The sequence below is a fragment of the Enterobacter cloacae complex sp. IR5441 genome, assembly GCF_049238215.1.
Classification (GTDB): domain Bacteria; phylum Pseudomonadota; class Gammaproteobacteria; order Enterobacterales; family Enterobacteriaceae; genus Enterobacter; species Enterobacter hormaechei_C.
The window spans coordinates 1-55,972 of sequence record NZ_JBMKIA010000017.1; the positions used below are offsets into that span (position 1 = coordinate 1).

At 55.7% G+C, this 55,972-nt stretch carries 56 protein-coding genes and 1 pseudogene (1 of these 57 cut by a window edge); 29 read left to right on the forward strand and 28 right to left on the reverse strand.

Going from position 1 to position 55,972, the window contains the following annotated elements; genetic code table 11:
• The first annotated feature begins 157 nt into the window (after positions 1-157).
• Positions 158-478: a hypothetical protein gene (locus tag ACOTX5_RS17220; protein WP_063945191.1), complete on the forward strand. Its 321-nt coding sequence runs from the start codon at positions 158-160 to the stop codon at positions 476-478.
• 257 nt (positions 479-735) lie between these two features.
• Here ACOTX5_RS17220 and ACOTX5_RS17225 read toward each other — a convergent pair whose 3' ends face one another.
• Positions 736-2,019 carry a YeaH/YhbH family protein gene (locus ACOTX5_RS17225; protein ID WP_023299884.1) on the reverse strand — a complete coding sequence of 428 codons (1,284 nt, stop codon included), beginning with the start codon at positions 2,017-2,019 and terminating at the stop codon, positions 736-738.
• Positions 2,020-2,108: 89 nt separating this feature from the next.
• Positions 2,109-4,043, reverse strand: a complete 1,935-nt coding sequence (gene yeaG, locus ACOTX5_RS17230) for a protein kinase YeaG (protein WP_006809140.1) — start codon at positions 4,041-4,043, stop codon at positions 2,109-2,111.
• Positions 4,044-4,475: 432 nt separating this feature from the next.
• Between yeaG and ACOTX5_RS17235 the strand changes: the two genes are divergently transcribed.
• The gene (locus ACOTX5_RS17235) at positions 4,476-5,222 is read left to right on the forward strand and encodes a MipA/OmpV family protein (RefSeq protein WP_017384691.1); all 747 of its coding nucleotides are present in this window, start codon (positions 4,476-4,478) and stop codon (positions 5,220-5,222) included.
• Positions 5,223-5,289: 67 nt separating this feature from the next.
• Here the strand turns inward: ACOTX5_RS17235 and ACOTX5_RS17240 are convergent, their stop codons facing one another.
• Positions 5,290-6,174: a D-hexose-6-phosphate mutarotase gene (locus ACOTX5_RS17240; RefSeq protein ID WP_032104146.1), complete on the reverse strand. Its 885-nt coding sequence runs from the start codon at positions 6,172-6,174 to the stop codon at positions 5,290-5,292.
• A 74-nt stretch (positions 6,175-6,248) separates the two neighbouring features.
• Positions 6,249-7,244, reverse strand: coding sequence for a glyceraldehyde-3-phosphate dehydrogenase (gene gapA / locus ACOTX5_RS17245; RefSeq protein WP_006809136.1), 996 nt, complete (start codon positions 7,242-7,244; stop codon positions 6,249-6,251).
• A 341-nt stretch (positions 7,245-7,585) separates the two neighbouring features.
• Between gapA and msrB the strand changes: the two genes are divergently transcribed.
• The gene (gene msrB, locus ACOTX5_RS17250; protein WP_047727413.1) at positions 7,586-7,999 is read left to right on the forward strand and encodes a peptide-methionine (R)-S-oxide reductase MsrB; all 414 of its coding nucleotides are present in this window, start codon (positions 7,586-7,588) and stop codon (positions 7,997-7,999) included.
• Positions 8,000-8,040: 41 nt separating this feature from the next.
• The gene (locus ACOTX5_RS17255) at positions 8,041-8,313 is read left to right on the forward strand and encodes a YeaC family protein (RefSeq protein WP_045344204.1); all 273 of its coding nucleotides are present in this window, start codon (positions 8,041-8,043) and stop codon (positions 8,311-8,313) included.
• A gap of 50 nt (positions 8,314-8,363) precedes the next feature.
• Here the strand turns inward: ACOTX5_RS17255 and ACOTX5_RS17260 are convergent, their stop codons facing one another.
• The 4 genes from ACOTX5_RS17260 to sppA form a co-directional block, all read right to left on the reverse strand.
• Positions 8,364-9,617, reverse strand: a complete 1,254-nt coding sequence (locus ACOTX5_RS17260) for a glycoside hydrolase family 18 protein (protein WP_045911631.1) — start codon at positions 9,615-9,617, stop codon at positions 8,364-8,366.
• Positions 9,618-9,837: 220 nt separating this feature from the next.
• Positions 9,838-10,479 (reverse strand): bifunctional nicotinamidase/pyrazinamidase, encoded by a 642-nt coding sequence (pncA, locus tag ACOTX5_RS17265; protein WP_045338914.1) that lies wholly within the window; start codon positions 10,477-10,479, stop codon positions 9,838-9,840.
• Positions 10,480-10,488: 9 nt separating this feature from the next.
• A complete protein-coding gene (ansA, locus tag ACOTX5_RS17270; RefSeq protein ID WP_023303507.1) occupies positions 10,489-11,505 on the reverse strand; it encodes an asparaginase in 1,017 nt (338 codons plus the stop codon).
• Positions 11,506-11,567: 62 nt separating this feature from the next.
• A complete protein-coding gene (gene sppA, locus ACOTX5_RS17275) occupies positions 11,568-13,424 on the reverse strand; it encodes a signal peptide peptidase SppA (protein ID WP_045911632.1) in 1,857 nt (618 codons plus the stop codon).
• 167 nt (positions 13,425-13,591) lie between these two features.
• Here sppA and ACOTX5_RS17280 point away from each other — a divergent pair, with 167 nt between their 5' ends.
• The 3 genes from ACOTX5_RS17280 (at position 13,592) to ACOTX5_RS17290 (ending at position 17,230) form a co-directional block, all read left to right on the forward strand.
• Positions 13,592-14,143: an NAD(P)H nitroreductase gene (locus ACOTX5_RS17280; protein ID WP_023296329.1), complete on the forward strand. Its 552-nt coding sequence runs from the start codon at positions 13,592-13,594 to the stop codon at positions 14,141-14,143.
• A 116-nt stretch (positions 14,144-14,259) separates the two neighbouring features.
• On the forward strand, positions 14,260-15,303 hold the full coding sequence (selD, locus tag ACOTX5_RS17285; RefSeq protein ID WP_015570773.1) for a selenide, water dikinase SelD: 1,044 nt from the start codon (positions 14,260-14,262) through the stop codon (positions 15,301-15,303).
• A 4-nt stretch (positions 15,304-15,307) separates the two neighbouring features.
• Positions 15,308-17,230, forward strand: coding sequence for a DNA topoisomerase III (locus tag ACOTX5_RS17290; RefSeq protein ID WP_017384681.1), 1,923 nt, complete (start codon positions 15,308-15,310; stop codon positions 17,228-17,230).
• Positions 17,231-17,322: 92 nt separating this feature from the next.
• Here the strand turns inward: ACOTX5_RS17290 and gdhA are convergent, their stop codons facing one another.
• The gene (gdhA, locus tag ACOTX5_RS17295) at positions 17,323-18,666 is read right to left on the reverse strand and encodes an NADP-specific glutamate dehydrogenase (RefSeq protein ID WP_015570765.1); all 1,344 of its coding nucleotides are present in this window, start codon (positions 18,664-18,666) and stop codon (positions 17,323-17,325) included.
• A gap of 225 nt (positions 18,667-18,891) precedes the next feature.
• Here gdhA and ACOTX5_RS17300 point away from each other — a divergent pair, with 225 nt between their 5' ends.
• Positions 18,892-19,164 carry a YnjH family protein gene (locus ACOTX5_RS17300; protein ID WP_003857857.1) on the forward strand — a complete coding sequence of 91 codons (273 nt, stop codon included), beginning with the start codon at positions 18,892-18,894 and terminating at the stop codon, positions 19,162-19,164.
• Here ACOTX5_RS17300 and ACOTX5_RS17305 read toward each other — a convergent pair.
• On the reverse strand, positions 19,124-19,540 hold the full coding sequence (locus ACOTX5_RS17305) for a pyrimidine (deoxy)nucleoside triphosphate diphosphatase (RefSeq protein ID WP_017693607.1): 417 nt from the start codon (positions 19,538-19,540) through the stop codon (positions 19,124-19,126). The genes ACOTX5_RS17300 and ACOTX5_RS17305 overlap by 41 nt on opposite strands.
• 75 nt (positions 19,541-19,615) lie before the next feature.
• Here ACOTX5_RS17305 and ACOTX5_RS17310 point away from each other — a divergent pair, with 75 nt between their 5' ends.
• Positions 19,616-20,188: a carboxymuconolactone decarboxylase family protein gene (locus ACOTX5_RS17310; RefSeq protein ID WP_032670967.1), complete on the forward strand. Its 573-nt coding sequence runs from the start codon at positions 19,616-19,618 to the stop codon at positions 20,186-20,188.
• Complete coding sequence (locus tag ACOTX5_RS17315) at positions 20,178-20,795, forward strand: CDP-alcohol phosphatidyltransferase family protein (protein ID WP_045141483.1); 618 nt, start codon at positions 20,178-20,180, stop codon at positions 20,793-20,795. Before ACOTX5_RS17310 ends, ACOTX5_RS17315 begins: the two co-directional genes overlap by 11 nt.
• On the opposite strand, the pseudogene ACOTX5_RS17320 reads toward ACOTX5_RS17315, so the two are convergent.
• The 6 genes and pseudogenes from ACOTX5_RS17320 to xthA all read right to left on the reverse strand — a co-directional run bounded on the left by ACOTX5_RS17320 (position 20,792) and on the right by xthA (position 26,967).
• Positions 20,792-22,099, reverse strand: a pseudogene (locus tag ACOTX5_RS17320) (sulfurtransferase). The gene ACOTX5_RS17315 and the pseudogene ACOTX5_RS17320 overlap by 4 nt on opposite strands.
• Before the next feature lie 73 nt (positions 22,100-22,172).
• The gene (locus ACOTX5_RS17325) at positions 22,173-22,793 is read right to left on the reverse strand and encodes an ATP-binding cassette domain-containing protein (RefSeq protein WP_015570760.1); all 621 of its coding nucleotides are present in this window, start codon (positions 22,791-22,793) and stop codon (positions 22,173-22,175) included.
• Positions 22,793-24,322, reverse strand: a complete 1,530-nt coding sequence (locus ACOTX5_RS17330) for an ABC transporter permease subunit (protein ID WP_045911633.1) — start codon at positions 24,320-24,322, stop codon at positions 22,793-22,795. Before ACOTX5_RS17330 ends, ACOTX5_RS17325 begins: the two co-directional genes overlap by 1 nt.
• Positions 24,295-25,464, reverse strand: a complete 1,170-nt coding sequence (locus tag ACOTX5_RS17335) for an ABC transporter substrate-binding protein (RefSeq protein WP_072204103.1) — start codon at positions 25,462-25,464, stop codon at positions 24,295-24,297. The genes ACOTX5_RS17330 and ACOTX5_RS17335 overlap by 28 nt, the downstream gene beginning before the upstream one ends.
• A 6-nt stretch (positions 25,465-25,470) precedes the next feature.
• Positions 25,471-26,154 (reverse strand): TVP38/TMEM64 family protein, encoded by a 684-nt coding sequence (locus ACOTX5_RS17340; RefSeq protein WP_045911634.1) that lies wholly within the window; start codon positions 26,152-26,154, stop codon positions 25,471-25,473.
• A gap of 6 nt (positions 26,155-26,160) precedes the next feature.
• A complete protein-coding gene (gene xthA / locus ACOTX5_RS17345) occupies positions 26,161-26,967 on the reverse strand; it encodes an exodeoxyribonuclease III (RefSeq protein ID WP_015570756.1) in 807 nt (268 codons plus the stop codon).
• Positions 26,968-27,400: 433 nt separating this feature from the next.
• Between xthA and astC the strand changes: the two genes are divergently transcribed.
• The 7 genes from astC to ves all read left to right on the forward strand — a co-directional run bounded on the left by astC (position 27,401) and on the right by ves (position 34,980).
• Positions 27,401-28,621 carry a succinylornithine/acetylornithine transaminase gene (astC, locus tag ACOTX5_RS17350; protein WP_045911635.1) on the forward strand — a complete coding sequence of 407 codons (1,221 nt, stop codon included), beginning with the start codon at positions 27,401-27,403 and terminating at the stop codon, positions 28,619-28,621.
• Positions 28,618-29,652, forward strand: coding sequence for an arginine N-succinyltransferase (astA, locus tag ACOTX5_RS17355; RefSeq protein WP_022650887.1), 1,035 nt, complete (start codon positions 28,618-28,620; stop codon positions 29,650-29,652). Before astC ends, astA begins: the two co-directional genes overlap by 4 nt.
• Entirely contained in the window at positions 29,649-31,136 is a 1,488-nt protein-coding gene (gene astD, locus ACOTX5_RS17360; protein ID WP_017693599.1) for a succinylglutamate-semialdehyde dehydrogenase, read from the forward strand. Before astA ends, astD begins: the two co-directional genes overlap by 4 nt.
• Positions 31,123-32,448 carry an N-succinylarginine dihydrolase gene (gene astB, locus ACOTX5_RS17365; RefSeq protein ID WP_023303517.1) on the forward strand — a complete coding sequence of 442 codons (1,326 nt, stop codon included), beginning with the start codon at positions 31,123-31,125 and terminating at the stop codon, positions 32,446-32,448. Before astD ends, astB begins: the two co-directional genes overlap by 14 nt.
• Positions 32,449-32,457: 9 nt before the next feature.
• Positions 32,458-33,423 (forward strand): succinylglutamate desuccinylase, encoded by a 966-nt coding sequence (gene astE, locus ACOTX5_RS17370; protein ID WP_045911636.1) that lies wholly within the window; start codon positions 32,458-32,460, stop codon positions 33,421-33,423.
• 337 nt (positions 33,424-33,760) lie between these two features.
• A complete protein-coding gene (spy, locus tag ACOTX5_RS17375) occupies positions 33,761-34,255 on the forward strand; it encodes an ATP-independent periplasmic protein-refolding chaperone Spy (RefSeq protein ID WP_015570753.1) in 495 nt (164 codons plus the stop codon).
• Between the two features lie 167 nt (positions 34,256-34,422).
• Positions 34,423-34,980 (forward strand): environmental stress-induced protein Ves, encoded by a 558-nt coding sequence (gene ves / locus ACOTX5_RS17380; protein ID WP_017384666.1) that lies wholly within the window; start codon positions 34,423-34,425, stop codon positions 34,978-34,980.
• Here ves and cho read toward each other — a convergent pair.
• Together cho and nadE are read right to left on the reverse strand one after the other, a co-directional pair.
• Entirely contained in the window at positions 34,958-35,836 is an 879-nt protein-coding gene (gene cho / locus ACOTX5_RS17385) for an excinuclease Cho (RefSeq protein WP_063136382.1), read from the reverse strand. The genes ves and cho overlap by 23 nt on opposite strands.
• 115 nt (positions 35,837-35,951) lie before the next feature.
• Positions 35,952-36,779, reverse strand: a complete 828-nt coding sequence (gene nadE, locus ACOTX5_RS17390; protein ID WP_003857837.1) for an ammonia-dependent NAD(+) synthetase — start codon at positions 36,777-36,779, stop codon at positions 35,952-35,954.
• Between the two features lie 231 nt (positions 36,780-37,010).
• Between nadE and osmE the strand changes: the two genes are divergently transcribed.
• From osmE to chbG, 7 genes are all read left to right on the forward strand, one after another.
• Positions 37,011-37,355 carry an osmotically-inducible lipoprotein OsmE gene (gene osmE, locus ACOTX5_RS17395; RefSeq protein WP_003857836.1) on the forward strand — a complete coding sequence of 115 codons (345 nt, stop codon included), beginning with the start codon at positions 37,011-37,013 and terminating at the stop codon, positions 37,353-37,355.
• 281 nt (positions 37,356-37,636) lie between these two features.
• Positions 37,637-37,954, forward strand: coding sequence for a PTS N,N'-diacetylchitobiose transporter subunit IIB (gene chbB / locus ACOTX5_RS17400; protein WP_015570750.1), 318 nt, complete (start codon positions 37,637-37,639; stop codon positions 37,952-37,954).
• Positions 37,955-38,034: 80 nt separating this feature from the next.
• Positions 38,035-39,393, forward strand: a complete 1,359-nt coding sequence (gene chbC, locus ACOTX5_RS17405) for a PTS N,N'-diacetylchitobiose transporter subunit IIC (protein ID WP_017384664.1) — start codon at positions 38,035-38,037, stop codon at positions 39,391-39,393.
• A gap of 47 nt (positions 39,394-39,440) precedes the next feature.
• A complete protein-coding gene (gene chbA / locus ACOTX5_RS17410) occupies positions 39,441-39,788 on the forward strand; it encodes a PTS N,N'-diacetylchitobiose transporter subunit IIA (RefSeq protein ID WP_003857835.1) in 348 nt (115 codons plus the stop codon).
• Positions 39,789-39,817: 29 nt separating this feature from the next.
• The gene (chbR, locus tag ACOTX5_RS17415) at positions 39,818-40,636 is read left to right on the forward strand and encodes a transcriptional regulator ChbR (RefSeq protein ID WP_017384663.1); all 819 of its coding nucleotides are present in this window, start codon (positions 39,818-39,820) and stop codon (positions 40,634-40,636) included.
• 109 nt (positions 40,637-40,745) lie between these two features.
• Complete coding sequence (locus ACOTX5_RS17420) at positions 40,746-42,101, forward strand: 6-phospho-beta-glucosidase (protein WP_234101240.1); 1,356 nt, start codon at positions 40,746-40,748, stop codon at positions 42,099-42,101.
• A gap of 11 nt (positions 42,102-42,112) precedes the next feature.
• A complete protein-coding gene (gene chbG / locus ACOTX5_RS17425; RefSeq protein WP_045911637.1) occupies positions 42,113-42,862 on the forward strand; it encodes a chitin disaccharide deacetylase in 750 nt (249 codons plus the stop codon).
• A gap of 89 nt (positions 42,863-42,951) precedes the next feature.
• Here the strand turns inward: chbG and katE are convergent, their stop codons facing one another.
• A complete protein-coding gene (gene katE / locus ACOTX5_RS17430; RefSeq protein WP_032653274.1) occupies positions 42,952-45,201 on the reverse strand; it encodes a catalase HPII in 2,250 nt (749 codons plus the stop codon).
• A gap of 187 nt (positions 45,202-45,388) precedes the next feature.
• Between katE and cedA the strand changes: the two genes are divergently transcribed.
• Positions 45,389-45,643 carry a cell division activator CedA gene (cedA, locus tag ACOTX5_RS17435; protein ID WP_071524159.1) on the forward strand — a complete coding sequence of 85 codons (255 nt, stop codon included), beginning with the start codon at positions 45,389-45,391 and terminating at the stop codon, positions 45,641-45,643.
• A 48-nt stretch (positions 45,644-45,691) separates the two neighbouring features.
• On the opposite strand, the gene tcyP is transcribed toward cedA, so the two are convergent.
• The 4 genes from tcyP to hxpB all read right to left on the reverse strand — a co-directional run bounded on the left by tcyP (position 45,692) and on the right by hxpB (position 49,458).
• Positions 45,692-47,083 (reverse strand): cystine/sulfocysteine:cation symporter, encoded by a 1,392-nt coding sequence (gene tcyP, locus ACOTX5_RS17440; protein WP_015570743.1) that lies wholly within the window; start codon positions 47,081-47,083, stop codon positions 45,692-45,694.
• Between the two features lie 127 nt (positions 47,084-47,210).
• Positions 47,211-47,801 (reverse strand): metal-dependent hydrolase, encoded by a 591-nt coding sequence (locus ACOTX5_RS17445; protein WP_015570742.1) that lies wholly within the window; start codon positions 47,799-47,801, stop codon positions 47,211-47,213.
• 95 nt (positions 47,802-47,896) lie between these two features.
• Complete coding sequence (gene kduD / locus ACOTX5_RS17450) at positions 47,897-48,658, reverse strand: 2-dehydro-3-deoxy-D-gluconate 5-dehydrogenase KduD (RefSeq protein ID WP_017384658.1); 762 nt, start codon at positions 48,656-48,658, stop codon at positions 47,897-47,899.
• 128 nt (positions 48,659-48,786) lie between these two features.
• Positions 48,787-49,458: a hexitol phosphatase HxpB gene (gene hxpB, locus ACOTX5_RS17455; RefSeq protein WP_003857825.1), complete on the reverse strand. Its 672-nt coding sequence runs from the start codon at positions 49,456-49,458 to the stop codon at positions 48,787-48,789.
• A gap of 141 nt (positions 49,459-49,599) precedes the next feature.
• On the opposite strand from hxpB, the gene ACOTX5_RS17460 reads away from it, so the two are divergent.
• Positions 49,600-50,136 (forward strand): YniB family protein, encoded by a 537-nt coding sequence (locus tag ACOTX5_RS17460; protein ID WP_015570741.1) that lies wholly within the window; start codon positions 49,600-49,602, stop codon positions 50,134-50,136.
• Between the two features lie 36 nt (positions 50,137-50,172).
• Here ACOTX5_RS17460 and ACOTX5_RS17465 read toward each other — a convergent pair whose 3' ends face one another.
• From ACOTX5_RS17465 to pfkB, 3 genes are all read right to left on the reverse strand, one after another.
• Positions 50,173-51,033 (reverse strand): fructosamine kinase family protein, encoded by an 861-nt coding sequence (locus tag ACOTX5_RS17465; protein WP_015570740.1) that lies wholly within the window; start codon positions 51,031-51,033, stop codon positions 50,173-50,175.
• Positions 51,034-51,138: 105 nt separating this feature from the next.
• Positions 51,139-51,429 carry a type V toxin-antitoxin system endoribonuclease antitoxin GhoS gene (gene ghoS, locus ACOTX5_RS17470; protein ID WP_045911638.1) on the reverse strand — a complete coding sequence of 97 codons (291 nt, stop codon included), beginning with the start codon at positions 51,427-51,429 and terminating at the stop codon, positions 51,139-51,141.
• Between the two features lie 91 nt (positions 51,430-51,520).
• Positions 51,521-52,453: a 6-phosphofructokinase II gene (gene pfkB / locus ACOTX5_RS17475; RefSeq protein ID WP_017693589.1), complete on the reverse strand. Its 933-nt coding sequence runs from the start codon at positions 52,451-52,453 to the stop codon at positions 51,521-51,523.
• A gap of 296 nt (positions 52,454-52,749) precedes the next feature.
• On the opposite strand from pfkB, the gene ACOTX5_RS17480 reads away from it, so the two are divergent.
• Together ACOTX5_RS17480 and ACOTX5_RS17485 are read left to right on the forward strand one after the other, a co-directional pair.
• Positions 52,750-53,508 carry a DUF481 domain-containing protein gene (locus tag ACOTX5_RS17480; RefSeq protein ID WP_026080717.1) on the forward strand — a complete coding sequence of 253 codons (759 nt, stop codon included), beginning with the start codon at positions 52,750-52,752 and terminating at the stop codon, positions 53,506-53,508.
• A 263-nt stretch (positions 53,509-53,771) separates the two neighbouring features.
• A complete protein-coding gene (locus ACOTX5_RS17485) occupies positions 53,772-54,005 on the forward strand; it encodes a hypothetical protein (protein ID WP_015570736.1) in 234 nt (77 codons plus the stop codon).
• A 149-nt stretch (positions 54,006-54,154) separates the two neighbouring features.
• On the opposite strand, the gene yniD is transcribed toward ACOTX5_RS17485, so the two are convergent.
• Positions 54,155-54,262 carry a small membrane protein YniD gene (yniD, locus tag ACOTX5_RS17490; protein ID WP_003857815.1) on the reverse strand — a complete coding sequence of 36 codons (108 nt, stop codon included), beginning with the start codon at positions 54,260-54,262 and terminating at the stop codon, positions 54,155-54,157.
• A 98-nt stretch (positions 54,263-54,360) separates the two neighbouring features.
• On the reverse strand, positions 54,361-54,453 hold the full coding sequence (gene yncL, locus ACOTX5_RS17495) for a stress response membrane protein YncL (protein WP_071842885.1): 93 nt from the start codon (positions 54,451-54,453) through the stop codon (positions 54,361-54,363).
• 321 nt (positions 54,454-54,774) lie between these two features.
• Here yncL and thrS point away from each other — a divergent pair, with 321 nt between their 5' ends.
• Positions 54,775-55,972, forward strand: partial view of a threonine--tRNA ligase gene (gene thrS / locus ACOTX5_RS17500; RefSeq protein WP_003857814.1) — the 5' portion only. 731 nt of this gene lie beyond the right edge of the window; only the first 1,198 of its 1,929 coding nucleotides appear in the window; its start codon is at positions 54,775-54,777; its stop codon lies beyond the right edge, outside the window.

Genomic DNA, 55,972 nt, shown 5'->3' on the forward strand with positions numbered 1-55,972 from the left:
ACAGCTTTATAGAAAAGTTGCGTAGTTTTAACTGGCACTTCACCCGAGCCGACGCCAATGCATGGATAGAGCGCAATCAGCCAGGCTTCGCTGACAAGACGACAGACGGTAGCGATAACCGGTACTGGATCCTGAGAAACATGGGGAGGGTCCTCTGATGGGATTTGCATCACCTGCAACCGATTACGTCGAACGCCAACTTTCTCCATCCGTTCTGTGCAACATAGGGGCCGAAAGCAGGGTGCTTGAAACAGATGTTGGGTTTGCAGTCATTGAGCCAGCCACGAAAAAAAGGCCAGGAGATGTATTGTTAATTTTGTGCGACGGCCACACGCAGTTTGCAAAACTCATTGGCAAGGCGCTAATTACGGATGATGGTGAAGCGATTGAGGGATCAGCGCTTGAAGAAGTGGAAGTGCTGGGTAGGGTGACGTTCTTCATCAATCGTGCATTAGATGATGATTGCCCTGCAATATAGAAAGTTCCCCATGCTTCACTGACGAATAACCAGCCATAAGCGGCTGGTTTTTTGTGTGGTTTGGTCGGAACTAGAGAATTTTAACCTCCATACCATGATGGCATCCTAAAGCTCAAAGGAAGTTTTGCATAATCACTTCTTCAAAATCGCATTCCCCAAAATAAAATTTAAGTGAATGAAAAACATGGAGAAAAATGAGGGTGAAAATGCAATAAAATCAGCCAGAAAAACAGAGTTAACTGGCTGATTAATAACATTTAATTGGAGGTTGTCGAACTCTGCTTCTGGAACAGTTCCCGGAAGACCGGATAGATGTCATCCTGGTCACGGATGTGCTGCATCGCAAAGTTATCGAACATCGCTTGCAGATGCTCATACTCACGCCACAACGTCTGGTGGGCGCGACGGGTAATTTCAATATAGCTGTAGTAACGCACCACCGGCAGGATCTTCTTCGCCAGAATTTCATGACACAGCGGCGAGTCATCCGCCCAGTTATCGCCATCCGATGCCTGCGCGGCGTAGATATTCCACTGCGCCGGATCGTAGCGCTCCTTCACCACCTCGTCCATCAGCTTCAGGGCGCTCGACACGATGGTGCCGCCGGTCTCCTGCGAGTAAAAGAACTCATGTTCATCCACCTCTTTCGCCTGAGTGTGATGGCGGATGTAGACCACCTCCACGTTCTTATACGTTCTGCTCAGGAACAGATAGAGCAGAATATAAAAACGCTTAGCCATATCCTTGGTGGCCTGATCCATTGAACCTGACACGTCCATCAGGCAGAACATTACTGCCTGGCTGGAAGGCTCCGGCCGTTTTTCGTAGTTCTTGTAGCGCAGGTCGAACGTGTCGATAAACGGCACCCGATCGATCTTCGCCCGCAGTTCGGCGATCTCTTTTCGCAGGCGCTCCTCTTCCAGCAGTTGCGCCGGTTCGGTGTTTTCCACCACTTTCAGGCTGGTTTCCAGCTCGCGCAGTTCGCGCCGTTTGCCTGCCGTCATCGCCGTGCGTCGCGCCAGCGAGTTTTGCAGTGAACGCACCACGCTGATGTTGGCGGGCACCCCGTTTGCGGTATAACCCGCTCGATGGGTTTTGTATTCGTTGAGCTGACGGTGCTGATTCTTTCTCAGATTCGGCAGGGCCAGATCCTCAAACAGCAGGTCGAGATATTCGTCTTTTGAAATCTGAAAGACGAACTCGTCCTGGCCTTCACCGTCCTGGCTGGCCTGTCCCTGACCGCTGCCAGAACCGCCGCCTCCGCCTTGGGGCCGCTCGATTCTGTCATTCTGGACGAAGTGGTCATTACCTGGGTGCACACGATGGCGAAGGCCGCCACGCCCCTGATGAAACATCGGTTCGCTGATGTCATCGTTAGGGATGGAGACGGATTCGCCGCTGTCGACGTCGGTCACCGAGCGTTTGTTGATGGCCTCGGAGATCGACTGTTTAATTTGCGCTTTATAACGGCGCAAGAAGCGCTGGCGATTCACCGTGCTCTTGTTTTTGCCGTTAAGACGCCGGTCAATAAACCAGGTCATATATCCCCCGTACTGCATTTGCCAACTTGCAGCGTCCGTAAGTACCGGACATTTTGTTGGCCCGGTAAGCGCGTTACCGGGCACTTGTTTTAAGACGATTTACGCACGCGCAGATACCATTCACAGAGCAGGCGGACCTGTTTGCGGGTATAGCCTTTTTCCATCATACGGTCGACAAAATCGTCGTGCTTTTTCTGCTCGTCGGTTGAGGTTTTGGCGTTGAACGAGATGACCGGCAACAGCTCTTCCGTGTTAGAGAACATTTTCTTCTCTATAACCGTGCGCAGTTTTTCGTAGCTGGTCCAGTTCGGATTGCGGCCGTTGTTATGCGCTCTGGCGCGCAGCACGAAGTTCACAATCTCGTTTCGGAAGTCTTTCGGATTGCTGATCCCGGCTGGTTTCTCGATTTTTTCAAGTTCCGCGTTCAGGGATTCACGGTCAAACAGCTGGCCGGTATCCGGGTCGCGATACTCCTGATCCTGGATCCAGAAGTCAGCGTAGGTGACGTACCGGTCGAAGATGTTCTGGCCGTATTCGGAATAGGATTCCAGGTAGGCGGTCTGGATCTCTTTGCCGATAAACTCGGCGTATTTCGGGATCAGGTAGCCTTTCAGGAACTCCAGGTAGCGTTCAGCCTGCTCCTGTGGGAACTGTTCACGTTCAATTTGCTGTTCCAGCACGTAGAACAGATGTACCGGGTTGGCGGCCACCTCCGCGTGGTCGAAGTTAAAGACGCGGGAGAGGATCTTAAACGCGAAACGCGTCGACAAACCGTTCATCCCTTCGTCGACCCCGGCGTAATCGCGGTATTCCTGGTACGATTTCGCTTTCGGGTCGGTATCCTTCAGGCTTTCGCCGTCATACACGCGCATTTTTGAGTAGATGCTGGAGTTTTCCGGCTCTTTCAGGCGCGACAGGATCGAGAAGCGCGACAGTGTTTCCAGCGTTCCCGGTGCGCAAGGGGCATGAACCAGCTCACTGTGGTTGAGCAGTTTTTCGTAAATCTTGATCTCCTCGGAGATCCGCAGGCAATAAGGCACTTTGACGATATACACACGGTCAAGGAACGCCTCATTGTTTTTGTTGTTACGGAAGGTCACCCATTCAGATTCGTTAGAGTGGGCAAGGATAATCCCGTTAAACGGCAGGGCGGAAATACCTTCTGTCCCGTTGTAGTTCCCTTCCTGGGTGGCGGTCAGTAGCGGATGCAGCACTTTGATTGGTGCTTTAAACATCTCGACAAATTCCATAATCCCCTGGTTGGCGCGGCACAGCGCACCGGAATAACCGTAGGCATCCGGGTCGTTTTGCGCGTGATGCTCCAGCTTACGGATATCGACTTTACCCACCAGCGCCGAGATATCCTGGTTGTTCTCGTCACCGGGTTCAGTTTTAGCGATGGCGATCTGCTCGAGGATAGACGGCCACACTTTCACGACGCGGAACTTGGTGATGTCCCCGCCAAACTCGTGCAGACGTTTTGCCGCCCACGGCGACATGATCGTACCGAGATAGCGATGCGGAATGCCAAACTCTTTTTCCAGAATTTGCGCATCCTCTTGCGGATTAAACAGGCACAGCGGATGGTCATTGACCGGGCTGCGTTCGCCGTTGGCGCTCAGCACATAGATCGGCACGCGCTGCATCAGCGCTTTCAGCCGTTCAGCCAGGGAGGATTTACCCCCACCGACAGGACCCAGCAGGTAAAGGATCTGTTTCTTCTCTTCCAGCCCCTGAGCGGCATGCTTCAGGTAGGAGACGATCTGCTCAATGGCGTCTTCCATGCCATAGAACTCTTCAAACGCCGGGTATCGGGCGACCACCCGATTCGAAAATAGACGGGAAAGCCGTGGCTCCAGGGCAGTATCAACCATGTTTGGCTCACCAATAGCCATCAATAGCCGTTCTGCCGCATTGGCATAGGCACTGCGATCTTGCCGACAAATGGTAAGAAACTCCTGCAGTGTGAACTCTTCGTCCTTGGCAGCTTCGTAGCGCTGGCGATAGTGATCGAATATATTCATGGCATGCCGTCCTTTCGTTTTTTAGCACAGGATAAGAGCCGTTCGTATGAGTAGTGGAGGCTCCCGGAAGAGAATTTTTCGCACCTCACTGCCAGAGCAGCAACCTGTGTGCCAGGTCGAAGGCTATGAACCGCAGGGTGTTCAGCAAAACCTCTTCTTAAATTAAAGCGTAGATGGCAATTGCAAAACTTGCATACGGATAAAATCTACTTTCAATGACATATCAATAACTCATCCAAAAATTTCCACTGCGGTTATAAGCGAAAAGTGGGTTTTTCATTTATCGGTCACATAAATGAAAGCGGGATGTCATCTGAAAAATGAAAAATAACGGGTTAATCAAACGGATTAGCGTGCAAAAAATTTTGGGATGTACGGGAATGGCGGTTACACTTCACCCGCTGATTATTTGACTACAGGAAAGAATGGATTGTGACCAAACTCAAACTTCTGGCATTGGGCATCCTTGCCGCTACCGCAGCGAGCACCGTACAGGCTGAGAGCCAGTGGACTGTTGGCGCGGGTGCTGGCGTGATTAACAGCCCGTACAAGCAGTATGACCGCGACGTTTATCCTGTCCCCGTTGTCACCTATGAAGGCGATAACTTCTGGTTCCGTGGGTTGGGCGGTGGCTACTATCTGTGGAACGATACGGCCGATAAGCTCTCCATCATGGCCTATTACGATCCAACGCACTTTAAACCAGGCGACAGCGACAGCAATGCGCTTCGTCAGCTGGACAAACGCAGAAGCTCACTGATGGCGGGGCTTTCTTACGTCCATAATACCGAGTATGGCTTCCTGCGCACTGCGCTGGCGGGCGATACCCTGGACAACAGCAACGGCTTCATCTGGGATCTGGCGTGGCTTTATCGTTATACCAACGGCGCAGTGACGCTGACGCCGGGTATCGGTGTGCAGTACAGCAGCGAGAATTACAACGACTACTACTATGGCGTATCTAAAGCGGAGTCTCGCCGCAGTGGTCTGAAGAGCTACAGCGCGGATGATGGCTGGGATCCGTACCTGGAACTCACCGCCTCGTATAACTTCCTCGGTGACTGGAATGTGTACGGTACTGGCCGTTACATTCGTCTGAGCGATGAAGTGAAAGACAGCCCGATGGTCGACAAGTCCTGGTCTGGCATCTTCTCCGTGGGTGTGACCTACAAGTTCTGACCAGAACGTGATGCATTAAAACGGGGCGCTAGCGCCCCGTTTGTTTTTTTATGATGCCTGAACAATATTAGCGCTTCACAATCTTGATCGTCTGGCCTAAGCGGGACGGTTTTTCTTCGCTGGTTTTCTGCGGCGCGGTCACGCACGCGGTTTCCACACACACGAAGGTCTTGTAACCGTCATCCGGGATATCCGCCATGCTGACGGAAAGGGCAGGGCCCGGGTTCCAGCCCACCACGTTGCTGTGGTGGTGATGAACCACATCAATACCGCGGTTCAGCGCGCTGTCGTGGATGACGCTACAGGCTTCCGGGTGCAGATACACGCGGTCGGTACGATCCGGGAAAGTCTGCACGCCGTCGTCCAGCTTGCCTTCTTTCGCGTTATCCACTTTGTCGATAAAGGTATCGCCAAGTCCGCTCACCTTAACGGCCTGAATGTCGCCTACGTTGAAATAGGTGTGCAGGGCGGACGTTGTTTCGAATTCGCCGTGCGCTTCCAGTTCAATTTCGCAGGTTTTACCCAGCTTGAAGCGGGCATACAGGGTGAACTCGTGTGGCCACAGGGCACGCGTTTCATCATTCGCCTGGAGTTCAAAGGTCAACACCGCACCGTTTTCATCTTCGTTGTGGGCTTTCAGCGTCCACTGCTGGTTACGGGCGAAACCGTGTGAGGGTAAACCCTGCTGCGCTGACGGGCCAAACCATGGCCAGCAGATCGGTACGCCGCCGCGGATCGCCGCCCCTTTTTTGAACGAGGTGGCCTCGCTCAGCCACAGGCCTTCTTCTTCACCTTCTGGTTTCCAGGAGAGCAGGTGGGCACCATTGAGCGCTACGGAGGCTTTAACGCGCGGATGATCAACGACGATGATATCAGCACCGTCGATCTGACGGCGGGAGAGCACAGGGGTAAGTTGTTCGACTACCGGAAGTGCAAAAATTTTATTAATCATTAAGCAATCCTCTGTCTAAAAACAATAAAAAAGGCGACCGAAGTCGCCTTTTAGGATCAAGCACTCATCTCAACTTATTTGGAGATGTGAGCGATCAGGTCCAGTACTTTGTTAGAGTAGCCAGTTTCGTTGTCGTACCAGGAAACCAGTTTCACAAAGTTGTCGTTCAGTGCGATACCTGCTTTAGCATCGAACACGGAAGTGCACACTTCGCCGTTGAAATCGGTAGATACAACGTCGTCTTCGGTGTAACCCAGAACGCCTTTCATTGGGCCTTCGGAAGCAGCTTTGATTGCTTTCTTAATTTCTTCATAAGAAGCAGCTTTTTCCAGACGAACGGTCAGGTCAACAACGGATACGTTAGGAGTTGGAACGCGGAACGCCATACCAGTCAGTTTGCCATTCAGTTCTGGCAGTACTTTACCTACTGCTTTAGCAGCACCGGTAGAAGATGGGATGATGTTCTGAGCCGCGCCACGGCCGCCGCGCCAGTCTTTGTGAGACGGGCCATCAACGGTTTTCTGAGTAGCGGTGGTTGCGTGAACGGTAGTCATCAGACCTTCGATGATGCCGAAGTTGTCGTTGATAACTTTAGCCAGCGGTGCCAGGCAGTTGGTGGTGCAGGATGCGTTGGAAACGATGTCCTGGCCAGCGTAAGTTTCGAAGTTTGCACCGCGAACGAACATTGGGGTGTTGTCCTTGGAAGGACCAGTCAGAACAACTTTCTTCGCACCCGCAGTGATGTGTTTACGTGCAGTTTCGTCGGTCAGGAAGATACCGGTAGCTTCAGCTACAACGTCAACACCGATTTCGTTCCATTTCAGGTTAGCTGGGTCTTTCTCAGCAGTAACGCGGATGGTTTTGCCATTAACAACCAGGTGGCCGTCTTTCACTTCAACGGTGCCGTCGAAACGACCGTGAGTTGAGTCGTACTTCAGCATGTACGCCATGTATTCAGCGTCCAGGAGATCGTTGATACCAACGATTTCGATGTCAGAACGTTTCTGAGCAGCACGGAAAACAATACGGCCGATACGGCCAAAACCGTTGATACCTACTTTGATAGTCATATATTCCACCAGCTATTTGTTAGTGAATAAAAGGTTGCCTGTAAAATTACAAAAACCTTACGCAGCGTCAAGCGGAATCGTGTCAATCATTGCGACAAATCAATCCTGTGACTAACGTTTGTGCGACTGACTCGCCTCACTTTCCCTTTGAGCTAGCAACCACATGGGGGCTGCGCCCGGAATTTTAAAGGCCTCGCAGGATTAAAATGTGAAATTGATCACAATTGCCTGACCGCCTTTTCGCGACACATAAGTTTAGAACAAAAGTGCACGCGCGGGTGTTAATGTTTTGTTAGAATCTGGGTTAAAAGATGTCTGTTTCAACAGCGAGATGTAAGCATATGTCGAACCAACGTAACCCCGACGATTTGAAAAAAAACCTTACAGAGATGCAGTATTACGTGACGCAAAATCACGGCACAGAACCGCCGTTTTCCGGGCGTTTGCTGCACAATAAACGGGAAGGCGTCTACCACTGCCTGGTGTGTGATGCACCGCTGTTTAACTCCCAGACGAAGTACGATTCTGGCTGCGGCTGGCCGAGCTTTTACGAGCCTGTCAGCGATGATGCGATCCGCTACCTGACGGACACCTCGCACGGCATGGTGCGCACCGAAATTCGCTGCGGGAACTGTGACGCCCATCTCGGGCATGTCTTCCCGGATGGCCCGCAGCCGACGGGGGAGCGTTTCTGCGTAAATTCGGCTTCCATGAGCTTTACCGATGATGAAAACGGCGACCAGACCAAGGGTTGAAAAAACGATTCAGCAAATTATTCCTTTGAAAGGGAGAGATCATGAATATTGATGACATGATTGCAAGTATGACCCCGGAGGTTTATCAGCGTCTGGTAACGGCCGTTGAGCTGGGAAAATGGCCGGACGGTGTGGCGCTCACACCTGAGCAAAAAGAGAACAGTTTGCAGCTGGTGATGCTGTGGCAGGCGCGTCACAATACCGACGCCCAGCACATGACCATCGACACTAACGGTCAGATGGTGATGAAAAGCAAGCGCGAGCTGAAAGAAGAGTTCGGCATCGCGCCGAAGCCGATTGCGACCTTCAAATAAAGCTCCCATGTAGGCTGGGTAAGCGCTAGCGCCACCCGGCACACTACATCTTAGTGCGGGATCCCAAGCGACTCCGCCAGCTGTTTCGCGAGCTGGTTTTCGTCGTCAGCCCCATACTCCCAGAACATGGCGCCAGCCAGACCTTTCTCCTTAATGTAATCCGCTTTGATCGCCACGGAGCGCGGGTTCTCAAAGGAAATCGCAAACAGCGCCTTCCCGTCGGCGGATTTCACCGACAGCCACGGCACCTTCGCCTGTTCGTCCCAGTGCTCGGTAAAGCGTTTCTGCGGATCGTTCAGCAGCTTGCGGACGATATCGTTGTATTTCACATAGGTATCTTTGGTCAGATCATAGCCAAGCGATTTGAACAGGCCCAGTTCCTGCGGCCCGAAGTAGGGCTGCGTCACCGGATTGTTCTGCGCGTCCGGTTTGCTCCAGTCGATACCCGGTTCAACGGCGCGCTTCGGCACGCGCCCATAGAAACCAATTCCGAGGTTCATCTGCTGCGGCTTCAGCCCGGCGGCCAGATAGTTATTCACCACAAAATCGACGCTGTACTTGTCTGCGGCAGCCACCGTTGGCCAGGCGCTGGAGTCATACAGATTCGCGTTAAAATACTGAGTACCGTACGCCATGTCGTAGGTCATCAGGTTGATGTAATCGAGCAGGGGGGCAATGGCTTTCACATCCACCCAGCTTTTCGGACTTTCCGCATTCGCGCCCACCGCAATCGTGACCAGCTTTTTCTTACCAAACGCGTCACGCATCTCTTTTAACAGCGCGGTGAAATTATCCCGGTCGGCAGGGGTGCTCTCGACCAGTCCCCACGCGCCGTTGACCGGATATTCCCAGTCCAGGTCGATCCCGTCCAGGCCGTATTTACTGACGATCTCCTGCGCGGAGCGAATAAATACCGCGCGACTCTCTTTGGTTGCCGCTGCGCCAGAAAAACCACGCGCGCCCCAGCCGCCAACGGAAAGCAGGACTTTCAGGTTCGGGTTTTGTTTACGAAGCTGAGGAAGTAACGCCAGATCGGATGCCACCTTAGGTGATAACCAGATTTGATGCAGTTTTGCCGGATCTTTCAGCGCGGCGTTGGTTTCGTCTTTCTCGTTGTTATAGACCAGACCAAACGAGTAGTTGAGGTGGGTGATCTGGCGGACGTCGAGTTTATTAATATCGCCACCCGGTCCGGCGGTAACATCGCCACCGCCATTGAAGTAACCCACGGACATCAGGGGCGCGGCGGAAGCCAGTGACGCGCAAAGCAAGGGTAATGCTGCCAGCAAGGGCAAACGTTTCATATAATTTCCTCTTTGACTGAATAAAAATAACCACGCCACAGAAAAGGCGTGGCGAAAAAACAGCCTGAAGAGAATAGCATCGCCGTTTCGCTTGTGATGCGAGGGAGTTCACTTTATGGGGATTGGGGAAGAAATGCCGGGTGGCGCTGACGCTTACCCGGTCTACAAAACCAGAGAAAGTAGGCCGGGTAAGGCGAAGCCGCCACCCGGCTAAAAAAGCTTACGCCTGCGTCTCCAGCCAGTCAGCCAGCGTATACAGCGTTGCGCCTTCTGCGGCCATATCCATAAACGCCTGAGCGCTGTCATGCGGCTGAATATTCACCCCGCGACAGCCGTCGGTGATGACATTCACGGTATAGCCCAACTGGAGCGCATCCAGCACGGTGAACTTCACGCAGTAATCCGTCGCCAGGCCCAGCACAATCAGCTCGGTGATCTCATGGTGGCGCAACCACGCGTCCAGCGCCGTCTTCTGACGATGACCGTTATCAAAGAACGCGCTGTAGCTGTCGATGGTTGGGTTTTCACCTTTGTGGAACACCGCGTCGATGGCCTTCTGGTTCAGCAGCGGATGCAGCTCAGCGCCTTCCGTCTGCTGGACGCAGTGATCGGGCCAGAAGGTTTGCGCCAGCCCGTCCAGTTCGCCCTGGCTGTAAGGCTCAACGTTGTGCTGGCTGGCAAAGCTGCCGTGGTTTGCCGGATGCCAGTCCTGACTCGCCACCACCGCTTCACCACGAGCTTTACACCACTCAATCAGCGAATTCGCGACGTCTACGGTGCTGTCGCCTTCCGCAACGGCCAGCGCACCGCCCGCACAGAAATCATTTTGCAAATCGACCAGTAACAGGGCGCGTTGCTTCATGGGACCTCCTTATTCGTCCGGCGTCAGTTCACCGCGCAGGTTTTGCATCATGGCGCGGCGAATGGAATCAATATCCAGATCCTGACTCAGTAAATAGTGAAGTTTAGTCAGCGTTGCCTCAACGGTCATATCGAAACCACTGATCACGCCAGCGTGCGCCAGGGCATTACCGGTGGCGTAGCCGCCCATATTGACTTTGCCGGACATACACTGGGTGAGGTTGACCACCACAATCCCGCGATCGCTCGCCTCCTGAAGCTCTTTCAGGAATTCACCGTTCTGCGGGGCGTTACCCACACCATAGGAGCGCAGGATCAGCGCCTTCACCGGCTGGCGCAGGAAGTTGCGCACCACGTCGGCGGAAATACCCGGATAAATCGTCACCACGCCGATCGGCTGCGGGGTGATCGGGTGAACGATCAGTTCGCCTGCGGTATTTGGCGCGGGCGGCGTGCCCAGACGACGGATATGGATCCCCGCTTCCAGCAGCGGTTGCAGGTTAGGTGAGGCAAAAGCGTCAAAGCCATCGGCGTGCGCTTTAGTGGTACGGTTCCCGCGGTACAGCCGGTTGTTGAAGAACAGCGTTACCTCGTTGATCGGGTAATTAGCGGCCACGTACAGGGAGTTAAGCAGGTTGATCTGCCCGTCTGAACGCAGTTCCGCCAGCGGGATCTGCGAGCCGGTCACGATGACGGGCTTGCTCAGGTTCTCCAGCATGAAGGAGAGCGCCGAGGCGGTGAACGCCATGGTGTCGGTGCCGTGCAGGATCACGAAGCCGTCGTACTGGTCGTAATGGGCTTTAATATCGTCCGCAATATGCTGCCAGTCTTCCGGCGTCATGTCGGAGGAGTCCATCAGCGGCTCATATTCGTGGATGGTAAAGTCCGGCATTTCCGGACGGTGGAATTCAGGCATCAGCGCCAGCTGGCGCTGTAAGTGGCCGGAAACCGGGATATAGCCATTTTCTGAGCGCTGCATACCGATGGTACCGCCGGTATAGGCGACATAAATTGATTTCTTCTGCATGGTAATGAGTTCTTGTTCTTCAAAAGAAAAAATCCCCTCTTCACGGGAAGAGGGGACGGTTTTTAACGCACGTTCGCACAGGTCAGGCAAAACGCGTAGCGGCTTTGTGGATCATTAAAGGCTGCGAGCTTGTCGCTCTCTGCTCTCATGGCTTTCGCCGCGGTCGCCACCGGCGCCGGCAGATAAGCCTGAAGCGCGTCCGGCAGCATGGCACGAACGGAGCCGGACATGCTGTCCATGACCATATCGAAGAACGTTGGTTCGTCCTGATAATAGTCCACGTGCCACTGCTTGAGCTTCGCCAGCTCCGCCGCTTTCTTCACGGCGTCGTCGAAGTCACCCAGGCTGTCTACCAGGCCGTTGCTCTTCGCGTCCTGGCCGGTCCAGACGTGGCCCTGAGCGATCTGGTCAATCTGATCGGGCGTCTTTTTACGGGAGTCCGCAACAAGCGTGATGAAACGTTTATAGCCACTCTCAATGCTGAGCTGCATCATCTCAGACACCTCAGGCGGCAGGGATTTGGTAACGGACACGTCCGCCAGCGGCGAGGTGGAGACCCCGTCGGTGTGGACGCCGAGATAATCCAGGCTGTTCTCTACGGTGTTGATCACGCCGAAGATGCCAATCGAGCCGGTCAGCGTGCTTGGGTTAGCCACAATGTAGTTGGCTGGCGTCGAGATCCAGTAGCCCCCGGAAGCCGCCATGCCGCCCATCGAGACCACTACCGGCTTGCCCGCGGCGCGCGCGGCGGCCAGTTCAGCACGGATCACTTCAGAGGCGCTGACGCTGCCGCCAGGGCTGTTCACCCGCAGGACAATCGCCTTCACTTTCGGATCCAGGCGCGCATCGCGGATCTGCGACGCGGTGGTGTCCCCGCCGACGTTCCCCGGCGTTTCTTCGCCATCCATAATGGCCCCGTTAGCAAACACCACGGCGATGCTGTCACCGCTGTCGTCCGGCTTTTTCGCGGCGTAGTCATACATGCTGATGGCGCTGTAGTTTTTATCCTCTTTACTCCAGCCGAACTGTTTGGTCAGCGCTTTTTCAATTTCAGCGCTGGAACCCAGCTGATCGACCAGTTTGTTATCAAGCGCGTATTTCGCTGTATCGCCGTCCACCATGCGCAGGCCGTCCAGCACGCCGCGCGCGCCCGGGAAGACCTGCTCAGCGGTAATCTGACGGTTAGCGGCAATGGTGCCGAGGTAGTTCTGCCACAGCTCGCCAATCCAGCGGCTGTCCGCTTCACGGGCGGCAGGGGACATATCATCGCGGATAAACGGCTCCACGGCGGATTTATAGGTCCCGACGCGGAAGACGTGGGTAGTGACCTTCAGCTTGTCGAGCAGCGTTTTGTAGTACAGACCGTTAGTGGCGAAGCCATGCAGATCGACCGTGCCCTGTGGCGAAAGCCAGATCTTATTGGCAAAGCTCGCCAGATAATATTGTCCCTGGGTGTAGCTGTCGCCAATGGCAATAACCGGTTTACCGCTGTCGCGGAATTCGCGCAGCGCCTTACCGATGTACTGCATTGACGGCTGATCGGCGCCGGCAAAATCTTTCAGGTCCAGCACGATACCGGTAATGTTACGATCGTCTTTAGCCTGACGGATGGTGTCGACGATATCAAACAGGGAGTTTTCCTGAAGACGGTCTGACGTTGCGCCGAACAGCTGGCGACCAATCACGCCCAGACGGTTGCTGGTCGATGGCTTATCAACAATCACCCCGGTGATATCGAGTAACAGCGCGCCGCGCGTCGAATGCTGCGACTGGTTTGCGTTGCTGATATGCATCCAGATACCTGCGCATACCAGGACCAGGAAGATGAAGAAGATGTTCATCACCAGGTTGCGGACGAAGTTGAGCAGTCGCCACGTCCATTTAAAGAAACCGGCAAAGATTCGCCAAAGGGTTCGCATGTATTCTCCCTAACCAGAAAAGGACTGTTTCCGTCGCCACGGGACGGTAATGTGCGGTTATCGTAATGACCCAACCGCCACTTGTCAGCAGGAATCGCCTGCCACGCTGTAACAAATTCTGCTGTCGTGTTAATTTTGTGAGTAAATTTCATGAAAGGAGTTAACCAATGGACGCACTTGAACTGCTTGTTAACCGTCGTAGCGCTTCCCGCCTGGCCGAACCGGCACCCGTCGGCGAGCAGCTGGAAAACATTCTGCGTGCCGGAATGCGTGCGCCGGACCATGGCACATTGCAGCCGTGGCACTTCTTTATCATTGAAGGCGAAGGGCGCGACCGCTTCAGCCAGCTGCTGGAGCAGGGGGCTGTTGCCGCAGGCCAGGATGAGAAGGGGATTGATAAAGCCCGCAGTGCGCCATTCCGCGCGCCGATGATCATCGCTGTCGTGGCGAAATGTCAGGCCGACCATAAGGTGCCGGTCTGGGAGCAGGAAATGTCCGCAGGCTGCGCGGTAATGGCGATGCAAATGGCCGCCGTCGCGCAGGGCTTCAATGGCATCTGGCGCACCGGACCGCTGACCGAGAGTTCGGTCGTGCGTGATGGCTTTGCCTGTGGTGAGCACGATAAAATTGTCGGCTTCCTCTATCTTGGCACCCCGCAGCTTAAAGCCTCCAGCACCATCAGCGTGCCAGACACCACGCCTTTCGTCAGCCGTTTCTGATAAGCCGCGCTAAACTGTCTGGATTCTGAGCATCCGCCGCAGAATTCAGACAGTCATACTTACCTCTTTATGGAATGAGCGCTACCATAGCGCGATTGAGATGACAGGAGACGTCCATGAGCGAGCAAACCATTCGTTTAACGCAATACAGCCACGGAGCCGGTTGCGGTTGTAAAATTTCCCCGAAAGTGCTGGAGACCATCCTGCACAGTGAACAGGCGAAGTTTGTCGACCCGAACCTGCTTGTCGGTAACGAAACGCGTGACGATGCAGCGGTTTATGACCTGGGTAACGGCACCAGCATTATCAGCACTACTGACTTCTTTATGCCGATTGTCGACAACCCGTTCGACTTCGGGCGCATTGCGGCCACCAACGCCATCAGCGATATCTTTGCGATGGGCGGTAAACCGATTATGGCGATCGCCATTCTGGGCTGGCCGATTAACACCCTCCCGCCGGAGATTGCCCGCGACGTGATCGAAGGCGGACGCTTTGCCTGCCAGCAGGCGGGTATTGCCCTGGCCGGTGGTCACTCTATCGATGCGCCGGAGCCGATCTTCGGCCTGGCCGTCACCGGCGTGGTGCCGACCGAGCGCGTGAAGCGCAACAGCACGGCGCAACCGGGCTGCAAATTGTTCCTCACCAAGCCGCTGGGCATTGGCGTACTGACCACTGCCGAGAAGAAATCCCTGCTGAAGCCCGAGCATATCGGTCTGGCAACGGAAGTGATGTGCCAGATGAACCTCGCCGGTGCGGCATTCGCCAATATCGACGGCGTGAAGGCCATGACCGACGTGACCGGTTTTGGTCTGCTGGGGCACCTCTCTGAAGTCTGTCAGGGCGCGGGCGTGCAGGCGCAGGTCTGGTATCAGGATGTGCCTAAGCTGCCGGGCGTGGAAGAGTACATTGCTCAGGGCGCAGTGCCGGGCGGGACGCAGCGCAACTTCGCCAGCTACGGCCATTTAATGGGCGAAATGCCGGAAGCGTGGCGTAACCTGCTGTGCGATCCGCAAACCTCCGGCGGCCTGCTGCTGGCGGTGACGCCGGAAGCTGAAGCTGACGTTCAGGCGACGGCTGCCGAGTTTGGCATCACCCTGACGGCCATTGGTGAGCTGGTGACCGCCCGCGGTGGTCGACCGATGATTGAGATCCGTTAATTCGATGCGGTTGTTTATTGCCGAAAAGCCGAGTCTGGCGCGTGCCATCGCCGATGTGCTGCCCAGGCCGCATCGCAAAGGCGACGGCTTTATCGAATGCGGTAACGGGCAGGTGGTCACCTGGTGTATCGGTCACCTGCTTGAACAGGCGCAGCCGGATGTCTACGACAGCCGCTACGCCCGCTGGAATCTCAACGATCTACCGATTGTGCCGGAAAAATGGCGTCTCCAACCGCGTCCTTCCGTCACCAAACAGCTCAACGTCATTAAGCGCTTCCTGCATGAGGCGACGGAAGTGGTCCACGCGGGTGACCCGGACAGGGAAGGGCAACTGCTGGTCGATGAAGTGCTGGACTACCTGGAGCTGGCGCCGGAAAAGCGCCAGCAGGTGCAGCGCTGCCTGATCAACGACCTCAACCCTCAGGCGGTAGAGCGGGCCATTTCACGCCTGCGCGCCAACAGCGAATTTATTCCCCTGTGTGTCTCCGCGCTGGCGCGTGCCCGTGCGGACTGGCTGTACGGGATCAACATGACCCGCGCCTACACCATTCTCGGGCGCAACGCGGGTTATCAGGGCGTACTCTCCGTCGGTCGTGTCCAGACACCGGTGCTGGGGCTGGTGGTGCGTCGCGACGAAGAGATCGAAAATTTCGTCGCCAAAGACTTCTTCGAAGTCAAAGCGCATATCGTCACGCCGAAAGACGAACGCTTTACCGCCGTCTGGCAGCCAAGCGATGCCTGTGAGTCATATCAGGACGAAGAGGGACGGCTGCTGCATCGCCCGCTGGCGGAGCACGTGGTCAACCGCATTACCGGCCAGCCCGCAATCGTCACCAGCTATAACGACAAACGGGAAACGGAGCCCGCACCGCTGCCGTTCTCCCTTTCGGCGTTGCAGATTGAGGCGGCTAAGCGCTTTGGTCTTAGCGCACAGAACGTGCTCGATATCTGCCAGAAGCTCTACGAAACCCACAAGCTGATCACCTATCCGCGTTCGGACAGCCGCTATCTGCCGGAAGAACACTTCGCCGGACGCCACTCGGTGATGAATGCCATTGGCGTCCATGCGCCGGATCTGTTGCCGCAACCGGCGGTAAACCCGGATACCCATAACCGCTGCTGGGACGATAAAAAAGTCGATGCTCACCACGCGATAATCCCGACGGCGCGCACCAGCAACGTCAACCTGACCGACAACGAAGCAAAGGTCTATAACCTGATCGCACGTCAGTATCTGATGCAGTTCTGCCCGGACGCGGTGTTCCGCAAGTGCGTTATTGAACTGGAGATTGCCAAAGGCAAATTTATCGCCAAAGCGCGTTTCCTCGCGGAAGCGGGCTGGCGCACGCTGCTCGGCAACAAAGAGCGTGACGAAGAGAACGACGGCACGCCGCTGCCGGTCGTGGCCAAAGGCGACGAACTGCTGTGCGAGAAGGGCGAAGTGGTTGAACGACAAACTCAGCCGCCGCGCCATTTCACCGACGCGACGCTGCTGTCGGCCATGACCGGCATCGCCCGTTTTGTGCAGGATAAAGATCTGAAGAAGATCCTGCGCGCCACCGACGGTCTGGGGACGGAGGCGACCCGCGCGGGGATCATCGAACTGCTCTTTAAGCGCGGCTTCCTGGAGAAAAAGGGACGTTACATCCATTCAACAGAACCGGGCCGGGCGCTAATTCATTCGCTGCCGGAGCTGGCCGCCAGGCCGGACATGACCGCGCACTGGGAGTCGGTGCTGACGCAGATCAGCGAAAAGCAGTGCCGTTATCAGGACTTTATGCAGCCGCTGGTAGGGACGCTTTATCAGCTGATTGACCAGGCGCGCAGTACGCCAGTGAAGCGATTCCGGGGAATGGTCGCCCCGGGCGGCGGGGCGAAGAAACCGTTCAAAAAGAAGAAAAGCGCAGCCAAAAATACAACCGCTTAAACCGTAGGCCGGGTAAGGCGAAGCCGCCACCCGGCGAAAAGCCCGGTGGCGCTAACGCTTACCGGGCCTACAAGGGCGAGAATGCAGCGAAACTAAATCACACCCTGTCCGATCATCGCATCGGCCACCTTCACGAACCCGGCGATATTCGCCCCGCGCACGTAGTTAGTTTGCGAGGCCTCGCCGCCGTACTCCACGCAGGCGTGATGAATATCGAGCATGATGTGGTGCAGACGGGCATCCACTTTCTCTGCCTTCCAGCCCATTCTCGCGGCGTTTTGCGCCATTTCCAGACCGGATGTTGCCACGCCGCCAGCGTTCGCCGCCTTGCCTGGCGCAAACAGCACGCCCGCGTCCAGGAACAGGTCGGTCGCTTCAATAGTGGTGGGCATATTTGCCCCTTCCGCTACCGCTTTCACGCCATTGCTAATCAGCGTCCGGGCGGCATCCACGTCCAGTTCGTTTTGCGTCGCGCACGGCAGGGCGATATCCACCGGCACGCCCCACGGCTGTTTACCTTCCAGATAGGTCAGGCCAAATTCACGGGCATAATCCGCTACCCGACCGTCACGGCTGGCTTTGATTTCGCACAGACGCGCCAGTTTTTCTGCCGTAAAGCCAGCTTCATCCACCACGGTACCGCTGGAGTCGGAGGCGGTCACCACGCGCGCGCCAAACGCCATCGCTTTCTCGATAGCGTACTGCGCCACGTTGCCGGAGCCGGAGACCGCCACGCGCATCCCCTCGAAGCTCAGCCCGTGACGCTTAAGCATCGCTTCGGTGAAATAGACCAGACCATAACCCGTCGCTTCCGGGCGAATCAGGCTACCGCCAAACGACAGACCTTTGCCGGTAAAGACGCAGGCGCTGTTGTTGGAGAGCTTTTTCATCATCCCGGCCATAAAGCCCACTTCACGCCCCCCCACGCCGATATCCCCGGCAGGAACGTCGGTATCCGGCCCAAGGTGGCGATAGAGCTCAGTGACCAGCGCCTGGCAGAAGCGCATCACTTCGCCTTCGCTCTTGCCTTTCGGATCGAAATCACTCCCGCCTTTACCGCCGCCCATCGGCAGGGTAGTGAGCGCATTTTTAAAGGTCTGCTCGAAGCCGAGGAATTTCAGAATCGACAGGTTCACCGAGGGGTGGAAGCGCATCCCGCCCTTAAACGGCCCAATGGCGGAGTTAAACTGCACGCGCCACGCGCGGTTGACCTGCACCTGATTGCGGTCGTCCACCCACGCCACGCGGAACTGGATGACGCGCTCCGGCTCTACCAGACGTTCAAGCAGCGCCATCTGACGGTAACGCGGATTTTCCTCAAGGAAGGGCCACAGGGTGGTCATGACTTCACGAACGGCCTGGGCAAACTCGCTTTGGTGCGGGTCGCGCTGCTGAACATGGGCAAGAAAGCTTTCCAGAGAGCGTGTCTGATCCATAGATATAAGAACCTCTTATAATAATTTATGCGTGTGGCGTAGATGTTTTGTGTCGTTTTTTTGACTATACCACCCGCACCGCTTTGAGAGGCAAGCAGAAATTTATGCCGCAAGGGAAATTAATGACAGGGCGCGCGTCATAACCAAAAGCGATGACGAGATAAATTAAAGATCCCGTCCGGATCGACCGTTATAGATATAAACGATGCAAAGGAAATAAAGTCTATGAACCGTTACGCAATGGCCGCGTTATGTTTGATGGTGTCCGCCGGGGCACAGGCTGACCGCATTCGCCCGGATGTCGAGGTCAACGTGCCGCCAGAGGTCTTTAGCGCTGGCGGCCAGCGTGCGCAGCCGTGTAATCAGTGCTGTATCTATCAGGATCAAAACTATTCCGAAGGCGCAGTGGTCAGGGCAGATGGCGTGCTGTTGCAGTGCCAGCGTGATGAACGCACCCTCAGTACAAACCCGCTGGTCTGGCGTCGCGTAAAAGAATAAACGCCTCCAGCAGCGGTATATCCGCCGGGGCTAAAGCATACGTGAACGCGTCTTCTGGCGTGCACCATACCAGCGCCGAGTGATAATGCGCCTTCAGCTGACCGCTAAATTCAGGCACATGCCAGGCGTGGAGGTGAATCAGCCGCTGCGACACCTCCCGCTGGTGGCTTGCCACATACCGCGCGGGCACGGCCTCAATGCCGAGCTCTTCGCGCAGTTCGCGGATCAGCGCTTCCGGCTGGGTCTCACCGGCTTCAACCTTCCCGCCTGCAAATTCCCACATTCCTGGCTGATCGGCATGTTCGGGACGCTGCGCCAGCAAAATCTTGCCCTCTTTTTCGAGGATGGCCGCAACCACATCGAGTGTTTTCAGCATGTTCGTCAATAATTAATAGCGAAAAACGACATATTATCGTGCCCTTCCAAAGAGTCCAGTCATCAGGAGAATCAGGTGAAAGAGACATCCGCCTGGGTTGCGCCCATGGAAACCCTTCCCGTCAGCCTCAGCCCCATCGCCGCCATGCAGAAAAAACACTTCGGCGCGGTGCTGAACCCCACGCGCTGGTGGGGGCGTATGCCGCGTCTTTTCTGGCTGGTGGCGCTATTTGTCGGCTATCTGGAGCGGCGCAAGGCGCGTTTGACGCCGGTTCTGCGATCGCTACTAATGACGCGGATCTCGCAGATCTGCCACTGCGCATTTTGTATTGATGCCAACAGCCTGCGTCTGGCCGAGCGGAGCGGGGCGCTGGATAAAGTGCAGGCCGTCAGCGACTGGCAAAATTCCACCCTGTTCAGCGAAGAGGAGCGCGCGGCGCTGGCCTATGCGGAAGCGGTCACCGCCACGCCACCTCAGGTGGATGAAAATATCAAAAGTCTGCTGAAGCGCCACTTTACGGAAGAGACCATCACCGAAATGACGGCTCTGATTGCCTTTCAGAATCTTTCCGCCCGCTTTAACGCCGCGCTGGATATCCCGGCTCAGGGGCTGTGCGCCACGTTTAAAGGTAAACCGCATGCTGGATAAACATCTGCACCCCCGACTGAAACCCGGGTTAAATCAGCTGGCCGCCGCGCTGGATAGACCGTTTATCACGCCTGATGGCTTAACGCTCGCCGGGTTTGCGATTGGCGTGCTGGCGTTACCGTTTCTGGCGCTGGGCTGGTATCCGGCGGCGCTGATCGCCATTGTGCTGAACCGGCTGCTGGATGGTCTGGACGGCGCGCTGGCGCGTCGCCGTGGCCTGACGGACGCGGGAGGATTTCTTGATATCGCCCTCGACTTCCTGTTCTACGCCCTGGTGCCGTTTGGCTTTGCGCTGGCCGCTCCGGCTGATAACGCGATCGCCGCCGCCTGGCTGCTGTTCGCTTTTATGGGGACGGGCAGCAGTTTTCTGGCCTTTGCCGCGCTGGCGGGGAAGCATGATATCGACAACCCCGGCTATGCGCACAAGTCGCTTTATTACATTGGGGGATTAACGGAAGGAACGGAGACCATCGCGCTGTTTGCGCTGTGCTGCCTGTTTCCGGCGCATTTCGCGCTGTTTGCCTGGACGTTTGGCGCGTTGTGCTGGCTGACCACCACAACGCGCATCTGGAGCGGTTATATCACGCTGAAATCACTTCCCCGCTAGCGTGCGCTCTCCGGTCCGCGCTCCCCGGTGGAGACCGGGTTCTGCGGATGGCTGCTCCATTCGTACCAGCCGCCGTCGTAGACGGCAACGTTCTGCCAGCCCATCGCGCGGGCGTACATAAAGGCTTCAGACGCGCGCCAGCCGGTACCACAGTAAAACGCAACGTGCTGCTCCGGCAGGATATTCCACGTTTTCCACATGGCGGCAATATCATCGGCGCTACGCATGGTGCCATCCGGATTGTGGAAATCTTCCATGTGGGTCGCGTCGCTGCCCGCATGGCCCCAGCGCGCACCGGCAATTTCACCTTTTGGCTTGATATAGCTGTAGCCGCTGGTTAAACCGATAAACTCTGGCCAGGAACGAATGCTCACCAGCGAGGCATCCTGACGGTGCAGCATTCCCCGGGCCTGCTCCATATCCACCATCAGCCGGGGCTGGCCCGGGATCGGCGCGCCAAAATCAGGGGCTGGCTTCACCTTTGCAGGCGTTCCGCGCTCAACGGGCAGGCTGGCGTCGGACCACGCCTTCTAGCCGCCATCCAGAATTCGCACATCCTTCACGCCCGCGTAGAGCATGATCTGCGCCACGCGCGCGGCGGCATACACGTCGCGACCGTACAGAATGACGGTGGTATCGTGACGGATCCCGTGCTTCGCCAGCATCGCTTTCAGCTTTTCGTCAGAGACCTTATTCCACAGCGGTTCGCTTTCCACTTCATTGGTGTCGATATAGCCCGCACCGGGAATGTGGCTCAGGAGATAAAGCTTCGGCGCACCCCAGCCAGCCTCGATCACCTTCCATTCTCCGGCTGGTGCGGCGGTAACGGGTTTGCCCTGCTGCAACTGGCGGATCCACTGCGGATAAACCAGCTGTTCGAAATGCGCCAGACGTTGCAGACGGTCGGATTGTTGCAGGGCATCGCTCAGGGTGGAGACGTGGGTAAAGCCCGCTTTCTCCAGCCGCGCTTTGACGGTCTGGTTGTCATCATCGTTGCCATAGAGCGCAACCGGCATGTCTGGCGTAAGCCGATGTTGTTTTGCCCAGCCGCTGAGCTGTTCATCGCTCATTGCCCCAAGCCAGCTGGCAGAGAGATTAAGCGCGGCGGGTTCATGCCCGGACGTTCCGCTCAGGGTCTGCGGCCAGCCGTTATAGAACGCACTGACGCGCGTATCAATTACCGCGCCGTTTTGCGCCTGGAGCTGGTCCAGCGTGAGGGAGTGGGGCATATCAGCCGCCGTGGAGGAGAGTGAGGCGAGGCCGCAGATCAGGGCCAGCGCGGTCAGTTGAGAAACACGTTTCATCGAAAAACCTGACGTCATTAAAAGAGGGGGGCATTGTCGTCTCTCCTGAAGCCAAAAACATTGCGTTAGCACATTATTGCCAGCGAGAAATCTCAATCACCTCGCCGCCGGGCGGAATATCGTCCTCATCATGCGTGACCAGCACCACCGGGATCCTGCGCTGGCGAGTAACCTCGAATACCCACGCCCGGAATGAGGCGCGCAGCGTTTTATCCAGTCGACTGAACGGCTCGTCGAGCAGCAATGCCTGCGGCTGGGCGAGAAGAGCGCGCAACAGGCTGACCCGGGCGCGCTCGCCGCCGGACAGGGTCGCCGGATCGCTGGCGTAGTGGTTTGCCAGCCCGGCAGTGTCCAGGGCCTGTTCTACCGCGTTGCGGCGGGCGCGCCCGACGATGTGCGCCGGCAGCGCCAGCATCAGGTTTTGCCCCACGCTGAAGGCGTCAAACAGCAGGGCATCCTGAAACAGAATGCCGATCCCGCGCGTTTCCACGGGAAGCATATCGCAGCGGCGATCGTTCAGCCACAGCTCGCCGTGCGCCTTAAAATCAGCGGATAACGCCCCCACCATCCAGGCGAAAAGGGTCGATTTCCCGCTCCCGGAGGGCCCCATCAGCGTGACAATCTCCCCCGCCGGGACGCGGAAGTTGACCTCACGGAAGAGTGGCGCAATGGTGAGATTTTTCACGTTCAGCATTAACGTAATCCTTGTCTGTGACGGCCCACGAGCCGGGAGAGCAGCGCGGCAAGGGCAAATACGCTGCTGGTCAACAGCAACAGACCCAGCGCCCGGCTGGCGAGGATCGGAATGCTGCCGCCGCTGCTGAGGGCGACCGCCTCCGTCGTCAGGGTGGTGAAACGTCCCGCTCCCAGCCAGAGGGTCGGCATGTACTGGGCCATGCTCACGGAAAAGCCGGTGGCAAAGGCCAGCAGGGCCGGACGAATCATCAGGGGGCATTTCACGAACCAGAAAATTTTCGCCTGTCGCCAGCCCAGCGTTCTGGCGGTGAGGATAAGCCGGGGATCGAGCCTGCGCCAGGCCGGTTGCAGCACCAGGAGCATCCACGGGAGAACCCAGAGCATATGGCTCCAGAGCACCGCAGCGTACTGGCCGTCGATGCCCAGCCACAGCGCCACGGCATATTGCCCGGACACGAGGGGCAGCGCCGGGAGGGCGAGCGGCAGCCAGACCCACACCGCGCCGCGCTGGGGTCCCCACTCAAGCCAGAGCATGAGGATGGCCAGCGCTGTCAGGCTGGACAGCAGTCCCAGTGAAAGGCTGTCGCTGACGGGGCCGATGTCGTCCCGGCGTGCCAGCATCAGCAGAACCAGCGCACAGAGGACGCCGCACAGCGGCAGTAACCCGCCCAGCGTCCGTGCGGGCAGCGCAGTATGCGAAGCGTGACGAATTCCGGAGGGGTCACGCTGGGCGCGCCGCCATGCCGTCCAGAAGCCGTATCCCACCGCGGCAAGCGCCGCCAGCAGCAGGAGCAACACCAGACACAGCAGCGTTCCCTTTGTTTGCTGTTGTGCATCGCCCTGGGCGAGCCACTGCCAGGCCAGTACCGCCAGCGTAGGCGGGTTGCCTGGCCCGAGCACGATCGCCACATCCACCACGGAAAGCGACCAGGCCAGCACCGCCAGCATGACTGCGCCCAGCGCGGGGGCGATTGCAGGGAGGACGAGCCAGTTGAGCGCCTGCATTCGTCCGTAGCCGAAGGTATGCAGGACGATTTTCTGCTGTGCGAGGCGCTTTTCAGGCAGCGCGGCGTAGATTGCCCACAGAACGAACGCGCTCTCTTTGACCGCAAGCGTCAGGCCAAGCCCGATACCGTAGCGGTCAAGCTGCGGCGAACAGACTGTACAGATCCGGTAAAACTGCCCCCCTTCCGCAAACAGCAGCAGCGCGCTGGTGGCGAAGGCGACGTGCGGCACGGCTAACAGCCACGGCAGACGGGTGCTCAGGCGCTGCCAGCCTTCACCCGGCCAGAGAAGCGCAAGCAGGATCAGAGCGATAAACAGAGAGCCCAGCGTCGCGATAAGCGTGGAAACCAGCGTGGCGGCCAGCGCCCGCGGCAGCTGCGGGTCGGCAAACAGCGTCGCCCAGTTACTGAGTGAAAACGCCGGGGCCAGCAGCATGCCGCTGGCGGGAAGCAGTGGCAGATAGATGACCGCCATTGCCGCCCAGACCAGCCCGCTTAGCGGGTCCCGTAGCGGCGAAGCCATTCCTGCTCCAGGGCGTTAACCCAGGCGGCGTGAGGTTCGGGAAGTACATCAGGCGTGCCTGAGGGGGTAAAGGCGCGAAGCTGTTTTGCCGCTTTCGCAGGCAGTTTTTCGCCATCCAGCACGCTCGGGTCACCCCAGACGGCAGGATTAGCTTTGCGGATCTGCGCCTGCGGTGACAGCAGGAAATTCGCCACCACTTTCGCGCCTGCGCTCGCGCTGGCGTTTGCCGGGATAGCGACAAAATGGACGTTGCCGATCATGCCTTTGAGAAAGCCGAAACTGTAGCTGTCGGCAGGCAGTTCACCGCTCGCCACCTTTTGCATCGCATGGGCGGGGTTAAAGGTGAGCGACAGGTTCAGACTGCCGCTGGCCAGCAGCGTATCCATGCGCGCAGGCGACGGAGGAAAATCGTTCCCTTCGCGCCACAGCAGCGGGTGCAGCGTATCAAGGTAATCCCACAGCGGCGCGGTGACCTGCGCAAAGGTTCTGTCTGGCGCGTTTTTTAACGCCTCCGGATGGGCGGTCAGCGCCAGCAGTAGCTGCTCAAGAAACGCCGTGCCGGTAAAATCCGGCGGTCGCGGATAGCTCACCTTGCCAGGGTGCTGTCGGGCGTATACCAGCAGCGCGTGGGGATCTGCCGGTGGTGTCGGCGTACTCGCTTTACGGGCGATAAAGGTTAATTGCGCGCCGCCCCACGGGGATTCTGCCCCATCAGTCGGGATGGCAAAATCTTCCGTTACCGGTTTACGGGTATCGACGTAGCGCCAGTTGGGCAGGGTTTGCGCCCAGCCGGTGAGCAGCAGGTTTGCCGCTTTCAGGTTGCGGAAGTTTTCCCCGTTTACCCAGAGCAGATCCACCGACCCGTTACTGCTACGTCCTGCGGCATGTTCTGTCTGGATCCGCTTCACCGCGTCGGCGGCATCGGCCAGATGAACGATCTTCAGGTTGATGGCGTAGTGCGTTTTCATCTCGCCGCTTACCCAGTCGAGGTAGCGGTTAACGGCCTCGTCACCGCCCCAGGCGTTAAACCAGACGGTCTGCCCGGTGGCCTGTTGCTGAATGGATTGCCAGCTCTCTGCGGCGAAGGCAGAGGTTGCCAGCAGCAGACTCGTCAGAAACGCGCAAAAACGCACCCGGCGCATAATGCCTCACTTTTTAATCGAAGGGATGTAACGGGAAAACAGCCAGCGAGTGACCAGCGGTAATAACCCTAATAGTGTAAAGGCGAACAGCAGTCCCGGCGACAGAATATCGCGCAGCGCGGTGAGTTTCCCCAGCTCGCGTCCGGCGTTCAGATAAATGACGGTGGCAGGTAGCATTGCAAGCTGGCTGACCCACCAGTAGTGACGCACCCTGAGACGGGTTAGCCCCATCAGCAAATTGACCAGAAAGAACGGGAACAACGGCATCAGGCGCAGGGCAAAAAGGTAGCGCGCGCCGTCGCGATCCATTCCCGCATCTATCGTGCTCATCTGTGCGGCAAAGCGCCGCTGCACCCAGTCGCGCAGCAGATAACGGCTGACGAGCATGGCAAGCGTGGCGCCGAGCGTCGAGGCAAATGACACCAACAGCGTCGCCTCCCACAGGCTGAAAAGCGCCCCGCCGAGCAGCGTCAGAAGCGCGGCTCCGGGGATCGACAGCGCGGAGAGCAGAACGTAAACCGCAAAATAGATCAGCGCGCTCTGAAGAGGCGCCTGCTCCACACGATCGAGCAACGTTTGCTGGTGCATTTTTAGCGTGTCGAGGGAGAGTATGCCTGGAGGAAGCAAAACAACGGTCAAAACAAATGCGCCCAAAAGGGCGCACAGGAGACTGCTTTTTTTAATATTCACTGAAGGTTACAGCTTGAATGTTGCCCATACCGGCGCATGGTCGGACGGCTTTTCCATACTACGGATGTCATAGTCGATACCGGTTTCGATGCAGCGTTCGGCCAGGGGGGCGCTCGCCAGCAGCAGATCAATACGCAGGCCCCGGTTGTCATCGAAGCCTTTAGAGCGATAGTCAAACCACGAGAAGCGATCCTGCGTCGCCGGGTTAGCCGTGCGGAAAGTATCCACCAGCCCCCAACCCAGCAGGCGCTCCATCCACTCGCGCTCCTCCGGCAGGAAAGAGCATTTGCCGGTGCGCAGCCAGCGCTTACGGTTCTCTTCGCCAATACCGATATCCAGATCCGTCGGGCTGATATTCATGTCGCCCATGATCAGCACCGGGTTTTCTTTTTTGAGTTCGGTTGTCAGGTAGTTTTGCAGATCCTGATAAAACTTCGCTTTGGCCGGGAATTTGGTTTCATGATCGCGGCTTTCACCCTGCGGGAAATAGCCGTTGATGACGGTCACATTGCCGAGCGCGGAAGGAATTTCCGCCATGATGATGCGGCGTTGCGCCTCTTCATCGTCACCCGGGAAGCCACGACGCACCGACACCGGCGTATCTTTGGTCAGCAGCGCAACGCCGTAGTGGCCTTTCTGACCGTGGTAAAAAACGTTATAGCCCAGCTTCGCTACCTCTTCGAGCGGGAACATATCGTCGTGAACTTTTGTCTCCTGCAAGCCGATCACATCTGGCTGATGTTGCTCAACAATCGCTTCAAGCTGGTGAGGGCGGGCACGCAGGCCGTTGATATTAAAAGAGACAAATTTCATAGTCGCTGCCAATGCAAGGTGAATAGTGCAAGGATGGTAGCAGAATTTACGTCGTCTGTTATCCGCTTCGCCCAATTACTGCGACAGATAATGCCGACGGTGCAATATTTGCACCATTTCGGCGCGTTTTGCCCTCGAACAGGGCGTAAAGCACCGATAAATTTCGCGAGCGATCACAATTCCAGAATTATATTTGGCCTCTGCATACTCTTTCTTGTTTTCATGCGGCAAAGCGCCGCTTGCCGTAAAAATATTCACTATTTATGCATTAACAGTGAATAACTCCATATTGTAACTCATTGATATTCTGTTACCCCAACCCGTTTATGCATTTTTATCGCTGGCTGGCACGAACGCTGCAATCTACATTCACAGTGCAAACACTCAATTATTTAACATTTAAACAACCTTTTATTTACCGGATGAGGTCGCTATGTCTCTGTCAGTTACGCGTGAAAATTTCGATGAATGGATGATGCCGGTATACGCTCCGGCGGCTTTTATTCCGGTACGTGGGGAAGGCTCTCGCCTGTGGGATCAGCAGGGCAAAGAGTATATCGACTTTGCGGGTGGGATTGCGGTGAATGCGCTGGGGCATGCAAACCCGGCGCTGCGGCAGACGCTGAATGACCAGGCGGCGAAATTCTGGCATACCGGCAACGGTTATACCAACGAACCGGCATTGCGTCTGGCGAAGAAGCTGATCGACGCCACTTTCGCAGAAAAAGTCTTTTTCTGTAACTCCGGCGCGGAAGCGAACGAAGCGGCGCTGAAGCTGGCGCGAAAATATGCGCACGATAAATTCGGCGCGCACAAGAGCGGCATCGTAGCCTTTAAAAATGCCTTCCATGGCCGCACGCTGTTTACCGTCAGCGCGGGTGGTCAGCCCTCATATTCTCAGGATTTTGCGCCGCTGCCGCCGGATATCCGTCATGCGGCGTATAACGATTTACACTCTGCCAGCGAGCTGATTGACGACACCACCTGTGCGGTGATTGTCGAGCCCATGCAGGGGGAAGGCGGCGTCATGCCCGCCCAGAAAGCGTTCCTGCAAGGGCTGCGCGAGCTGTGCGATCGGCATAACGCGGTCCTGATTTTTGACGAAGTCCAGACCGGCGTGGGCCGCACGGGTGAGCTGTACGCCTACATGCACTATGGCGTGACCCCGGATGTGCTCTCAACAGCCAAAGCGCTCGGCGGCGGTTTCCCGGTGGGGGCGATGCTGACCACCGATAAATTCGCCAGCGTGATGACCGTGGGCACCCATGGCACCACATACGGCGGCAACCCGCTGGCAACCGCTGTCGCCGGACAGGTGCTGGATATCATCAACACCCCTGAGGTGCTGAACGGCGTGAAGCAGCGTCACCAGTGGTTTGTTGAGCGCCTTACTGCCATCAATAACCAGACCGGCTTGTTCAAAGAGATCCGCGGTCTGGGGCTGTTAATAGGCTGTGAACTTGCCCCTGAGTTTGCCGGCAAAGCGAAGCTGATTTCACAGGAAGCGGCAAAGCAGGGCGTAATGGTGCTGATTGCCGGTGCTAACGTGGTGCGGTTTGCCCCTGCGCTGATCGTCAGCGAGGAAGAGGTCAGAACCGGGTTAGATCGTTTTGCGCTGGCCTGCGAACAGGTGAAGTCCGGGGTGTCATCATGATGGTCATCCGTCCCGTTGCGCACGGCGATCTCGCCGGGCTTATGCAGCTTGCCGGTAAGACAGGGGGCGGGCTAACCTCGCTGCCTGCCGATGAAAAAACGCTGTCGGCGCGCATTGAGCGCGCCCTGCAAACCTGGCAGGGGACGTTGCCAAAAAGCGAACAGGGCTATGTGTTCGTGCTGGAAGATACCGACACGGGAACCGTGGCGGGGATTTGCGCCATCGAGGTGGCCGTCGGGCTTAACGATCCGTGGTACAACTACCGCGTCGGCACGATGGTCCACGCCTCGAAAGAGCTGAACGTTTACAACGCGCTGCCGACGCTCTTCCTCTGTAATGACCATACCGGCGCCAGCGAACTCTGCACCCTGTTTCTCGATCCGGACTGGCGCAAAGAGGGCAACGGTTATCTGCTCTCCAAATCGCGCTTTATGTTTATGGCCGCCTTTCGCGACCGCTTCAACGAAAAAGTGGTCGCGGAGATGCGCGGCGTGATTGATGAGACGGGCTACTCGCCGTTCTGGGAGAGTCTGGGCGAACGCTTCTTCTCCATGGAATTTAGCCGGGCGGATTACCTGTGCGGTACCGGTCAGAAGGCGTTTATCGCCGAGCTGATGCCGAAGCATCCTATTTATACCCATTTCTTAACGCCTGAAGCGCAGGCGGTGATCGGCGAAGTTCACCCGCAAACCGCCCCGGCCCGTGCAGTGCTGGAGAAAGAGGGATTTCGCTACCGTAACTACGTCGACATCTTCGACGGCGGCCCGACGCTGGAATGCGACATTGACCGCGTTCGCGCCATCCGTAAAAGCCGCCTGGTTGAGGTTTCAGAAGGCCAGCCCGCGCCGGGCGAGTGGCCAGCCTGCCTGGTCTCTAACGAGAATTACACCAACTTCCGCGCCATGCTGGTGCGAACCAACCCATCATGCGAGCGTCTGGTACTGACGGCTGCGCAACTGGATGCCCTGAAATGTAACGCTGGCGACACGGTTCGCCTGGTGCGGCTCTGCCCGGAGGAGAAAACAGCATGACTCTATGGATTAACGGTGACTGGGTAACGGGCGAAGGTGACGCGCGGACAAAAACTAACCCGGTCGGCCAGGAGGTGCTCTGGTCGGGGAACGACGCCAGCGCCGGGCAGGTTGAGCAGGCCTGCCAGGCTGCACGCCGAGCGTTTCCGGCATGGGCGAAACGGCCATTCTCCGAGCGCCAGGCGCTGGTTGAGAAATTTGCTGCGCTGCTGGAGGCCAATAAAGCCGAGCTGACCCGCATCATTGCCTGCGAAACCAGCAAGCCGCGCTGGGAGGCAACAACCGAAGTCACGGCGATGATCAACAAAATTGCGATATCGGTGAAGGCGTACCATACCCGCACCGGCGAGCAGCATACCGAGATGCCAGACGGCGCCGCCACGCTGCGCCACCGTCCGCACGGGGTGTTGGCGGTGTTTGGCCCGTATAACTTCCCCGGACATCTGCCGAACGGGCACATTGTGCCTGCGCTGCTGGCGGGGAATACCGTCATCTTCAAGCCGAGTGAGTTAACCCCCTTAACCGGAGAAGCAGTCATAAAACTCTGGGAGCAGGCGGGGCTGCCGCCGGGGGTGCTGAATCTGGTGCAGGGCGGGCGTGAAACAGGTCAGGCGCTGAGTGCGCTGAGCGACATTGACGGTTTGCTGTTCACCGGCAGTGCCGGAACGGGGTATCAGCTGCATCGTCAGCTGGCGGGGCAGCCGGAAAAAATTCTGGCGCTGGAGATGGGCGGCAACAACCCGCTGATTGTGGAAGATCCGGATGATATCGATGCCGCGGTCCATCTGACCATTCAGTCGGCGTTCATTACCGCCGGACAGCGCTGCACCTGCGCCCGCCGCCTGCTGGTTAAGCGCGGCGCGCAGGGGGATGCGTTCCTGAAGCGTCTGGTGGAGGTGAGCGCGCGTCTGGTTCCCGCGAAATGGGATGCCGAGCCGCAGCCGTTTATCGGCGGGCTGATCTCCGCGCAGGCGGCGCTGAACGTGCTGAAAGCGTGGCAGGAGCACGTGGCGCGCGGGGCGAAAACCCTGCTGGAGCCGAAGCTGGTTCAGCCGGGCACGTCGCTGCTGACGCCGGGGATTATTGAGATGAGTGCGACGAGCAACGTGCCGGATGAAGAGGTCTTTGGCCCGCTGCTGTGCGTCTGGCGCTATGACGATTTTGAGTCGGCGATCGAGATGGCCAACAACACCCGCTACGGCCTGTCGAGCGGCCTGATATCGCCGCATCGCGAGAAATTCGAACAGCTGCTGCTGGAAGCGCGCGCCGGGATCGTGAACTGGAACAAACCGCTGACCGGTGCGGCGAGCACCGCGCCGTTTGGTGGCGTAGGGGCGTCGGGCAACCATCGCGCCAGCGCCTGGTATGCCGCCGATTACTGCGCGTGGCCGATGGCAAGCCTGGAAACCCCGGCGCTGACGCTGCCGGAGACGCTGAATCCGGGGCTGGATTTTACAGAGGGTGACGCCCATGAAAGCGCGTGAGGTTAACTTTGACGGCCTCGTGGGGCTGACGCACCACTATGCCGGGCTGTCGTTCGGTAATGAAGCCTCGACGAAGCACCGTTTCCAGGTCTCGAACCCGAAGCTGGCGGCGAAGCAGGGTCTGTTGAAAATGAAGGCGCTGTCCGATGCCGGTTTCCCGCAGGCGGTGATCCCGCCTCAGGAGCGACCAAACGTGGCCGTGCTGCGCCAGCTGGGGTTCAGCGGTACGGATGAACAGGTGGTGGAAAAAGCCGGCACGCAGACGCCACACCTGCTTTCGGCGGCCAGTTCAGCCTCCTCGATGTGGGTGGCGAATGCCGCCACCGTTGCGCCGTCGGCGGATACGCTGGACGGCAAAGTGCATCTGACCGTTGCTAACCTGAACAACAAATTCCACCGCGCCAGCGAAGCGGAGACCACCGGGCGCGTGCTGCGCGCCATTTTTAATCATGAAGCGCATTTCGAGGTACATTCGGCGCTGCCGCAGGTCGCGATGTTTGGCGATGAAGGGGCGGCAAACCACAACCGTCTGGGCGGCGACTATGGCGAGCCGGGTTTGCAGCTGTTTATCTATGGACGGGAAGAGGGCGGCCACGCCGCGCCGGTTCGTTATCCGGCGAGACAAACTTTAGCCGCAAGCCAGGCGGTTGCGCGGCTGAACCAGGTTAATCCTTCTCAGGTGATTTTTGCCCAGCAAAATCCGCAGGTGATCGACCAGGGCGTGTTTCATAACGACGTCATTGCCGTTTCCAACCGTCAGGTGCTGTTCTGCCACGAGCAGGCGTTTGCCCATCAGGAAAAGTTGCTGGCCACGCTGCGCGAACGCGTGCCGGGATTTATGCCGATTCAGGTGCCCACGCAGGCGGTAAGCGTACAGGATGCGGTCGAAACGTATCTGTTCAACAGCCAGCTGCTGAGCCGGGATGATGGCAGCATGATGCTGGTGCTGCCGCAGGAGTCCCGCAACCATCAGGGCGTCTGGCGCTATCTCAGCGAACTGGTGCAGGCGGATAACCCGATTGATGAACTGCGCGTGTTTGATCTGCGGGAAAGTATGGCCAACGGCGGGGGACCGGCGTGCCTGCGACTGCGCGTGGTGTTAACGCCGGAGGAGATGCAGGCCGTGAATCCGGCGGTGATGATGAACGACACGCTGTTCAATACCCTCAATGACTGGGTGGACCGCTATTATCGCGACCGTCTGGTTCAGGCCGATCTGGTTGATCCGCAGCTGCTGCGCGAAGGCCGCGAGGCGCTGGATGCATTATCGACCATCCTGCAACTGGGATCGGTTTATCCGTTCCAGCGCTAAGGAGATGATATGGAAAACTTACTGGCGCTGACGCTGGCCGAAGAGACACCGGAGCGGCAAGAGGGGGAAGGCCCCTCGTTGCACTGGCGATGGCTGGGGCCGGGCGTGCTTGAACTGACGCCGACGAGGGAATATGACCTGTCGCTGCTGCTTTCGACCGGCATTCACGGAAACGAAACCGCGCCCGTGGAGATTGTCGATCTTTTGCTGCGCGCGCTGTTTCGCGCAGAGATCACGCTGCACTGCCGTCTGCTGGTGGTGCTGGGAAATCCGCCTGCGCTGGCGCAAAATAAACGGTATCTCGTGAGCGACATCAACCGCATGTTTGGTGGTCGCTGGGCGCAGTTTCCAAAGAGTGATGAGACGACACGCGCGCAATGGCTGGAGAAGGTGGTCACGGCGTTTTTTGCCGGGGCGGGGGAAACGCGCTGGCACCTCGATCTGCATACGGCCATTCGCGCCTCGTACCACGTGCGTTTTGGCGTGTTACCTCAGCGTGATCAGCCGTGGGATGAGGCGTTTCTGACCTGGCTTGGCGACGCGGGGCTGGAGGCGCTGGTTTTCCACCAGACGCCAGGCGGCACGTTTACCCACTTCACCTGCGAGAATGTTGGCGCGTTATCCTGCACCCTGGAGCTCGGAAAAGCGCTGCCGTTCGGGCAAAACGACCTGACGCGTTTTGCCCCTACGCATCAGGCGCTTCGGGCGTTGCTCGCCGGGGTTGCGCCGGAACCCTCCCGGGAACCCGTTGTGCGCTATCGGGTCGTGCAGCAGATCACGCGTCAAAGCGAGGCTTTCCAGCTACATATGGCGCCCCATACGCTGAACTTTACGCCGTTTCGCCAGGGCGTCCTGCTGGCGGAAGATGGTGAGACGCGCTATGCGGTACAGAAATCCACGGAATATGTTTTATTTCCTAATCCGTCGGTCGCGTTTGGTTTGCGAGCTGGCCTGATGCTGGAAAAAATGCCCTGATCGTCTCCCCTCGCGCAGACCGGAGGGGAAATGAAGAATAAATTTCTTAACGTTAAAAGCGCTCTGGTATTGTTTGCGGAATATTCCTGGAGAATTGCTTTATTATTAAACGGCACTTCGCTATACTTCTCCATAATCTCTTTAAAATCATCATGTTGAATATTTTTGTTTCATCTCTCCACGCTTTTTCCTTAATTTCTCCACAATTGGCGAAAAGTTGTTTTTTACACTTTCATTGTTTTACCGTTGCTCTGACTAATTGACGATAAACCCCGTAAAGTTAATCTCGTCAACACGGCATAGCGCCGAAGAATAACTGAAAGTAAGGAAAGACATTATGCGTAAATTAACTGCACTGTTTGTTGCCTCTACCCTGGCTCTGGGCGCTACCAGCATGGCGTTCGCCGCCGATACCGCGACCACTACCGCCGCGCCGACGGAAGGCAAAATGATGATGCATCATAAAGGCAAGCCGGGTATGCACCATGAGATGATGATGTTTAAAGATCTGAACCTCACCGATGCGCAGAAGCAGCAGATCCGCGACATCATGAAAAGCCAGCGTGACCAGATGAAACGTCCTCCGCTGGAAGAGCGCCGCGCAATGCATGACATCATTGCCAGCGACAGCTTCGATAAAGCAAAAGCGGAAGCGCAGATCGACAAAATGGCCGAGCAGCATAAAGCGCGCATGCTGGCCCACATGGAAACCCAGAACAAGATTTACAACATTCTGACGCCGGAACAGAAAAAGCAATTTAATGCCAATTTTGAGAAGCGTCTGACAGAACGTGCAGCGCCGGAAGGTAAAATGCCTGCACCAACCGAATAATCGGTTCACTCTCTTAAGACCGCCGGGCTCCTGTCTACAAAAGCGAAAACGCTGTGGACAGGACCGGCGGTTTTTCTTTTATTCCATGCCTAAGGTCTGGCCTGACTGCTGCCGATAATACGTCTGTGAAAATGCCCTGGCGCACGGTGCGTCCTTCAGGAGTGGTCATGGAATTCTTTGATATCCGTAAAATGCCGGTCAGTCTCTGGCGTAATGGTGCGGGTGAGACGCGTGAGATTTGCTGTTTTCCTCCCGCGACGCGGGATTTTTTCTGGCGGGCCAGTATTGCCTCCATCGCCAGTAACGGCGAATTTTCCGCGTTCCCGGGCGTTGACCGGGTGATTACGCTGCTGGAGGGCGGCGAGGTGACCCTGGATGCAGGCAGGGCGTTTTGTCATACCCTGAAGCATCATCAGCCTTACCGATTTGCGGGCGATCTGGCGGTGAAAGCCGTGCTCACAGAGGGGCAGATGTCGATGGACTTCAACATCATGACCCGACGGGATTGCTGCCAGGCAAAGGTGCGCGTTGCTACCCGGACGTTCACTACCTTCGCATCACGCGGTGGGGTGGCATTCGTATTAAGCGGCGCCTGGCAACTGGGCGACAAATTACTGACCGCCGATCAGGGCGCCAGCTGGGAAGCGGGCAGTCATACCCTCCGTTTACTGGAAACGAAGGGGTCGCTGCTGTTCAGTGAAATTACCTGGCTGCCGGGTCATTGAGGACGATGATCTCATATTTTCCGGTTAACAGTGGCTTGCAGAGAATTTTGTAACCATCCTGATCGAAACCGGCAGGGGTGCGCAGCAGAGCGGTAGCGTCATCCAGATTTTCAACGGCGCCAAGCCAGAGCCAGTTGCGGATGATGTGATAGTGCGTCATCCCATCGCGGGTTTCTTTCAGCGCCACCGCGCCTTCCCACGGCCAGCAGTTAACGCTGATAGAGGCAAGGCCAGCCATAAACCGGGCATGATGTTCTTCAACGCTCTCTTTTCCACAGCACGCCCCGGCGCAGCGTTTCAGCGCTGAGCGGAAACAGGCGCGACCACGGGTGGTGGCTTCCAGTCCTAACAGGCCGTAACAAAGCTGTAATTCATCAGCCAGGGATTGCAGGGTTTGCAGTGCGGCACGTTTGTTGGCAAACAGACCGTAAAGATTGGGTTCATGCGAAAAATCCACTTCCCGGGCATAAACGACCTGCGGTTTTCCTGCGTTAATCTGCAAGGAACACAGCTGGCGGTTGCGGCGCAGGCGTTTGTTAAACAGCGGCTGCTGTTCCTTGATGAGCCGGGCTTCGAGCAGAAGCGCGCCCAGTTCGCCTGCCGTCTCGATCCAGGTGATCCGCCGGGACTGCCTGAGCATCGATGCTTCATCCGGCGTACGCAGGTGCGACATCACCCGGCTGCGGATATTCACGCTTTTGCCGATATAGAGCGGCATGGTGTCGCTGTCGCCGTGGAAGAAATAGACGCCAGGCTGTTTAGGCAGTGCCTCAAGCCAGGGGCGAAGATGCTCGGGATATTCGTAGATAGCCGCCGCTTCGAACTCAAGACGCGGGGCGGATTGACGCCTGCTCACATACTGCTCCATATACTGTTCAGGCATACAGTGTAGCAGGTGTTTGGTGGTTAAAAAAGAGCCGGGTGGCGGCTACGCCTTACCCGGCCTGCAAAGCGGAGTTACCGTTTTGCTTTTACTTTTTCCAGAAATCATCAAACACCGTAATGGGCGGACGGCGCTTATGCTCGGTTTTCAGATACCAGCCTTCGATAATTTTAGCGGTACCTTCGTCGAGCGTTTTGCCTTCCAGATAATCATCGATGTTGTCATACGTAACGCCCAGCGCCGCTTCATCCGGCAGGGAAGGGCGATCGTCCTCCAGGTCCGCCGTTGGCGCCTTCTTATACAGGTGCTCCGGGCAGCCCAACGCCGCCAGCAGTTGCTTACCCTGACGCTTGTTCAGGCGGAAGAGGGGGTTGATATCCGTGCCGCCATCGCCGTATTTAGTGAAGAAGCCGGTGATGGCTTCCGCGGCGTGGTCAGTGCCGACGACGACCCCTTTGGTCATCCCTGCGATACTGTACTGCGCTTTCATGCGCTCACGGGCTTTCTCGTTGCCGCGGACAAAATCGCTCAGTTCAATACCGGCTTCACGCAGGGCCTGCTCGCTGGCCAGTACCGAACCTTTGATGTTTACGGTAAGAACACGGTCCGGCTGAATAAACGCAATCGCATCCTGACAGTCCTGCTCGTCGGCCTGCACGCCATACGGCAGACGTACGGCAATAAATTGCAGCGCGGTGTCACCGGTCTCGTCACGCAGCTCGGAGATGGCCATCTGGCTCAGCTTACCGGCCAGAGTGGAATCCTGACCGCCGCTGATGCCCAGCACCAGCGTCTTCAGGAAAGGGTGTGCAGACAGGTAAGCTTTCAAAAAATCAACGCTACGACGGATCTCTTCATTGGCATCAATCGCAGGTTTCGCGCCCAGCGCCTGAATAATTTCTTGTTGCAGAGCCATTACGCCCTCCCTATGCAGAACCAAACAGAAAGTGTGATCTGTTAAAACTAACCCTTTGTCGGGGAAACGACAAGGATCACAGTTTTGAGTGTACTGTTTTACAGCGATTTAGCAGCTTACCGTTGTTTTATTAGAATTTTCCGAAATTCGTCTGGCGTAACTCGCAAAGTTGAACAATAGTAATTTTTATCCCATGCTTAGTTAACACGCTGATAAACAAGAGGACGGAATATGAACAAGAACGTAGCAGGAATTTTAAGCGCAGCGGCGGTACTGACTATGCTGGCAGGGTGTACAGCTTACGATCGCACTAAAGATCAGTTCACACAGCCAGTGGTAAAAGACGTCAAAAAAGGCATGACGCGTTCCCAGGTTGCAGCCATTGCCGGTAAACCTTCTTCAGAAGTCACTATGATCCACGCGCGTGGTACCTGCCAGACCTATATTCTGGGTCAACGTGATGGTAAGGCAGAGACCTATTTTGTCGCCCTGGATGATACGGGTCACGTGATCAATTCTGGTTACCAGACCTGTGCCGAATACGACACCGACCCACAGGCACCTAAGGCACAGTAAGCCTGCTTGCCTGAGAGCGTTAACAAACCGGCCGGAAGGCCGGTTTTTTTATGCATACGTGAATCTTATTTCTTGGCGCGAATTATTTGCCTGAAATGTGAAGGTAGTCAACAAGCCAGGTCAATGAGAGACAATTTCAGTCTATCCAGAATTATCCCCTCCCTGTACCATTGCGTATACTCACTTCAACGACAAACAATGTTCAGCACACTGCCCGTCAGCCAGGATAGCGAGTCGAGTGATAGCGAGACGGCGGGTAGCCAAACAAGAGGGAAGTTATCATGGAAAAGAAACATATCTATCTGTTTTGCTCTGCGGGCATGTCCACTTCGCTGCTGGTTTCCAAAATGCGCGCGCAGGCCGAAAAATATGAAGTCCCTGTGGTGATTGAGGCGTTTCCGGAAACGCTGGCGGGCGAGAAGGGCCAGACAGCAGACGTTATTTTACTCGGGCCGCAAATCGCTTATATGCTGCCAGAAATTCAGCGTCTGCTACCCAATAAGCCGGTCGAAGTGATCGATTCCGTTTTATACGGCAAGATTGATGGTTTAGGTGTATTAAAAGCTGCCGTTGCGGCGATTAAAAAAGCTGCTAATTAATTTTTTATTTTTCCCGTCAAAGAGTTATTTCACACACAATACGCCGTAACGGTCGTTGCGGCATTTAAGGGTATTTTCCTATGAGTAAAGTCATCGCTTCACTTGAAAAGGTACTCCTTCCTTTTGCTGTTAAAATAGGAAAGCAGCCTCACGTTAATGCCATTAAGAACGGCTTTATTAAATTAATGCCGTTGACATTAGCCGGGGCAATGTTCGTTTTAATTAACAACGTTTTTCTGAGCTTTGGAGAAGGTTCCTTTTTTTATTCATTAGGAATTAGGTTAGATGCTTCAACTATTGAAACCCTTAATGGTTTAAAAGCCATTGGCGGCAACGTATACAACGGTACGTTGGGTATTATGTCGCTAATGGCGCCTTTCTTTATCGGAATGGCGCTGGCGGAAGAGCGTAAAGTGGATCCGCTGGCGGCAGGCTTACTGTCCATTGCCGCGTTCATGACCGTCACACCGTACAGCGTGGGTGACGCTTACGCCGTTGGCGCCAACTGGCTGGGTGGGGCAAACATCATTTCCGGTATTATTATCGGGCTGGTGGTGGCCGAAATGTTCACCTTCATTATTCGCCGTAACTGGGTTATCCGCTTGCCGGATAGCGTTCCGGCCTCCGTTTCTCGTTCATTTTCCGCGTTGATTCCGGGCTTCATTATTCTCTCCATCATGGGGATTATTGCCTGGGCGCTCTCTCACTGGGGCACAAACTTCCACCAGATCATTATGGACTCTATCTCAACGCCGCTGGCGTCGATGGGTAGCGTGGTCGGTTGGGCGTATGTCATCTTTACCTCCCTGCTGTGGTTCTTCGGCGTGCATGGTTCACTGGCACTGGCGGCGCTGGACAGCGGTATTATGACCCCATGGGCACTGGAAAACGTCGCGCTTTACCAGCAGTACGGCTCCGTCGATGCGGCGCTGGCGGCCGGTAAAACCTTCCATGTGTGGGCGAAGCCGATGCTTGACTCCTATATCTTCCTGGGCGGTACCGGGGCGACGTTGGGTCTGATCATCGCGGTCTTTATTGTCTCTCGCCGCGCCGACCATCGTCAGGTTGCGAAGCTGGCCCTGCCGTCAGGCATCTTCCAGATTAACGAGCCGATCCTGTTTGGTCTGCCAATTATCATGAACCCGGTGATGTTCATTCCCTTCATCCTGGTTCAGCCGCTGCTGGCCGCGATTACGCTGACGGCGTACTACCTGGGCATTATCCCGCCGGTGACCAACATTGCGCCGTGGACGATGCCGGCTGGTCTGGGCGCGTTCTTCAACACCAACGGTAGCGTGGCGGCCTTCCTGCTGGCGATATTCAACCTCGGGATTGCAACCCTGCTCTACATGCCGTTCGTGGCGATTGCGAACAAGGCCGCAACGGTTATCGATGAAGAAGAGAGCGAAGAGGATATCGCCCTCGCACTGAAATTCTAAAATTGCACGGCGCGGGGCAACCCGCGCCAGCGGAAAGGAGCTTAAAGATGTTAGATTTAGAGAGTATCGTTGCCGAAGAAACCGCAGAGAACGATCTGGAAGAGGTGGTGATGGGCCTCATCATCAACTCCGGGCAGGCACGCAGCCTGGCGTATGCGGCGCTTAAGCAGGCTAAGCAGGGCGACTTCGTTGCCGCGAAAACTATGATGGAGCAGTCTCGTACGGCGTTAAACGAAGCGCATCTGGTGCAGACGAAGCTCATCGAAAGCGACCAGGGCGAAGGGAAGATGAAAGTGAGTCTGGTGCTGGTACATGCGCAGGATCATCTGATGACCTCCATGCTGGCACGCGAGCTGGTAGCGGAGCTCATCGAGCTTCACGAGAAGATGCAATAAGTCAGTTGAAGTAGCAGGAGGTCAGCACGATGGAAATCAAAACCGCACATGAGCAACAGCTGTTTAATGGCAAAAATTTTCACGTGGTGATTTACAACAAAACGGAGAGCGCCAGCGGTCTGCACCAGCATGACTACTACGAGTTCACGATTGTTCTGACCGGCCGCTACTATCAGGAGATCAACGGTAAGCGCGTCCTGCTTGAGCGTGGCGATTTCGTCTTCCTGCCAATGGGATCTTATCACCAGAGCTTTTATGAGTTTGGTGCGACACGCATTCTGAACGTAGGGGTGAGCAGGCGTTTCTTCGAGAAGCACTATCTGCCGCTGGTGCCGTTCTGCTTTGTGGCGTCACAGGTGTATCGCGTTAAAAATGAGTTTATGACCTGGATTGAAACGGTTATCGCCTCGCTGAATTTCCGCGACAATGAATTTGATGAATTTATTGAAACCGTGACGTTCTACGTCATGAATCGCCTCCGCCATCACCGTGAAGAACAGCAGGTGGTGGATGATATTCCTCAGTGGCTGCGCAGTACCGTGGAGCTGATGCACGATAAAGGACAGTTCAGCGATAACGCCCTGGAGAATATGGTGGCGCTGTCGGGTAAATCGCAGGAATATTTGACGCGCGCCACGCAGCGTTATTACCGTAAAACGCCTGTGCAAATCATTAATGAAATCCGCATTAACTTTGCCAAAAAACAGCTGGAAATTACTAACTACTCTGTCACCGATATCGCTTACGAATCGGGTTACAGCAGCCCCAGCCTGTTTATTAAAACCTTTAAAAAATTGACTTCATTCACACCGAACAGTTACCGCAAAAATTTAACGGTAATTAATTAACTTTCGGCGGCTCATCCGCCAGGAACAGTGACGTAATGGCTTGCCCAAATAGCGGGAAGAGTACGCTATACCTTGCAGGCGATTAACCTGATACGCTAAGGGAGATATTATGCAACAGAAATTAAAAGTCGTAACCATTGGTGGCGGCAGCAGCTATACCCCGGAATTACTTGAAGGTTTCCTGAAACGGTATCATGAATTACCGGTCAGCGAATTATGGCTGGTGGATGTTGAAGAAGGTCAGGAGAAGCTGAATATTATTTTTGAACTGTGCAAACGCATGGTTGAAAAAGCGGGCGTGCCCTTAACCGTGCATAAAACGCTGGATCGCCGCCTGGCACTGAAAGATGCTGACTTCGTGACCACGCAGCTGCGCGTCGGCCAGCTGAAGGCGCGTGAGCTGGACGAGCGCATTCCGCTGAGCCACGGTTATCTGGGCCAGGAAACCAACGGGGCAGGTGGCCTGTTTAAAGGCCTGCGTACTATTCCGGTCATTTTTGACATCATTAAAGACGTGGAGGAGATCTGCCCGAACGCCTGGGTGATCAACTTTACCAACCCGGCCGGGATGGTCACCGAGGCAGTCTATCGCCACACCGGTTTCAAACGCTTTATCGGCGTCTGCAATATTCCGATTGGCATGAAGATGTTCATCCGCGATGTACTGGAACTGACCGATAACGATGATCTCTCCATTGATCTGTTCGGCCTGAATCACATGGTCTTTATCAAAGATGTGATAGTGAACGGGCAATCGCGCTTTGCGGAACTGCTCGACGGCGTCGCCTCTGGTCGCCTGACCGCGGCCTCGGTGAAAAACATTTTCGATCTGCCGTTCAGCGAAGGGCTGATCCGCTCCCTGAATCTGCTGCCGTGCTCGTATCTGCTCTACTACTTCAAGCAGAAAGAGATGCTGGCCATTGAAATGGGCGAATACTACAAAGGTGGCGCACGCGCTCAGGTTGTACAGAAAGTAGAGAAGCAGCTTTTTGATTTTTATAAAGATCCGAACCTGAACGTCAAACCGAAAGAGCTGGAGCAGCGCGGCGGGGCATACTATTCGGATGCCGCGTGTGAAGTGATTAACGCCATTTACAATGACAAGCAGGCCGAGCACTATGTGAACGTTCCCCATCATGGGCACATCGACAATATCCCGGCAGACTGGGCCGTTGAGATGACCTGCATTCTTGGGCGCGAGGGTGCAAAACCGCATCCCCGCATTACCCACTTCGATGATAAGGTGATGGGCCTGATTCACACCATCAAAGGCTTTGAAGTGGCGGCGAGCAATGCGGCCCTGAGCGGCGAACTGAATGACGTGCTGCTGGCGCTGAACCTCAGCCCGCTGGTGCATTCTGACCGTGACGCTGAAAAACTCGCGAGTGAGATGATCCTGGCGCATGAAAAATGGCTGCCAAACTTTGCTGCAACGGTTGAGAAACTGAAACTCACACACCGTTAAGAGGAGGCGCGATGGAAAACCTGCTGATCGTCAATGCCGATGATTTTGGCCTGTCAAAAGGGCAGAACTACGGCATTATTGAAGCCTGTCGCCGGGGCGTCGTGACCTCTACAACAGCGCTCATCAACGGTGAGGCGGTGGAACATGCGGCGCAGTTAAGCCGTGAGCTGCCCGAGCTGGGCGTGGGCATGCACTTTGTGCTGACGCTTGGGTTGCCCCTTTCGCCAATGCCGGGCCTGACGCGCGACGGCCAGCTGGGGAAATGGATTTGGGAAATGGCGGAGCAGGGCGCTCTGCCGCTCGATGAGATTGCCCGCGAGCTGGATTGCCAGTTTAACCGCTTTGTGGATGTGTTTGGCCGCGAGCCTACCCATATTGACAGCCATCATCATGTGCATATGATCCCGGCGATTTTCCCGCTTGTGGCAGAGTTTGCGCAACGTAAAGGCGTGGCGATGCGCGTGGATCGTGAGGTGCGCGGGCTGCCGGACGTCGCGGTGACGTCAACGGAGGGGTTCAGCAGCGCATTTTATGGCGACGAGATCGACGAAGCGCTGTTCCTGAAGGTGCTGGATGAGTCCGCCGCGAAAGGGGAGCGCTCGCTTGAGGTAATGGCGCACCCGGCGTTTGTCGATAACATCGTACGTAAGAGCGCCTACTGCTGGCCGCGTCTGGCGGAACTGGATGTGCTGACGTCGGCGTCGTTGAAGTACGCGATTGCCGAGCGTGGGTATCGTCTGGGGACGTTCAGGGATCTTTGAGTTAAAGCCCGGTGGCGGCTTCGCCTTACCGGGCCTACAAAAGCAATCGAAATGTAGGCCGGGTAAGCGCAGCGCCACCCGGCTTTTTTTTACGCCGGTATCTGGTCGGTCTTGCTGCTGCGCGACCACACACGGTGCGCGGCAAGCAGGTCAAACAACCGGGTCATAAACGCATCGTCAATATTATCACCTTCGACAATGCCTTCTTCCCCTTGATCCGGTACCTTCAGCAGAGATTTAAACTTCCGCGCATCGCCTGCCAGGGCGATTGGCTTCAGGTGCTTATAGGCTTCCAGCAGATAATAGGCGGCATCACCGTTACCGAGCAGGCTCTCAACGTCGCCGCACGGCATAATCACCGCGTCAACCGTCAGCGACGGTGCCCCGGCGAAGGTCGCGGCAATTGGCAGGACAGAGCCATCGTCGGCTGTCACTTCACCCATGCGGGAGTAAAGCAGTTTGGCATGTACGCCCTGGGTTTTGAGCGCCTTCATGATCCCCAGCACGTCGCTGGCGCGCGGTTTATCATTCAGCAGGATAGCCACTACGCGGCCTTTAATTGACCCGCCAGGTACCGCGTACAGGCTCAGGGACGGATCCTTCTTCAGCCCGTTCACGTCTTTTGGCGGTGCGGCATGGCATTGCTCGTCAGTCAGCGTGATGCCGAGATTATTCGCCACGCCCTGAGCAAGCTGGATATCAATATGCGCCAGATGGTCGACCACGCGCTCGCGAATGTAGGTACGCACCACTTTGCTCAGCTCAAAGCTGAAACCGCCGATAATGTGCTGCTGTTCAATCGGGGTCTGGCTGTTCCAGAACAGGCGAGGCTGAGCGTAATATTCGCCGAATGACGGGCTGCGCTCGCGAATTTTTGTTCCGTCCACGCGCTCCTGATACGACTCAAATCCGCCACGTTTTGGCCCCGGCGGGGTTTCACGCGGCCAGTTATCGTTAATGGAGTTTGGCTCGTAGTTCGCCGGGTTGGTATCGATATCCTGGCGATGCATCCCGTCACGCTGGAAGTTATGGTACGGGCAGGTCGGACGGTTGATAGGAATTTCGTGGAAGTTCGGTCCACCGAGACGGCTGATCTGCGTATCGGTGTAAGAGAACAGACGGCCCTGTAGCAGCGGATCGTTGGTGAAATCCAGCCCCGGCACAATATGGCCCGGGTGGAACGCAGCCTGCTCATTCTCCGCGAAGAAGTTATCCGGGTTGCGGTTAAGCACCATTTTGCCCACCAGCTGAACCGGCACCAGCTCTTCAGGAATAAGCTTGGTCGGGTCGAGCAGGTCGAAGTCGAATTTGAACTCGTCCTCTTCCGGGATCAGCTGTAACCCCAGCTCGTATTCCGGGAAATCACCGGCTTCAATGGATTCCCACAGTTCGCGACGGTGGAAGTCCGGATCGCGCCCGGTCAGCTTCTGTGCTTCATCCCACACCAGGGATGCTTTCCCCGCGACCGGTTTCCAGTGGAAACGCACAAACGTCGCTTTACCTTCAGCGTTAATCAGACGGAAGGTATGAATACCAAACCCTTCCATGGTGCGATAGCTGCGTGGGATCCCCCGGTCAGACATCGCCCACATCACGTTGTGAAGGGTTTCCGGTTGCAGGGAGACGTAGTCCCAGAAGGTGTCATGCGCACTTTGTCCCTGCGGTATGGCCCAGTGTGGCTCTGGTTTTACCGCATGGACAAAGTCAGGGAACTTATGCGCATCCTGAATGAAGAAAACCGGGGTGTTATTCCCGACGAGGTCGAAAATGCCCTCTTCGGTATAGAATTTGGTGGCGAAGCCGCGGATATCACGCACCGTATCGGCCGAACCCGCGCCGCCCTGTACGGTAGAGAAGCGCACAAATACCGGTGTGATTTTGTTCGGATCGGAAAGGAAATCCGCCTTCGTGATCGCCTTCAGGCTCTTGTACGGCTGGAAATAGCCGTGCGCCGCGGAGCCGCGAGCGTGAACGATACGCTCAGGAATACGCTCATGGTCGAAATGGGTGATTTTTTCCCGCAGGATGAAATCTTCCAGCAGCGTCGGGCCGCGCGTTCCGGCGCGCAGGGAGTTCTGGTCATCGGCGATACGCACGCCCTGATTGGTGGTCAGCGCATAGCCTTCACCCCCTTTGCGGTGCGGGTCGAGAGATTTTAACTTCTCGTTATCCGCATCGGGCGACTTCACGCTTCCCGGTGCAGTAGGTTGCTCGCCCGGCGCGGACAGGCCCGGCGACGGTTTATGAGAGCCATCCGCAGGGGCGAGTGAGTCCATTCCCGGTTGAGATTCTTCGGTGCCATGAATAGGGGCTTGATGTGGTTTATCATTGTTCGACATTGCACGATTCTCCTTTGTTCGTTCCTGAAAACCCTATTAAGGATAGAACAATGTGATGAATTAGCAGGCGAACTAAGCGTTTTAAGATAAGTGATTAGCGAAAGGAGCCATCTGCCTCACGTCAGGCGCGACGGGTGGGGGGAGAATCGGCTATGATAGAAATTTCCTGCTTTAAGAATTTGCTTTAGTGAACCCGTCGCTTATGAAACCTCTTCGTCAACAAAACCGCCAGGTTATTAGCTATGTGCCCCGCGTTGAACCCGCGCCGCCTGACCATGCCCTGAAAGTGGATGGTTTTCGCGATGTCTGGATGTTACGGGGTAAATACGTTGCCTTCGTGCTGATTGGCGAGCACTTCCGTCGCTCCCCTGCGTTTACGGTGCCGGAATCGGCGCAGCGATGGGCTGTGCAGACCCGCCAGGATGAAGAGGTTGAAGAATAACAGCCATAAAAAAACCGCCCGCAGGCGGTTTTTTTATTTCAGCCGTGATTAACGATGGGCCAGTTCCGCATCTTCTTCACTGTCGAGAATCGTTTTGTCGGTCTGCTTCAGCCACTGGCTGGTCAGGGTACCGGCGGTCATTGAGCCACTCACGTTCAGGGCGGTACGCCCCATATCGATCAGCGGTTCAACAGAGATCAGCAGGGCAACCAGCGTCACCGGCAGTCCCAGCGCAGGCAGAACGATCAGCGCAGCGAAGGTCGCGCCGCCGCCCACGCCCGCAACACCGGCGGAGCTAATGGTCACGATACCCACCAGCGTCGCAATCCAGACCGGATCCAGCGGGTTAATCCCCACGGTTGGGGCAACCATCACGGCCAGCATCGCCGGGTAGAGACCCGCACAACCGTTCTGCCCGATGGTGGCGCCAAAGGAGGCCGAGAAGCTGGCGATAGACTCCGGTACGCCCAGACGACGGGTCTGTGCTTCCACGTTCAGCGGGATAGATGCCGCGCTGGAACGGCTGGTGAAGGCGAAGGTCAGCACCGGCCAGACTTTGCGGAAATATTTCAGCGGGCTAACGCCGTTCACGCCCAGCAGGATACCGTGCACCACAAACATAATGCCCAGCCCCAGATAAGAGGCGATCACAAAGCTGCCAAGCTTGATGATGTCTTGCAGGTTAGAGCCTGCCACGACTTTGGTCATCAGCGCCAGGACACCGTACGGCGTCAGCTGCATGACCAGACGCACCAGCTTCATCACCCAGCTTTGCAGGGTATCGATGGCTGTCAGAACGCGCTCGCCTTTCGGCGCATCGTCCTTCAGCAGCTTGAGCGCAGCCACGCCCAGGAATGCCGCGAAGATCACCACGCTGATAATGGAGGTTGGGCTTGCACCGGTCAGGTCAGCGAACGGGTTCTTCGGAATGAAGGAGAGCACCATCTGCGGAACGGTCAGATCGGCCACTTTACCCACGTAGTTGGTCTCAATCGCCGTCAGACGCGCGGTTTCAGCGCTACCCTGCACCAGACCTTCAGCAGTCAGGCCAAACAGATTGGTTACCAGCACACCCACCAGCGCCGCAATCAGCGTGGTGAAGAGCAGGGTACCAATGGTCAGGAAACTGATTTTACCCAGTTGAGAGGCATTATGCAGGCGGGCTACGGCGCTCAGAATAGAGGCGAATACCAGCGGCATAACGATCATTTGCAGCAGCTGTACATAGCCGTTACCGACAATGTTGAACCACTGAATAGAATCTTTCAGTACCGGGCTATCGGAGCCGTAAATGGCGTGTAAGGCCAGGCCAAACACCACGCCCATGACCAGACCGACCAGTACCTTTTTCGCCAGGCTCCACTGTTTGTGGCGAGCCTGGGCGAGAAGCAATAGCAATACGACGAACACAACAATGTTCGCGATGAGTGGAAAATTCATCCCCGTTCTCCTGATTTATTATACGGTCGGTTTTTACCGAACCTGTTGGCGCAAGGTTATCAGAAGTGTGATGTCGCGCTTATATCCATATGGAATGGTTTATGACAAAAGTGATTATATTGTCGGTTTAATGTTCAATCTGGTGATTAATAAAACGATTGAACTGAAATTGTAGCGAGTTGATCATTTGCGATGACCAGCGCACTGCACCATTTTCGGGCAATGTCTGCGGCATCCACACGGCATACGCAAACAGCGCCATACACAGAACGCGCTCCAGCTGGTTGCCTTTTTGCGGCACGAGGATTGGCAGACGGAAACGCCAGCGGCAGGGCCAGAGCAGCGGTACACCTGCTGGCGTCAGCATATCGGCGAGGATATGGCTTAAGTAGCCGAGCACCATGCCCTGAATGGCATCCGCCGGGACGATCCAGCTCTCCGGAACCTTCAAATAGAAGAGTGTAAGCAGGCCAAATACGGCCAGCAGGCTGTGGGTAAACCCGCGATGACCAAAGGCTCTGGCGATGGGTTTTGAAATCCACTTCAGCCGCTGGCCAAGGAATGACTTTGGATGATCTATGTCCGGCAGGAGGCAGGTCAGCACGGCGGAAGGGACAATATGCCACCAGTCCCCCTGTGCCAGCACAGGGGTCAGTTCAGCGTTTTTGGCAAACACTGCACAGGCAAGTGAAAAAAGCAGGTGGCCTTCCGCCGTCATGATAAAACCCGGTAAACTGTCGATTCATACAGTATAGGGTTTTTATACAGTGTGTGAAAGAGGTGACGGTGTAACTCTTTGTCACAAACGCACGGTTAGCGCGCCAGCCAGCCACCGTCTACGGCGAGGGTATGGCCGTTAACGTAATCAGAGGCCGATGAGGCCAGGAACACCACCGGACCCTGTAGATCCTCCGGCAGACCCCAGCGGCCCGCCGGAATACGGTCGAGGATCGCCTGGCTGCGCTGCTCATCATCGCGAAGCTGCCGGGTGTTATTGGTCGCCATGTAACCCGGCGCTATAGCATTCACATTAATGCCCAGCGTTGCCCATTCGTTCGCCAGCAGGCGGGTGAGGCCCAGCACGCCGCTTTTGGACGCCGTATAGGAGGGCACCCGGATGCCGCCCTGGAAGGAGAGCATGGAGGCAATGTTAATAATCTTGCCGCCCTGACCCTGCGCGATAAACTGTTTCGCCACTGCCTGAGAGAGGAAAAAGACCGATTTCAGATTGAGATCGATGACCTCGTCCCAGTCCTTCTCGCTAAATTCCAGCGCATCGGCACGGCGGATGGTGCCGGCATTGTTAACCAGAATATCGATGCGGCCCATCTCAGCGACTGCGGTATCCACCACGCTCTGAATACTCTCCTGCTTGCCAAGATCGGCGCGAATCGCGATAAAGCGTCGTCCCAGCGCCGTAACGCGCGCTGCCGTTTCGTCAGGAACCTTGCGGTTAACCCCCACGATATCGCATCCTGCCTGGGCGAGGGCAATGGCCATACCTTGCCCCAGACCGGTATCGCACCCGGTCACCATCGCCACTTTTCCTGCCAGAGTAAAAGCATCCAGTATCATACGCGCCTCAGAAGTCAGGTTATTGTCATTCTGCACGTAAGAATAGGAGTCTGGAATGAGAAAAGCAAATAAAGTAAAACGTTGTTTTGATTTGGCGAGACAGGCAGCCGAAGCTGCCTGAAAGAGCGTTACTCCCCGCGCAGATGGCGGGCAGTCAATTCTTCAAGAGACGTCAGCCTGACGTCCGCGAGGGCAAAACGGGGATCGTGTCGGCCTTCTTCAGCCGGCACAACGATGGAGCGCATACGTGCGGCTTTGGACGCCACCATGCCGTTAACCGAATCTTCCAGCGCCACACAGGTAAGTGGATCCAGCCCCAGTTTCGCGGCGCAGTCCATATATACCTGCGGATGTGGCTTGCTGTAAGGAAGCTTTTCGGCCGAGGCCAGCGCGTCGAAGCTGTCGCGCAGCCCGAACATCGTCAGCACTTTTTCCAGCATATGCAGCGGTGAGGCGGAGGCCAGCCCCACTTTCAGCCCTTGCGCCTTGCACAGGGCGATAGCGTCGCGTACGCCCGGCAACAGCGGCTTATACTCTTCTACGAGGGAGATAGCGCGGTTGATAATGCGCGCCGTTACTTCGTCGCGATCCGGGCCAACCCATGGCTGGTGGGCATACCAGAGGTCAACCACCATATCGATGCGCAGCCCCAGGGTATCGGGAAGCTCGTTACGACGACTGATATCGACGCCGAGGCTGGCCATCACGTCCAGTTCAGCCCGATCCCACAGGGGTTCGGAATCAATCAGCAATCCATCCATGTCAAAAATAGCGGCAAGTATCTGGCGCGGGGTCGACATTACAACATCTCCTTATCTTGGGGGTAAGACAAACGGTGCTAAGCACAAGCAATTTAGCATATTGCATTCAAAGAGCGGGCGAAAATGACCGACAGCAGGTAGACTTAGGCACAAATAACGCGTCTTTATGAAGAGGAACTAATGACGTATCAACAAGCTGGACGCATCGCGGTCTTAAAACGTATTGCTGGTTGGGTTATTTTTATTCCCGCCCTGATTTCAACGCTGATCTCCGTACTCAAATTTATGTACGATCACAGCGAAAAACAGCCGGGCATCAATGCCGTCATGCTTGATTTTGCGCACGTCATGATTGAGATGATGCGGTTTAACACCCCGTTCCTGAACGTCTTCTGGTTCAACTCGCCCACGCCGGATTTTCACCACCAGCTGAATGTCGGTTTCTGGATAATCTATGCGTTGATATTTATCGCGATGGCGTTGCAGGCCTCCGGCGCGCGCATGAGTCGCCAGACCCGCTTTTTGCGCGAAGGGGTGGAAGACCAGCTGATCCTTGAGAAGGCGAAAGGCCCTGACGGGATGAGCCGCGAGCAGATCGAATCGCGCATTGTCGTTCCGCGTCATACCATTTTTGTGCAGTTTTTCCCGCTCTACATCCTGCCGGTCATTATCATTGTGGCCGGGTATTTCTTCTTTACGCTGCTTGGCTTCCTGTAAATCCTAAGGGAAGGGGCGTGAAGCCGCCCCCTCCCGCTATGCCGCCAGAATGCGGTCCAGCGCCCGCTGGGCATTGACCAGATGACTCCCGCCAAACAAAATAGCCCGGTTTATCAAGGTGTACAGCTGATAAACCGGCTGACGATCAAGGAAACCCGCAGGTAACGGCGAGACAGACTGATAGCCATCATAAATTTGCGGCGGCTGTTCAGGGTGCAACGGCAGCATTGCGAGGTCACATTCTCTGTCGCCCCAGTAGCAGGCCGGGTCAAATATATAGGGACCATCAGGCCCAAGTGCACAGTTGTTTGACCATAAATCTCCGTGCAGAAGGGAAGCCTGAGGCTGATGCGAAGCCAGACGCTGCTGAATGTGTTCAACAATCGCGTCGATGTTGCCGAACGCTAATCCCTTTTCAGCGGCCAGCTCCAGCTGCCAACCGATGCGCTGCTCGGCGAAAAAGGTCGACCAGCGGCGCTGCCATGCGTTTGGCTGTGGGGTAGTGGAGAGGTCGTTATCAAAATCGAGCCCGAACTGAGGTTGATCGCTCCACTGGTGCAAACGGGCGATCTGTTGCCCAAGAATAAAGGCGTTGTGCGCATCCAGAGGGCGCGCGGGAAGATAGTTCATCACCAGAAAGCTATAGTCACGATCGCTACCGACGGCTAAAACCTGCGGAACGGTGACTGTTTTACTGCGCGATAACAGCTCAAGCTGATCGGCTTCGGCAGTAAAAATGGGGAGCAATTCACGCTCATCACATTTAACGAAAAGATCGCGCCCGGCGTAACGTAAATGCCATGCGGCATGGATCTCTCCGCCTGGCAGTTCGTTACGCAGTTCAATTTCACCTTCACCCAGCTGCTCACTTAAAAGATGACTGATAGCCTGCCACATGATGTCTCTCCCATGTTGTCTGCCAGATCATAAAGTTAGCGCAAAACGGCTATAAAAAAACAGGAACTAACGCACAACTGAGCGGTTTAATTTTGTACAGGGCACTTATTGTTCTTTTTTATGCCAGTTTTCCCAGCTATCCACATCAATTTCCGTGGCTTTGTCAGTCACGCTTTCCACCAGGCTACTGGCCAGCGCCTTTACCTCTTCCTGACTCAGCGGGCTTATCAGGCCAAATGCCATTGAGCCGAGATCGTGAATATTGCCCTCATCGTCCGTCAGCGTGAGCAGAAAATTGGCGCGCGTGAACGCGTTGTTGAGTTCATTCAGTTCGGTCAGCGACGCCTCATGAATATTCACGGTTACGACGTAGCGGGTGATATCACCACTGCTCATAATTCACCTCGTTGTTATCCTGAAAGTTTTCTTAGCATAGTCGATATGCCCTGTTTAGCGACTTCCCCCTCCATGGGAAGGGGAAGCAGGTTCAGCTTCTCGCCAGGTAATCGACAATTTTCTGGGTATCCGCAAGCGAACACAGACGCGTTCCCTGGTTTATGGTGGCTGCACTCCCTGCCGCAACGCCATAGCGTGCCATCTCCAGAAGCGAAGCGCCCTGCGCCAGCTTCAGCACCATCGCGCCAACCATACTGTCACCGGCACCCACGGTGCTCTGGCTTTTCATCGGCGGTGGCACAACCTGTACAAAGCCCGTCTTGTCGACGGCCAGCGCACCCTGAGGACCGAGAGAGACCACAACGCGATGCGCTTTGCCCGTACGTACCAGCTCTTCTGCGGCAGTACGAACGTCATCAGGCTGGCTGAGTTCTCGATTAACCAGGGCACTGAGCTCTTTCTGGTTAGGTTTAACGAGTTCAAGTTGTCCGGGTTCTAACGCCGCCTTCAGGGCTTCGCCCGAGCTATCGACAATGCAGCGGATGCCGCGCTGGAGCGCCGCCTGAACCAGCGCCGTCAGTTTTTCTGTTTTGACGCCCGGCGGCAGGCTACCGCTGATCACCAGTAATGAGCCGCTTTCAATGGTCAGCACTTTCTCTTCCAGTTGACGAAACTCATCATCGCTTAATTTCGCCCCCGGCATCACAAAACGATATTGCTCGCCGCTGGATTCAACATGGACATGCAGGTTCTGCCGGGTCCAGTCTTTAGCATCGACGGTGTCTACGGCCACCTGTTCATCTGCCAGCAACGCAACCAGATGTTCTCCCGTGGCGCCGCCAGCGGGGAAGATGGCGGTGGCTTTTCCGCCGAGATGGGTAATAGCGCGCGCCACGTTGATGCCGCCGCCGCCCGGCTCAAACACCGGCGCGCTACAGCGCAGCTTACCTTCCGGGTAGATTTGCGGCGTCATGGTCGCGGAGTCGAGGGAAGGGGAGAGTGTCAGCGTATAAATCGAAGCCATCATGACCTCCTTTTATCATGGGTTCTTTTAAGCCTGGCACCGTTTGGCAGGAAGGCAACGTAAATAACAGTATGATTTTAAATATGAATGCTGACAAATAACCTGCGCCGGGCATATAAAATAAAACACGTTTTGGGATCGTTCTTATTCAAAAAATGAAAGAAGAAAATATTGCTATGTTATTTGCGGCTTTTTATAATTTGTTACCTTTCTATGGTCGCCTTGTCATTGATCCGCAAGAAAGTTTCCGAGACCGTGACGGTCTCTTTTTATGTTGTACGGACTCCTTAAATAAAATGAAGCTTTTGAAGACAGTACCCGCAGCACTGATGCTGGCGGGTGGCGTATTTGCGTCACTGAATGCAACCGCCGATGATACCGTTTTTACTGTCATGGACGATCCCTCCACTGCCAAAAAACCCTTTGAAGGTAACGTGAATGCCGGGTATCTGGCGCAATCCGGTAATACGAAAAGCTCCTCCCTGACCGCAGACAGCACCCTGACCTGGTACGGCAACACCACGGCCTGGTCGCTGTGGGGAAATGCCAGCAACACCTCTGCTAACGATCAACGCTCATCGGAGAAATACGCGGTAGGCGGACGTAGCCGATACAACATGACCGATTATGACTACCTGTTCGGGCAGGCGAGTTGGCTGACTGACCGCTACAACGGCTATCGCCAGCGTGATGTCGTGACTGCGGGTTATGGTCGTCAGTTCCTCAATGGGCCGGTGCACAGCCTGCGTTTTGAATTCGGTCCGGGTGTCCGTTACGACGAGTACACCAACGGCGAAGATGAAACCCAGCCGCTGGGTTATGCATCGGGCACCTATGCATGGCAGATGACGGACAACGCAAAATTCACCCAAGGTGTGTCGGTGTTTGGTGCTGAAGATACAACGCTGAACTCAGAAAGTGCGTTGAATGTGGCCATCAACGAACACTTTGGACTCAAGGTGGCGTACAACGTAACCTGGAACTCATCCCCACCTGATTCTGCGCCGGAACATACCGATCGCCGAACCACGATTTCTTTAGGTTATAAAATGTAATATCGTCGGGCCGGGATTATTCTCGGCCCGTTTTTTATTTTCTGAAACTGTGCTTATTTATATTAAACGGCGTTTTAAAATAATGGGTCTGGTTTCATCTTCATAATTTCTCCATAATTAGCCGGCCAGGGCTTATTCAGTTTATTTGACACGAATTGATAAATAATTTGACTAGGCAAGAATGTGATCCAGATCTACACTTACGGCACAGGCGAAAAACTCGCCTCAGGCATATCGCATTAAATAAGTATGAGAATAAAATTATGAAAAAAATCAAAACCGCTACAGCAGCGATGGTGCTTTCCGCACTTTCATTTGGCGTATTTGCTGCTGATAATATGACGCAACCTGCCAGTGACGTTAACAGCCCAATCGGGATCGCTAAAGCCTCGGATGTAGAAGCAGGCTCCAACATTGCCCCTGGCTCTCAGTCTACCGGCCAGTCAATGAATGATGCATTTGATGTACACAAGCTGGTGGCGGGTGAGTGGTCCTGATATTTCAACTGCCACGTGTGACGGAATATATACGCTGTCACAGCCTGTCGAAAACCGGATTATGACGTACCGGTTTTGGACCATAAATTATCGTAAAGATAGTTAAGATTTATTCAGTAAATTCACGGCACGTTTTCGCTGACAAAATATTAGCCCCAGATCATTGCGGCCCAGCGCAGCAGCAACATCGCGCCGCAAATAGCAATTAACACCACGACCATTTTCCAGTGCTTCACGGCAAATCTTTTTGTTGGCATAACCTAATCCTTGTCAGTTGATACCCTTAGTCTACCAAAATCTGCGCCAGAAAGCGCTCAACCCTGGACAACAGGTTATGCCGGAACACCGGTTCGGCTTAAAACCAATGGAATCTGTCAGCCAGAATCAATACCAGGCAAGCAGCGGAAAGTAGATTCAATATCACAACGGTTCTGCTGGATACATTCATGTGATACCCCTTCGATGTTTAAGGACCAAGTCAAGAATAGCTCAGCACTTTCGGATTGCGAGCCTCCGTCAGCAAAAGTTCATGAACGCAGACAAAAGGATGAACGGTTCAAACGGTCGCAGAAGGTGCATTCGCCCTTTCAATAGTGTTACCATTACCCTGCTTGCCGTAAATTCGCATTTATCTGAATCGGCAGGTGCATGATGACGAACCAATTTGACGATTGTTGGTCAGATGGTTTCGTAATCTACTGTTTAATCACGATTATTTTCTTTGTATATGCTCTTATGTGTGGGGCATCACTGCAAATAAGGATATAAAATGCCTGTAATTACTCTTCCTGATGGCAGCCAACGCCATTTCGACCATGCTGTTAGCCCAATGGATGTTGCCCTGGATATCGGCCCTGGACTTGCAAAAGCAACCATCGCAGGTCGCGTAAACGGTGAGCTGGTAGACGCGTCCGATCTGATTGAAAGCGATGCAACGCTTGCGATCATCACCGCGAAAGACGAAGAAGGTCTGGAGATCATTCGTCACTCCTGTGCGCACCTGTTAGGCCATGCTATTAAGCAGCTGTGGCCAAACACCAAAATGGCGATCGGCCCGGTTATCGACAACGGTTTCTACTACGACGTTGACCTTGACCACACCCTGACTCAGGAAGATATCGACGCGCTCGAGAAACGAATGCACGAGCTCGCCGAAACCAACTATGACGTCATTAAGAAGAAAGTCAGCTGGCACGAAGCGCGTGAAACCTTCGTGAAGCGCGGCGAGAGCTACAAAGTCTCGATTCTTGATGAAAACATCGCTCATGATGACAAGCCTGGCTTGTACCATCACCAGGAATACGTCGACATGTGCCGTGGACCGCACGTGCCGAACATGCGCTTCTGTCATCACTTCAAACTGATGAAAATCGCAGGCGCTTACTGGCGTGGCGACAGCAACAACAAAATGTTGCAGCGTATTTATGGTACCGCGTGGGCCGATAAGAAGGCCCTGAACGCGTACCTGCAACGCCTGGAAGAGGCGGCTAAGCGTGACCACCGTAAAATCGGTAAGCAGCTTGACCTGTATCATATGCAGGAAGAAGCGCCGGGGATGGTGTTCTGGCATAACGACGGCTGGACTATCTTCCGTGAACTGGAAACGTTCGTGCGCTCCAAGCTGAAAGAGTACCAGTACCAGGAAGTGAAAGGCCCGTTCATGATGGACCGTGTGCTGTGGGAAAAAACCGGCCACTGGGACAACTACAAAGATGCGATGTTCACCACTTCGTCTGAGAACCGTGAATACTGCATCAAGCCAATGAACTGCCCGGGCCACGTTCAGATCTTCAACCAGGGTCTGAAATCCTACCGCGATCTGCCGCTGCGTATGGCGGAGTTCGGTAGCTGCCACCGTAACGAGCCATCAGGTGCGCTGCACGGTCTGATGCGTGTTCGTGGCTTTACTCAGGATGATGCGCATATCTTCTGTACTGAAGATCAGGTCCGTGAAGAAGTTAACGCCT

Excerpts from the sequence above, each read along its gene's own strand:
- ACOTX5_RS17220 (WP_063945191.1), top strand. The coding sequence starts at position 158 with ATGGGATTTGCATCACCTGCAACCGATTACGTCGAACGCCAACTTTCT.
- ACOTX5_RS17225 (WP_023299884.1), bottom strand. The coding sequence starts at position 2,019 with ATGACCTGGTTTATTGACCGGCGTCTTAACGGCAAAAACAAGAGCACG.
- yeaG (WP_006809140.1), bottom strand. The coding sequence starts at position 4,043 with ATGAATATATTCGATCACTATCGCCAGCGCTACGAAGCTGCCAAGGAC.
- ACOTX5_RS17240 (WP_032104146.1), bottom strand. The coding sequence starts at position 6,174 with ATGATTAATAAAATTTTTGCACTTCCGGTAGTCGAACAACTTACCCCT.
- gapA (WP_006809136.1), bottom strand. The coding sequence starts at position 7,244 with ATGACTATCAAAGTAGGTATCAACGGTTTTGGCCGTATCGGCCGTATT.
- msrB (WP_047727413.1), top strand. The coding sequence starts at position 7,586 with ATGTCGAACCAACGTAACCCCGACGATTTGAAAAAAAACCTTACAGAG.
- ACOTX5_RS17255 (WP_045344204.1), top strand. The coding sequence starts at position 8,041 with ATGAATATTGATGACATGATTGCAAGTATGACCCCGGAGGTTTATCAG.
- ACOTX5_RS17260 (WP_045911631.1), bottom strand. The coding sequence starts at position 9,617 with ATGAAACGTTTGCCCTTGCTGGCAGCATTACCCTTGCTTTGCGCGTCA.
- pncA (WP_045338914.1), bottom strand. The coding sequence starts at position 10,479 with ATGAAGCAACGCGCCCTGTTACTGGTCGATTTGCAAAATGATTTCTGT.
- ansA (WP_023303507.1), bottom strand. The coding sequence starts at position 11,505 with ATGCAGAAGAAATCAATTTATGTCGCCTATACCGGCGGTACCATCGGT.
- sppA (WP_045911632.1), bottom strand. The coding sequence starts at position 13,424 with ATGCGAACCCTTTGGCGAATCTTTGCCGGTTTCTTTAAATGGACGTGG.
- ACOTX5_RS17280 (WP_023296329.1), top strand. The coding sequence starts at position 13,592 with ATGGACGCACTTGAACTGCTTGTTAACCGTCGTAGCGCTTCCCGCCTG.
- selD (WP_015570773.1), top strand. The coding sequence starts at position 14,260 with ATGAGCGAGCAAACCATTCGTTTAACGCAATACAGCCACGGAGCCGGT.
- ACOTX5_RS17290 (WP_017384681.1), top strand. The coding sequence starts at position 15,308 with ATGCGGTTGTTTATTGCCGAAAAGCCGAGTCTGGCGCGTGCCATCGCC.
- gdhA (WP_015570765.1), bottom strand. The coding sequence starts at position 18,666 with ATGGATCAGACACGCTCTCTGGAAAGCTTTCTTGCCCATGTTCAGCAG.
- ACOTX5_RS17300 (WP_003857857.1), top strand. The coding sequence starts at position 18,892 with ATGAACCGTTACGCAATGGCCGCGTTATGTTTGATGGTGTCCGCCGGG.
- ACOTX5_RS17305 (WP_017693607.1), bottom strand. The coding sequence starts at position 19,540 with ATGCTGAAAACACTCGATGTGGTTGCGGCCATCCTCGAAAAAGAGGGC.
- ACOTX5_RS17315 (WP_045141483.1), top strand. The coding sequence starts at position 20,178 with ATGCTGGATAAACATCTGCACCCCCGACTGAAACCCGGGTTAAATCAG.
- ACOTX5_RS17325 (WP_015570760.1), bottom strand. The coding sequence starts at position 22,793 with ATGCTGAACGTGAAAAATCTCACCATTGCGCCACTCTTCCGTGAGGTC.
- ACOTX5_RS17330 (WP_045911633.1), bottom strand. The coding sequence starts at position 24,322 with ATGGCTTCGCCGCTACGGGACCCGCTAAGCGGGCTGGTCTGGGCGGCA.
- ACOTX5_RS17335 (WP_072204103.1), bottom strand. The coding sequence starts at position 25,464 with ATGCGCCGGGTGCGTTTTTGCGCGTTTCTGACGAGTCTGCTGCTGGCA.
- xthA (WP_015570756.1), bottom strand. The coding sequence starts at position 26,967 with ATGAAATTTGTCTCTTTTAATATCAACGGCCTGCGTGCCCGCCCTCAC.
- astC (WP_045911635.1), top strand. The coding sequence starts at position 27,401 with ATGTCTCTGTCAGTTACGCGTGAAAATTTCGATGAATGGATGATGCCG.
- astA (WP_022650887.1), top strand. The coding sequence starts at position 28,618 with ATGATGGTCATCCGTCCCGTTGCGCACGGCGATCTCGCCGGGCTTATG.
- astD (WP_017693599.1), top strand. The coding sequence starts at position 29,649 with ATGACTCTATGGATTAACGGTGACTGGGTAACGGGCGAAGGTGACGCG.
- astB (WP_023303517.1), top strand. The coding sequence starts at position 31,123 with ATGAAAGCGCGTGAGGTTAACTTTGACGGCCTCGTGGGGCTGACGCAC.
- astE (WP_045911636.1), top strand. The coding sequence starts at position 32,458 with ATGGAAAACTTACTGGCGCTGACGCTGGCCGAAGAGACACCGGAGCGG.
- spy (WP_015570753.1), top strand. The coding sequence starts at position 33,761 with ATGCGTAAATTAACTGCACTGTTTGTTGCCTCTACCCTGGCTCTGGGC.
- ves (WP_017384666.1), top strand. The coding sequence starts at position 34,423 with ATGGAATTCTTTGATATCCGTAAAATGCCGGTCAGTCTCTGGCGTAAT.
- nadE (WP_003857837.1), bottom strand. The coding sequence starts at position 36,779 with ATGGCTCTGCAACAAGAAATTATTCAGGCGCTGGGCGCGAAACCTGCG.
- osmE (WP_003857836.1), top strand. The coding sequence starts at position 37,011 with ATGAACAAGAACGTAGCAGGAATTTTAAGCGCAGCGGCGGTACTGACT.
- chbB (WP_015570750.1), top strand. The coding sequence starts at position 37,637 with ATGGAAAAGAAACATATCTATCTGTTTTGCTCTGCGGGCATGTCCACT.
- chbC (WP_017384664.1), top strand. The coding sequence starts at position 38,035 with ATGAGTAAAGTCATCGCTTCACTTGAAAAGGTACTCCTTCCTTTTGCT.
- chbA (WP_003857835.1), top strand. The coding sequence starts at position 39,441 with ATGTTAGATTTAGAGAGTATCGTTGCCGAAGAAACCGCAGAGAACGAT.
- chbR (WP_017384663.1), top strand. The coding sequence starts at position 39,818 with ATGGAAATCAAAACCGCACATGAGCAACAGCTGTTTAATGGCAAAAAT.
- ACOTX5_RS17420 (WP_234101240.1), top strand. The coding sequence starts at position 40,746 with ATGCAACAGAAATTAAAAGTCGTAACCATTGGTGGCGGCAGCAGCTAT.
- chbG (WP_045911637.1), top strand. The coding sequence starts at position 42,113 with ATGGAAAACCTGCTGATCGTCAATGCCGATGATTTTGGCCTGTCAAAA.
- katE (WP_032653274.1), bottom strand. The coding sequence starts at position 45,201 with ATGTCGAACAATGATAAACCACATCAAGCCCCTATTCATGGCACCGAA.
- tcyP (WP_015570743.1), bottom strand. The coding sequence starts at position 47,083 with ATGAATTTTCCACTCATCGCGAACATTGTTGTGTTCGTCGTATTGCTA.
- ACOTX5_RS17445 (WP_015570742.1), bottom strand. The coding sequence starts at position 47,801 with ATGACGGCGGAAGGCCACCTGCTTTTTTCACTTGCCTGTGCAGTGTTT.
- kduD (WP_017384658.1), bottom strand. The coding sequence starts at position 48,658 with ATGATACTGGATGCTTTTACTCTGGCAGGAAAAGTGGCGATGGTGACC.
- hxpB (WP_003857825.1), bottom strand. The coding sequence starts at position 49,458 with ATGTCGACCCCGCGCCAGATACTTGCCGCTATTTTTGACATGGATGGA.
- ACOTX5_RS17460 (WP_015570741.1), top strand. The coding sequence starts at position 49,600 with ATGACGTATCAACAAGCTGGACGCATCGCGGTCTTAAAACGTATTGCT.
- ACOTX5_RS17465 (WP_015570740.1), bottom strand. The coding sequence starts at position 51,033 with ATGTGGCAGGCTATCAGTCATCTTTTAAGTGAGCAGCTGGGTGAAGGT.
- ghoS (WP_045911638.1), bottom strand. The coding sequence starts at position 51,429 with ATGAGCAGTGGTGATATCACCCGCTACGTCGTAACCGTGAATATTCAT.
- pfkB (WP_017693589.1), bottom strand. The coding sequence starts at position 52,453 with ATGGCTTCGATTTATACGCTGACACTCTCCCCTTCCCTCGACTCCGCG.
- ACOTX5_RS17480 (WP_026080717.1), top strand. The coding sequence starts at position 52,750 with ATGAAGCTTTTGAAGACAGTACCCGCAGCACTGATGCTGGCGGGTGGC.
- ACOTX5_RS17485 (WP_015570736.1), top strand. The coding sequence starts at position 53,772 with ATGAAAAAAATCAAAACCGCTACAGCAGCGATGGTGCTTTCCGCACTT.
- yniD (WP_003857815.1), bottom strand. The coding sequence starts at position 54,262 with ATGCCAACAAAAAGATTTGCCGTGAAGCACTGGAAAATGGTCGTGGTG.
- yncL (WP_071842885.1), bottom strand. The coding sequence starts at position 54,453 with ATGAATGTATCCAGCAGAACCGTTGTGATATTGAATCTACTTTCCGCT.